This is a genomic window from Roseovarius sp. MBR-154, from assembly GCF_053628595.1.
In genome coordinates this window covers 1-56,778 of record NZ_JBRJGR010000011.1, presented here as the reverse complement: position 1 = coordinate 56,778, position 56,778 = coordinate 1, and the positions used below count along the sequence as shown (strand labels likewise).

Sequence of the window (56,778 nt, the reverse complement as noted above, 5' to 3'; positions counted from 1 at the left end):
GATGATCTCGACCCGCTGCCGCTCGCCCGCCGACAGATCGCCGACGATGCGACCGGGATCGAGCGGCAGGCCATAGGTTTCCGACACCTCCCTTATGCGGGTCGCAAGGTCGCGCAGGCGCGGCGGCTCTTCCATGCCGAGCGCCACGTTCTCGGCCACGCTCATCGCCTCGAAAAGCGAGAAATGCTGAAACACCATCGCCACGCCCGCCTTGCGCGCCGCATGCGGATCGGGCGGGGCATAGGGCGCGCCATGCAGGGACATCGCGCCGCTGTCGGGCTTTACAAGGCCGTAGATCATCTTGACCAGCGTCGATTTGCCCGCGCCGTTTTCACCCAAGAGCGCGTGCACCTCGCCCTCCAGAATGTCGAAGGACACGGCGTCATTGGCGACGACACCGGGATAGGCCTTGGTCAGGCCCGAAATACTGAGCAGCGGCGTCGTCACGCGGTTGTCCCCTGATGGCGGGCGGCGGGTGCTTGTCGCGTCTTCAGTAACGCAGTCGCGGTGCCGACGGCAATGGCCTGCGGGTGTTTGCCAAGGTTCGGGTCGCCGATCGGACAGTCGATGCGCGCGATTTCGGCAGGTCCATGGCCCAACGCCGCCAGACGCTTGCGGAACCGGGCCCATTTGGTGGCCGATCCGATCAGCCCGCAAGAGGCGAAACCGTGCTTCAAGAGCGCGTGACAGAGCGCCAGGTCGAGCGCATGCGAATAGGTGACGATCAGGTGATGCGCATCGCGTGGCGCATGCACAACAAGCGCGGGCAGATTGGGCGCGGGCCATCCCGTGACACCTTCCGGCACCACAGCCGGAAATCGCGCCAGTTCGGTATCTGCCCAGGTGATCCGGAAATCCGGCAACGGGCCGAGCGTGGCGGCAAGTGCGCGCCCGACATGCCCCGCCCCCCAGATCCAGAGCGGGGCGGCGCGCGGGCGCACCGGCTCGACCATCCAGCCCTCGATCAACTGCGGCGCAGGCAACTCGCCCCGGTCCCGCGCCCGCGCCAGCCTGCGCCGCACCGCGAGCGGGGCGGCGCACACCCCCGCCACATCACCTGTAACGGGGCGCGCGATGACATCGAGGCCCTCCAACCCGGCCAGGCGCACGACATCGTAGACCTCGCTCACCACCTCGACCGCGCCGCCACAGCATTGTCCCATATCGGGGCCGAGCGCGTGGCGGCTCAAGCGCGTGGGTGCCGCCTGAGCACGTGCAGCGCCCGCCAATTCATACTCCAGTGCCCCGCCCCCCACCGTGCCCGATTGCCCTCCCTGCCAGACCAGCATCGCCGCCCCGACCTCGCGCGGGGCCGAGCCACGGGTGGCCGCGATCACCACCCGGGTCACGCGGCCATGGCGCGAAACCGCCGTGCGCAGGCCATCGAGATCGAAACTCATGCGCGCGCCCTCTCCACCGCCTGCAAGAGCCGCTCGGGCGTGGCGGGAGCGTCGAGCGCCGGGTAGCGCGTGCCGCAGGACGCCACCGCATCCGACAGCGCCAGAAAGGCCGAGATGCCCAGCATCAAGGGGGGCTCGCCGACGGCCTTGGAGCGATAGATCGTCTCCTCGCGGTTCTGCCCGTCCCAGAGCGTCACTTTGAACACCTCGGGCCGGTCCGAGCAGGCCGGGATCTTGTAGGTCGAGGGTGCATGGGTGCGCAGCCGCCCGGCCTTGTCCCAGACCAGTTCCTCCACCGTCAGCCAGCCCGCGCCCTGCATATAGCCACCCTCGATCTGCCCGATATCGAGCGCGGGGTTTAGCGAGGTGCCGCAATCATGCACGATATCAGCGCGCAGGATTCGGTTCTCGCCGGTCAGCGTATCCAGCACCACCTCGGTCACCGCCGCGCCATAGGCGAAATAATAGAACGGGCGCCCCTGCCCCTTGATCCGGTCCCAGGCCAGCTTGGGCGTCTTGTAGAACCCGGTCGAGGACAGGCTGACGCGGTGCTCGTAACACAGCCGCGCAGCCTGTGCGAAACTGATCTCCTGCGCGCCCACGCGTACCGTGCCGCCCTCGAACGTGACGGCCTCGGGCGCCTCTTGATGATACTGCGCCAGGAATTTTGCCATCCGCTGCCGTATGGTGTCACAAGCCACCCGCACCGCCATGCCGTTGAGATCACTGCCAGAGCTTGCCGCCGTGGCCGAGGTATTGGGCACCTTGCCGGTATCGGTGGCGGTGATCCGCACCGCCTCGAGCGGCAGGCCGAAACGCGCGGCGGCCACCTGCGCCACCTTCTGAAACAGGCCCTGCCCCATCTCGGTGCCGCCGTGATTGAGCTGCACCGAGCCGTCCTGATAGACATGCACCAGCGCCCCCGCCTGATTGAGATGGCTGAGCGTGAAGGAAATCCCGAACTTCACCGGGCTGAGCGCGATGCCGCGCCTGAGCACCGGATTGCGCGCGTTCCACTCCGCCACCGCCGCGCGCCGGGCGTGATAGGCGGAGGTCTCGACCAGCGCGTCGGTCATCTCGTGCAGGATGAAATCCTCCACCGCCTGCCCATAGGGCGTGTGCTGTTTCTTCTGGCCGGAACTATCCTCGGAGCGGCGCGCAGCGCGGGGGGCAGACAGCCCCGCTTCACCGGCTGCCGTGTAGTAATTCCTCTGCCGCACGGTGAGCGGGTCAAGCCCCAGCTCATGCGCCACGTGATCCATCACCCGCTCGATCCCCAGCATCCCCTGCGGCCCGCCAAAGCCGCGAAAGGCGGTGGCCGAGGCGGTGTTGGTGCGCAGCCGGTGGCTCTCGATCCGCACGGCAGGCAGGTGATAGGCGTTGTCGGCATGCAGCATCGCGCGGTCGGCCACCGGCAGCGACAGGTCCTGGCTCCAGCCGCAGCGCGCGTAATGGACGAACTCCACGCCCGTGAGCCTACCCTCGCCGTCGAATCCCGCGCGATAGGTGATGCGGAACTCGTGCCGCTTGCCGGTGATCACCATGTCGTCGTCGCGGTCATAACGCATCTTGCAGGGCCACCCCGTCGCCATCGCTGCCACGGCACAGGCGACGGCGAGCGCATTGGCCTGACTTTCCTTACCACCAAATCCGCCACCCATGCGCCGGGTCTCGACCCGCACGGCATGCATCGGTCGCCCGATAGCATCGGCCACCTTGTGCTGCACCTCCGTCGGATGCTGGGTCGAGGCATGGACCACCATGTCGCCCCCCTCCTGCGGCAGGGCGACGGCAGCCTGCCCTTCGAGATAGAAATGCTCCTGCCCGCCGATCTCGATGGCCCCTTTGACCCGATGCGGCGCGGCGGTGATGGCGGCTGCGGCATCGCCTTTGGCGTAGATGCGCGGGCCGTCCTCGAAACGGCTGTCGGCGGCGAGGGCCTCGTCGATGGTGAGGGTCGGCGTGGCTTCCTCGTATGTGACCATCGCGCGCCGCGCCGCGCGGCGGGCGGCAAGGTGACTATCGGCAATCACCAGGAAGAGCGGCTGGCCGTGGTACTGCACATCGCCGGTGCAAAGCAGCGGTTCGTCATGGGCGGAGGGCGAGCAATCGGCGTCATTCGGCAGATCGGCGGCGGTCAGCACCGCCACGACACCGGCGCAGGCGCGCACGGCTGCAAGGTCCATGCCCGTCACCCGGCCACAGGCGATTCCGCTGAGGCCAAAGGCGAGGTGGAGCGTTCCGCGCGGAGTGGGGATGTCATCGACATAACGCGCCGCGCCCGTCACATGCAGGCGGGCGGCGTCATGCGGCAGCGGCTTGGAGACGGTCATGCCCGCACCTCCAGAACCGATGTAGCAGCCCCCTGATCCTCAAGGAAATACCGCGTCAGCAGATTGCGCGCGACATTCAGGCGATAGTCGGCAGAGGCGCGCATATCCGACAGCGGAGCGAAATCCTCGGCCCAGGCGTCCTGCGTGGCGGCGATGGTCGCCTCCGTCCAGGGCTGCCCCAAGAGCGCCGCCTCGACATGGGCAGCGCGCTTGGGAATGCCCGCCATGCCGCCGAAACCGATGCGCGCGGCGCGCACGTGGCCGTCCTCGATCATGATGTTGAAACAGCCCAGAACGGCGGAAATGTCCTGATCGAAGCGCTTGGAAATCTTGTAGCAGCGCAGCCGGTCGGGCTGGCGCGGGACGCTTACCGCCTCGACAAATTCTCCCGACGCGCGGTCCTGTTTGCCGTAGTCCAGAAAGAACTCCGCCAGCGGCATCGCGCGGCGGGTGTCGCCGTGGCGCAGATGCAGCGTGGCCCTTAGAGCAATGAGCGCGGGCGCGTTGTCGCCGATGGGCGAACCATTGGCGATATTGCCCCCGAGCGTCGCCGCTGCGCGCACCTGGTCCGAGCCATAGCGCCGCAGCATCGCTGCATAGGAGGCATGATAGGGGGAAATCACCTCCATCAACCGGGCGATGGTCAAACCGGCACCAAGGCGGATCTCGGTGTCGGTCACCTCGACCGCCTGCAGATCGGCACAGCCGTTCAGGAAGATCGGCATCTCCAGATCGCGCAACTGCTTGGTGACCCACAGCCCCACATCCGTCGCCCCGGCAATCAACGTGGCCTGCGGATGAGCGGCAAAGAGCCCTGCCAACTCATCCGTGGTTCTTGGCTGCCAAGACTTAGGGGGGCTGTCTGCCCCCCGCCCTTCGGGCCCCCCCGAGAGTATTTCTGCCAAAAAGAAACTGGGATTGTCACGCATCCAGTCCGGCACCGGCGCATCTTCAGCCGCTCGGGCGGCGCGCAGGATGGGGGCATAGCCGGTGCAGCGGCAGAGATTGCCGGCAAGCACGCGGTCGTGATCGGCCTCGCCATTCATGTGCGCGCAGGCCATCGACGCGATGACGCCCGGCGTGCAAAAGCCGCATTGCGAACCGTGATGGTCGATCATCGCCTGTTGCACCGGGTGCAGCGCGCCGTCCGGTCCGCCGATCCCTTCGACGGTGCGCACGGCCTTGCCCTGCAGCTGCGGCAGGAAGAGAATGCAGGCGTTGAGCGGGCGCGCGCCGGTCTCGTCGCTGACGATCACCGTGCAGGCGCCGCAATCGCCCTCGTTGCAGCCCTCCTTGGTGCCGGTCAGGCCGCGCGCCTCGCGCAGCCAATCAAGCAGGGTCGTGGTCGGGGGGATGTCCCCCGCATCCACGCACTCTCCGTTCAGAAGAAACGTGAGGGTCATGTCCGGTGCCTGCCGCCTTACCAAAAATCTGCCCTTGTCTGCCTGACCTTCGATGCGGCGTAGAAGGTGGCGGGCTTGTCCTGTCGGTCTTCGATGAAAACTGTCGACGGGGCGTTTGGCAAGTCTTTTGTTTCGCGAAGGCCCTGAGTAGGATGGCCGTCATGAGCGCCAATCCCCGATTCATTCACCTGCGTGTCCACACCGAATATTCCCTTCTCGAGGGGGCGGTGCGGCTGAAGAAACTGCCCGGTCTCTGCGAGGCGGCGGGCATGCCCGCCGTGGCCGTTACCGATACGAACAACATGTTCGCCGCCCTTGAATTTTCCGTCTCGGCGCAAGCCGCGGGGGTGCAGCCGATCATGGGCTGTCAGGTGGATCTCGAATATGTCGCCAGAAGCCCCGGAGAGCGGATCAAGCCGCCCGCGCCGGTGGTCCTGCTGGCGCAGAACGAGCGCGGTTACGAGAACCTGATGAAGCTCAATTCCTGCCTCTACCTGCGGGGCGACGGGCAATTGGCGCATGTCACGGTCGAGGAACTGGCCGCCCATGCCGAGGGCGTGATCTGCCTGACCGGCGGGCCGGACGGGCCGGTGGGGCGGCTCTTGCAGGGCGGGCAGCGCCCGGCGGCAGAGGCGCTCATGGAGCGGCTGGCAGCAGCCTATGGCAACCGGCTCTATGTCGAGTTGCAGCGCCACCCCGGCGAGAGCGGCGCGCCGGAACCCGAGCGGCTGACCGAGCGCGGCTTGGTCGAGATGGCCTATGCGATGGACCTGCCGCTCGTGGCCACCAACGATGTCTATTTCCCCAAGCCCGACATGTACGAGGCGCATGATGCGCTCCTCTGCGTGGCCGACGGGGCCTATGTCGATCAGAGCGAGCCACGCCGCCGCCTGACGCCACAGCACTATTTCAAGTCGCAGGAAGAAATGGTGACGCTCTTCGCGGACCTGCCCGAGGCGCTGGAAAATACCGTCGAGATCGCCAGACGCTGCGCCTTCGGCTGTTACAAGCGTGACCCGATCCTGCCGCGTTTTGCCGATGACGAGGTCGACGAATTGCGCCGTCAGGCGCGCGCGGGTCTTGAGGCGCGGCTTGCCGTCATTCCGCACGCCGCCCCGGTCGAGGACTATGAAAAACGGCTCGATTTCGAACTTGGCATCATCGAGGGGATGGGGTTTCCGGGATATTTCCTGATCGTGGCGGATTTCATCAAATGGGCCAAGGACCACGATATTCCGGTGGGGCCGGGGCGCGGCTCGGGCGCGGGCAGCCTGGTGGCCTACGCACTGACCATCACCGACCTTGATCCGTTGCGCTATAGCCTTCTCTTCGAGCGGTTCCTGAACCCGGAGCGGGTCAGCATGCCCGACTTTGACATCGACTTCTGCATGGATCGCCGCGAGGAGGTGATCCAATATGTTCAGGAGAAATATGGCCGCGACCGGGTGGGGCAGATCATCACCTTTGGTGCCCTTCTCTCCAAGGCTGCGGTGCGCGATATCGGGCGGGTTCTGCAAATGCCCTATGGGCAGGTGGATCGCCTGTCGAAGATGATCCCGGTCGAGGGCGTCAAACCGGTCAGCATCGAACAGGCGCTCGCGCAGGAAGAGCGGCTGCGCGAGGCCGCGAAATCCGAGGAGGTGGTGGACCGGCTGCTGAATTACGGCATGAAGGTCGAGGGGCTGTTGCGCAACGCCTCCACCCATGCCGCGGGGGTGGTGATTGGCGACCGGCCATTGGATGAGCTGGTGCCGCTCTACCAGGATCCGCGCTCGGACATGCCCGCCACGCAGTTCAACATGAAATGGGTGGAACAGGCGGGGCTGGTGAAGTTCGACTTTCTCGGCCTCAAAACCCTGACCGTGATCCAGAATGCCATCGAGCAGATCCACCATGAGGGGCGGGACCTGCATATCGCCGCCGATGGCAGCACCATCTACGAGCCCTTTCCCGGAGCAGAAAACGATATCGGGCAGATCCCGCTTGATGACGAAAAGACCTATGAGCTTTATGCCCGCGCCCGCACCGTCGCCGTGTTCCAGGTGGAAAGCTCGGGCATGATGGACGCGCTCAAGCGGATGAAACCCACCTGCATCGAGGATATCGTGGCGCTCGTCGCGCTCTACCGGCCCGGCCCGATGGAGAACATTCCGAAATACTGCGAGGTCAAGAACGGGCTGAGCGAACGCGACCATCTGCACCCTTCGGTCGATCATATCCTCGACGAGACGCAGGGCATCATCGTTTATCAGGAACAGGTGATGCAGATCGCGCAGGAGATGGCGGGCTATACGCTTGGCGGCGCCGACCTGTTGCGCCGCGCCATGGGCAAGAAGATACAGGCCGCGATGGATGCCGAACGGCCCAAGTTCATCGCCGGGGCCAAGGAGAACGGCGTCGACGATGCCAAGGCGCTCGCGGTCTGGAACCTTTTGGACAAGTTCGCCAATTACGGCTTCAACAAGTCGCATGCCGCCGCCTATGCGGTGGTCAGCTACCAGACGGCGTGGCTCAAGTCCAATCACCCGGTGGAATTCATGGCCGGTGTGATGAATTGCGATATCCACCTCACCGACAAGCTGGCGGTCTATTTCCAGGAGGTGAAAAAGGGGTTGGGCCTCGACTGGCTGCCGCCCTGCGTGAACCGGTCCGAGGCCACGTTCGTGGTGCGTCAGGGCGTGCTGCACTATGCGCTCGGCGCGCTCAAGAACGTGGGCGTCGAGGCGATGAAGCTGATTGTCGAGGGGCGGACCGAGAAACCCTTCGCCACGCTCTATGACATGGCGCGGCGGGTGGATTTGAAACGCATCGGCAAGCGGCCGCTGGAGATGCTGGCCCGCGCCGGGGCGTTTGACGCGCTCGACCGCAACCGTCGCCGGGTGTTCGAGAGTATCGAGGCGCTGATGAACTACTCCGCCGCAATCCACGAGCAGAAGCATTCGGATCAGGTCTCGCTTTTCGGCGATGCCGGTGAGGATCTGCCCGAACCGCGCCTTGTCCCGGTCGAGGACTGGCTGCCTGCCGAACGGCTGACCGAGGAATTCAAGGCCGTCGGCTTCTACCTCTCGGGTCATCCGCTCGACGATTACATGACCGTGCTCAAGCGGCAGGAGGTCAAGACGCTGGACGAGGTGACCGCCCGCGCCGAGCAGGGACCGTTCCTGGCCAAGATGGCGGGCGTCGTCGCCGGGCGGCAGGAGCGCAAGTCGGCGCGTGGCAACCGCTTTGCCTTTGCGCAACTCAGCGACACCACGGGCGGCTACGAGGTCACGATCTTTTCCGATGTGCTTGAGAAATCGCGCGATTTCCTTGAAACCGGCACGCAGGTTGTGATCAGTGCCGAGGCCACGATGGAGAGCGATCAGCTCAAACTGCTCTGCCGCTCGGTACAGCCGATCGACGGGATGGTCGCCGATGCCGGAGCCGTCGGCCTGCGGATTTTCGTCGATCAGCCGGGGGTGATCGGTTCGGTCGCGAGCGTTCTGGAGGGGGTGGCCAAAGCCGCGCGCGGAGGCGCGCCCGGGCCGATCCATTTCCGCCTTATGGGCGAGGGGTTGCCCGGCGAGGTCGAGATCGACAGCGGCGTGGAATACCCCGTTACCCCGCAGATCAAGGGCGCGATCAAGAGCCTGAGCGGCGTGGTGATGGTCGAGGAGATCTGAACCCTGCCCAACGTCATCCCGGACTTGACCCGGCATCTCTGTGCAGCAAGAGACCCCGGGTCAAGCCCGGGGTGACACGGGCCTTCACAGGCCACGTGTCAGTAATGCGGCGGGCGCTCGTCGCCCAAGTACACACTGCCTTCGCTGTCCTCGCGCCGTGCTGCCTCGCGCTCCAGCAGCATCTGGACACGCCCGCGCAGCCAGTCGATCTCGTGGTCCTGCCGCGCGATGACATCCGACAGGTCATCGACGCTGCGCATGAGATGGGCGATTTTCTCTTCCAGATCGGTCATGGCATCGCCTTACGCCGGCGCAGCCGCGCGGTCAATCATCGAGCAATCAACGGGGCCGCCTTGCCCCCGCGCAGCCCTTCGGCTAGACCGCGCCACGACAGCCGCCGCAAGGACGACACCCATGGCCAAGCCCAAGAAACAGCCCCGCCCCAAGGCTGAAACGCCCAAGGGGTTCCGCGATTATTTCGGCGCGGACGTGACCGAGCGCGCCGCGATGCTAAACGCCATCGCCGGGGTCTATCATCGCTACGGGTTCGACGCGCTGGAATCGGGCGCGGTCGAGACGGTCGAGGCCCTGGGCAAGTTCCTGCCCGACGTCGACCGGCCCAACGAGGGCGTCTTTGCCTGGCAGGACGAAGACGAGAAATGGCTGGCGCTGCGCTATGACCTGACCGCGCCCTTGGCCCGCGTCTACGCCCAGCACCGCAACGAGTTGCCGACGCCCTACAGGCGCTACGCCATGGGGCCGGTCTGGCGCAACGAGAAGCCGGGACCGGGGCGGTTTCGCCAGTTCTATCAATGCGATGCGGATACGGTGGGCACGGCGTCCATGGCGGCCGATGCCGAGATCTGCGCGATGCTGGCCGATGCGCTGGAAGAGGTCGGCATCCCGCGCGGCGATTACGTGGTGCGGGTGAATAATAGGAAGATTCTTGATGGAATTCTTGAGGGAGTTCTCGTTCAGAATAAAAAGACAGAAGTCTTGCCGAGAGATTTCAAAGAAGCGATGCAAACCAAGCTTAACGATTGGGATTTTGTCAGCCGAGACGCCGTTCTGAGGACTATCGACAAATTCGACAAAGTTGGAGCCACTGGAGTCATTGAACTATTGACCACCGGTCGAAAAGACCAGTCAGGAGCATTCATTGATGGTGTTGGGCTGTCCGAAGCTGATGCGCGCCGAATTATAGATTTCATGCAATCTAAAGGGCAAGACAACGCTAAGACAATTGCCAACTTAAGGACACTGATCGACTACTCCGAAATCGGTATGCAGGGCGTGGACGAACTCGAAGAGATCGCCACCCTCCTCGCCGCCCAAGGCTACGGCCCCAACCGCATCGTCATCGACCCCTCCGTCGTGCGCGGTCTTGGCTACTATACCGGCCCGGTTTTCGAGGCTGAGCTGACCTTTGAGATCCTTGATGAAAAAGGCCGCCCGAGGCAGTTCGGCAGCGTCGCCGGCGGTGGCCGCTATGACGATCTTGTGGCGCGCTTCACCGGGCAGCAGGTGCCCGCCGTAGGGGTCTCCATCGGCGTTGACCGGCTGTTGGCCGCGCTGCGCGAAAAGGGCCGAACGGGGGGCGAGGCGCAGGGGCCGGTGGTCGTCACAGTGATGGATCGCGATCGCATGGCCGATTATCAGGCGATGGTGGGCGAGTTGCGCCAAGCAGGCATCCGCGCCGAGGTCTATCTCGGCAACCCGAAGAATTTCGGCAACCAGATGAAATATGCCGACCGGCGCGGCAGCCCGGTGGCGATCATCGAGGGCGGCGACGAAAAGGCGCGCGGCGTGGTGCAGATCAAGGACCTGATCCTTGGCGCACAGATCGCCGAGAATGCCACATTAGAAGAATGGAAGGAACGCCCCAGCCAATACGAGGTGCCGCGCGATCAACTTGTTGAAAAGGTCCGCGAAATTCTGTCGAGGCAAGGCTGATGCCGGAACGTGCCGCGACCCTAGCCGAGGCTGCACGCCTGCGCGGCCTCTTTGAGGCGGCGGGCGCGCTGCCGGTCGAGACCTCGGTGCTGCAACCCGCCGAGGTGCTGCTTGATCTCTATGGCGAGGATATCCGTGCCCGCGCCTACGTGACCTCGGACGCGCTGCGCGGCGAGCAGATGCTGCGCCCCGATTTCACCGTGCCGGTGGTGCAGATGCATATGGAACACGGCGCCGAACCCGCGCGCTACACCTATTCCGGCGAGGTGTTTCGCCGTCAGGAAGAGGATGCCGCCCGCGCCAATGAATACACGCAGGTGGGGTTCGAGATTTTCGAACGCGACGCCCCCGAGGCAGCGGATGCCGAGGTGTTCTCGATGTTTTTCGACATCCTGCGCCCGCTCGGCCTGCGCGCGGCGACGGGGGATATCGGCATCCTGATGGCCGCGGTCGAGGGGCTGCGCACGGCTGAGCGGCGCAAGGCGGCGCTGAGGCGGCATATCTGGCGGCCCCGGCGGTTTCGCACGCTGATCGACCGGTTTTCGGGCAAGTCCCCGGTGCCCGAACAACGCGCGGCGCTTTTGGCCTCGGCAGACCCGATGGCCGGGGCGGAGCCGATAATCGGCATGCGCGGCCCGGATGAAATATCAAGCCGGATCAAGGCGTTGCGTGAGGACGCGCAGACCTCCCCGATCTCTGCCGCCGAGGTCGAACTGCTCGACGCGGTGCTGGCGGTGCGCGAGACCAGCGACAACGCGCTGGAACGGCTGCGCGACATCGCCGTGGACCTGCCCGCGATTCAAGCTGCGGTGGACCGTCTGGCGCGGCGGCTGGAGGCATTGCAGGCGCGCGGGCTGGACGTCACAAAGCTCGATTTCGAAGCCAGCTACGGGCGCACGCAAATGGAATATTATGATGGCTTTGTCTTTGGCTTCTATGCGGAAAGACGCCCCGACCTGCCCCCCGTCGCGACCGGCGGGCGCTATGACGCGCTGACCCGGCAACTGGGGCGCGGCCGAGAAATTCCGGCTGTGGGCGGGGTGATCCGCCCCGGTCTGGCGCTAAGCGTTGGGGGTGCGACATGACCCTGAAACTTGGCGTGCCGTCCAAGGGTCGGCTGATGGAAAAGACCTTTGACTGGTTCGGCAAGCACGGCATCGAACTGGGCCGCGCAGGATCAGAGCGCGAATATGCGGGATTTGTCCAAGGCATTGACAACGTTGAGCTTATCCTGCTGTCGGCCGGGGAAATCCCGCGCGAACTGGCCGCCGGACGCATTCATCTGGGCGTGACCGGCACCGATCTGGTGCGCGAGAAACTCGGCCAATGGGAAAACAAGGTCGGGGAACTGGCCGAACTGGGCTTCGGGCAGGCCGATCTGGTGCTGGCGGTACCGCGCTGTTGGGTCGATGTCAGCCATCTCGACGACCTCGACGCCGCCGCCGCCGCGTTCCGGCTAAAGCACGGATTTCGCTTGCGCATTGCCACGAAATATCACCGCCTCGTGCGCGATTTCCTGCGCGAGAACGGGGTTGCGGATTATCAGCTGGTCGACAGTCAGGGCGCGACCGAGGGCACCGTCAAGAACGAGACCGCCGAGGCGATTGCCGATATCACCTCGACCGGCGATACGCTGCGGGCAAACCATCTGAAGATACTGGAAGACGGCCTGATCCTGAAATCTCAGGCGACGCTCTTCAAGTCACGCGTGGCCCCGATGGAGGATGCCGACCGGCACACGCTGCGGGCGCTCAAGGACCGGCTGCGTCTGGACTGAGAGTCAGAGGCGGCTTGTCGAATTCAGCCGCTGACTGTCAAACGCGCGCAAAGCACAGAAAAGGGCGGCCCCGGCGGGCCGCCCTCTGCATTACATCAACCGCGATCAGAAGCGGAACAGCGCGCGCGCCTGAACGGTCGTCGCGTCGATATCCGTGCCCGAATTGTTGAAGCTGTCGAACTCGTGATACAGCGCCTCTGCACCAACCGAGAACTGCTCGGTTATCATGTGCTCATAGCCACCACCGACAAACCAGCCGTCATCGGTGCCTGCCGTTTCGGTACTGGCGAGGGCGTAGCCACCGGTACCGTAGAGCAGGCCTTGGCCGATCTTGTAACCCGCGCGTGCCTTGGCGCGGAACACTTCCTCGAGCGCGTTGTTGGCGCCGGCGTCGATATCGGCGAAGTCGTAATCAAGCCCGCCGCCAACGACCCATTGACCGAAATCGTAGTCATAGCCGCCGGTGAAACCGCCGATGATATCTTCATCGGAGCCCGAGGTGCTGGTATCGACGGAGCCATAACCGAGTTGCCCACCGCCATAGAAGCCGGTCCAGTTCGGCGAGGTCGGCGCGGCGGGCACGGGGGCCGGTCTGTTGATCACCGGTTCGGGTGCCGGTTCTGAAACATTGCCAGCAAAGGCAGGCGCAGTCACAAGGGCAGTTGCAGTCGCAAGTGCGGAGATTGTCTTGAGCATCTTCTTGTCCTTTCCAGATCTGTCACGTCCCTGATGGAACGATCAAGTTACGGTCATTGCCGCTGGAACGCATATGGCCTCTCCACCCACGGCATCAAGGGGCAACGGCTTGATGCAAGGTCACGATACTTTGAGTGGCAGAAATTCACCGAAATCAAGGGAGAAACCGGCGGATTTCCGCAGACTAGCGGCGGCGAGACACAGCCTCTGGTTGTACCTTGAATGATGGTGCCGAAACGATGGGGCGGGCACGCTGGAGGTCGCGCCCGCCCCGTTTGCCGCGGTCGCATCTCCGTCAGAAACGGTAGATGGCGCGGACCTGAATGGTGGTGGTGTCGATGTCGGTGCCGGAATTGTTGAAGCTGTCGAATTCGTGATAAAGCGCCTCGGCACCGACCGAGAACTGGTCGCTGACCATGTATTCATAACCCCCGCCGATGAACCAGCCATCGTCGGTCCCTGCGGTTTCGGTATTTGCGACGGCATAGCCGCCGGTGCCGTAGAGCAGCCCGCGCCCGATCTTGTAGCCGCCGCGCGCCTTGACGCGAAAGATCTCTTCCAGGGAATTGTTGGGCCCCGCGTCGATATCGGCGAAGTCGTAATCGAGCCCGCCACCGAGCACCCATTGGCCAAAATCGTGATCATAGCCCAAGGTGAAGCCGCCGATGATATCCTCGTCCGTGCCGGAGCGGTTGGTGTCGGTGATTCCAATGCCCGCCTGCACACCCCCGTAGAACCCCGTCCAGTCGACGGTGCCGCCGAATGGCGGCCGGCTCCGGGATGAGAGGGTGGAGATGCGGCTCTCGCCAGGGGTATCGAAGCTCAGTTCCGGGCTATTGGGGAAAAGCGGGGGAAGCGCGGTACCGCTCTCGGCAAAGACCGGGCTGGCGAAAAGAAGTGCCGTGGAGGTGACGGCAAGAAGCGGGGTTCTGGTGCGCATCTGTCTGGTCCTTTTGAGTTTTTCTCTCTGGAACCAAGATCGGGGTAGATGCTGTCCGGTGCAATGAACGAAGCGGTCGCGCGGCGTCAAGATGGGGTGAGGCGCGCGTGTGCAGCAGCCGTTGCTGTCAGCCTTTCATCAGCGCAGGCAACTCGCCGGTGAGCCCCGCCGCCTCGCGAATGAAGCCCCGGCGCAGGGCAGGCATCTGGCCAAGCGCCCCCATGCCGAGATCGCGCGCGGCGCGCACCAGCGGGTTGTCGTTGGAGAAAAGCCGATTGGTCAGATCCGTCGCCATCGCCAGCGTCGCGGTGTCAAACCGCCGCCATTGCTGGTAGCGCGCGAGCACGTCAGCGGCGGCGATATCCTCGCCCCGGCGCGCGGCCTCGGTCATCACCTGCGCCAGTGCGGCCACGTCGCGCAGCCCCGCGTTGAGCCCCTGCCCCGCGATCGGGTGCATCCCGTGGGCGGCGTCGCCGATCAGGGCGATGCGGCCGGCAACAAAGCTGTTCGCCACCGTCAGGCTGAGCGGATAGGTGTAGCGCTTGCCGCGCAGCTTGATGTCGCCGAGGAAATCGCCAAACCTTGGCCGCAGCACCTCCATGAACTCGGCATCTGGCAGCGCGGCAAAGCGCGCGGCGGTGGCGTCTGTCTCGCTCCAGACGATAGAGCTGACGTTGCCGGGCAGGGGCAGAATGGCCAGCGGGCCGGGCGGCATGAAGAATTGATGCGCGATGCCGTGATGCGGCAGGTCATGTTCGATGGCCGCGACAAGCGCAGTCTGGCCATAGCCCCACCCCGTCCGGCTGATACCTGCCCGCGCTGCGGTGCCCGAACCGCGCCCGTCCGCCCCGATAAGCAAGCGCCCGGAGAGCGCCTTTCCCGTGGCGAGCATGACAGAGACGCCGGTCGGGCCCACCTCCTGCGCCGTCACCGTGTCGTTCGACACCTGCTTGATCAGCGGTTCCTCGGCCATCGCCTCGATCAGCGCCCGGCGCAGGAAGCGGTCTTCGAGCATGTGGCCCATCGGCCCTTCCTCGATCTCGGCATGATCGAAATGCAGGAAGAACGGCGACGGGCCTTCGCCCGCGCGCCCGTCCGAGACCTTGATCTCCAGCATCGGCTGTGCGTTCTCCGCCACCCGCTCCCAGAGTCCGAGGTTGCGCAACAGCCGCACCGAGGCCAGCGCCAGCGCATAGGCGCGACCATCGAATGCGGCGTTCTTGCGGGTCGGCTCCGGCAGGGCGTCGATCACTGTAGAGGAAAGCCCCGCCTGTGCCGCGGCGAGCGCCAGCGCGGGGCCGTTCAGCCCCCCGCCGACGATCAGGATATCGCTGTCATGGTCCATGGCCCTCAATATGTCGGTGTGCACGGGATTGTCCATGCGCCGGTCTGCCGCTAGCACTGTTTTCAGCATAACACAGGGAGAGACATCATGCAGGCGTGGCTGAAAATGACGGCGGGCGATCTGGGGCGCGGCATTGGACGTGGTGAAATCGACCCCGAGGCGCTCTGCGATACCTACCTTGCCGCGATCAATGCCCACCCGCTGCGCGACCGCATCTACAGCGCGGTGACCGAGACCCGCGCCCGCGCCGAGGCCGCAGCAGCAGCGGCGCGGGCCAAGGCCGGGCATCGGTTGGGGCTGCTCGATGGCGTACCGATTAGCTGGAAGGATCTCTTCGACAGCGCGGGCATTGCGACCGAGGCGGGATCCGCGCTGCTCAGGGACCGCGTGCCCGGGCGTGATGCCGAAGTGCTGCGAAATGGCACGGCGGCGGGGCTCGTCTGCCTCGGCAAGACCCATATGAGCGAACTGGCCTTTTCCGGTCTCGGCCTCAATCCGATGACCGCGACACCGCCCTGCGTCAACAATGCGGACGCGGTGCCCGGTGGCTCGTCCTCCGGCGCAGCGACGAGCGTGGCCTTTGATCTGGCCGCCTGCGGGATCGGGTCGGATACCGGCGGCTCGGTGCGGATCCCGGCGGCCTGGAACGATCTGGTCGGGCTCAAGACCACCTCGGGCCGCGTGTCGCTGCAAGGCGTGGTGCCGCTCTGCCTGCGATTCGACACAGTGGGACCGCTGGCGCGCTCGGTCGAGGATGCCGCCCTGATGCTGGCCGCGCTCGACGGCGGCAAGGCGGCGGATTTGCTGGGCGTGTCGTTGCGCGGGTTGCGGTTTGCCGCGCTGCAAACGGTGGTGATGGACGATCTGCGCGAGGCCCCGGAGGCGGGCTATGCCGCGGCCTGCGCCCGGCTGCGCGACGCCGGTGCCGTGATCGAGAAGATCGAGGCCCCCGAAGTGGCCGAGGCGATGCCGCTCTCGCCCGCGCTCTTTTCCGGCGAGGCTTACGGGTTGTGGCGCGACGTGATCGAAGCTGACCCCGACAAGATGTTCGCCCCCATCCGCGAGCGGTTCCGGAGCGGCAAGGCGGTCTCGGCGGCCGACTACGTGGCGGGCTGGCACAAGCTCGAAGGGCTGCGCGCGGCGTGGCAGGCGCGGGTGGCGGGCTATGACGCGGTGCTGATGCCCACCGCCCCGAACCTGCCCCCCGATCATGCGCGGCTGATGGAGGATGAGGAGTATTACGTGACCGAGAATCTGCTGACGCTTCGCAACACCCGGGTCGGCAACCTGATGGGTCTCAGCGCCATGACGCTGCCCACGGGCGTTGCGTCCTGCGGGATCATGCTCTGCGGCAAGCCATTTCAGGAGGAGCGTCTGCTTCGGGTGGCGAAAGCGGTTGAAGACGTGCTCGCGTCCACCGATTGAGAGCCGGGCCCAAGAAAATTCGCGAATTTTCTTGGGCTTCGTTTTCTCGCGCAAAAATTCCGGAACCGGCTCGTTCAGCCCGCCTTGAAATCGGCAGCGATGCGCAACTCGCGCATTGGTCGCACCAGCGCTATGCATTCGGCATAGATCGGATGTGCCTTGTAGGCCGCAAGCGCCGCTTCATCGGCGAATTCGCCATAGACCACCAGATCGACCCGCTCTTGCGTAATCGCATCGCTTTGCAGGTTGCGCCCGACTTCGAAATGGCTCGAATGCGGGATATCGGCGAGCATCATAAGCCCCTCGCGGATGCGATCCACATCCTCGGGATTGGTGGCGGAAAAGAAGACGATATGGCGGATCATGGTCTAGTCTTTCGAACGAGAGGCTTTTTCAGAGAGGCCGGAGGTGCCCTGACGGCGGGCCAGTTCAGCCATCACGTCATCTAGCGCGACACCGCGCGATTGCAGCATGACCAGCAGGTGAAAAAGCACATCCGCCGCCTCGGAAGTCAGGCGGGCGCGGTCGCCCTTCACCGCCTCGATGATCGCCTCCACGGCCTCTTCGCCGAATTTCTCGGCGCATTTCTCTGGGCCCTTGGCAAGCAGCTTGGCGGTCCAACTGCTGTCGGGATCGGCGCTCGCGCGGGTGGCGATGGTGCGGGCAAGATCGTCGAGCGTCATGCCGCCACCCGCATCGGAATGCCTGCGGCGGCCATATGCGCCTTGGCCTCGGCGATGGTGTAGGTGCCGAAATGAAAGATCGAGGCGGCGAGGACCGCCGAGGCATGGCCCTCGGTCACGCCTTCCACCAGATGATCAAGCGTGCCGGCGCCTCCGCTCGCGATCACGGGCACGTCCACCGCATCGGCGATGGCGCGGGTCAGGGGGATGTTGAACCCCGCCTTGGTGCCGTCGCGATCCATCGAGGTGAGCAGGATCTCGCCCGCGCCCTTTTCCGCGACCAGCCGTGCGAACTCCACCGCGTCGATGCCGGTGGGCTTGCGGCCGCCATGGGTGAAAATCTCCCACTTGCCGGGGTCGCCCCGGAGGGGCGCGGGCGCACGCACAGTCTTGGCGTCGATCGCCACCACGATGCACTGGCTGCCAAAGCGGTCGGCGGCGCGGGCCACAACATCCGGGTCGGCCACGGCGGCGGAGTTGAAGCTGACCTTGTCCGCCCCCGCCAGAAGCAGCGCACGCACATCCTCCGGGCTGCGCACGCCGCCGCCCACGGTCAGCGGGATGAAACACTGCTCGGCGGTGCGGCGCACCACGTCGAACATTGTGCCCCTGTTCTCATGCGTGGCGTGAATGTCGAGGAAACACAGCTCATCCGCCCCCGCCGCATCATAGGCGCGCGCAGCGTCCACCGGATCGCCCGCGTCGCGCAGATCGACGAAATTTACGCCCTTGACCACGCGGCCATCGGCGACATCGAGACAGGGGATGATACGGGTCTTGAGCATATTGTCGCTGTTACAGGAATTTCACGGCGTTGTTTATGGGCTTTCAGATCAATATGCCAGAGGATGCACGCATTATCTGTTTATCAATCGAGGGAGTTTACCATGACGCGTTTTCTTGTCGCCGCCGCGATCACCCTGACCGCGATGCCCGCACTCGCCAGCAATGACGATATCGTCAAGGTCAAGTCCTCGGGCGATGTCGCCACAACCATGGATCGCCTTGAAGCAGCCGTGACCGGGGCGGGTGCCAATGTCTTTGCCCGCGTCGATCATGCGGCGGGTGCGGCCTCGGTGGACATGGACCTTGCTCCGACGCAGGTGCTGATCTTCGGCAACCCCAAGATCGGCACGCAGGCGATGCAGGACGACCCCGTGGCGGGGCTCTTCCTGCCGATGAAGGTGCTGGTCTATCAGGATGGCGCGGGCCAGACCTGGCTTGCCTATGAAGACCCCAAGGAAATGTTCGACGATCTCTCGATTTCGGACGATGCGGAATACCTCAAGATGATGAGTGGCGCGCTCGGCAAGCTGACGGGTAAAGCGGCGGGCCAGTAGGGCGTCGCGCTCAGGATTTGAGCGCGGCAAGCGCCGCCTTTAGGTCGAGTGCTCCGTCGTAAAGCGCCCGGCCCGAAATCGCACCGTTCAGCGACGCACCGCAGTCGCGTAGCGCGATCAGATCGTCGAGCGAGGACACCCCGCCCGAGGCGATGACCGGGATCGAGACGGCGCGGGCAAGCGCTGCCGTGGCCTCGACATTCGGCCCCTGCATCGCGCCGTCGCGGTTGATGTCGGTGTAGATGATCGCGGCCACGCCTGCATCCTCGAAGGATCTTGCCAGATCCGTGGCATCCACGTCGGTCTCCTCGGCCCAGCCCTTGGTCGCCACGAGGCCATTTCGCGCGTCGATGCCCACGGCGACCTGCCCGGGAAAGGTGCGCGCGGCCTCGCGCACCAGCGCCGGGTTCTCCACCGCCACGGTCCCGAGGATCACCCGCGCCAGCCCCTTTGACAGCCACGCCTCGATCGTGGCCATGTCGCGGATTCCGCCGCCCAGCTGCGCGGGCACGCGGCAGCGCTCCAGAATCGCCTCGACCGGGGCGGCGTTCACTGGCGCACCGGCAAAGGCCCCGTTGAGATCGACCAGATGCAGCCAGTCGCAGCCCGCCGCGACGAATTCCATCGCCTGCGCCGCCGGGTCGTCGTTGAACACGGTGGCCGCGCCCATGTCGCCGCGCAGCAGGCGCACGGCCTTGCCGTCCTTGAGGTCAATGGCGGGATAGAGGATCATGGGCCGAGCTCCGTGCAGGCTGTGACGCGTGCCCTTTGGCATGCACCCGCGCGAAATGCAACGCGACCCGACGTCAGACTTGATTTGACGCACCCGGTTGGCTCAGGCTCTGTTGCATATCTCAGGGAGGACGAGACATGCGTAAACTGGTGATGATGAGTGCGGCGCTGAGCCTGATGGGCGGGATGGCGATGGCCGAGCCGCTTCTGGGCACGTGGCAGACCGCCAAGGACGACAACGGCCATTCCGGGTTGATCGAGGTCACGCGTTGCGGCAACGCCCTTTGCGGCGAACTGGTGAAATCCTTTGACGAGAATGGTCAGGAAATGGCGAGCGACAATATCGGGCGCAACATTATTTCTGAGACTGTGCCGGTGGGCGGTGGCGAGTATGAGGGCAAGGTCTATTCCCCGGATCGCGACAAAACCTACAGTTCCAAGCTGGTGCTCGAGGGTGATCGGCTCAAGGTCAGCGGTTGTGTGATGTTCATTTGCCGCGATGGCGGAACCTGGCGGAAGGTAAAGTAACCCGGCGGAGTCCGACCGGTTTCGTGCGAGGCTGGTCTGCGGTACAGTCAAGGCATGACCGATCAGACCCTGCCCGACGTCGCCCCGCCCGCCGCCATCCTCGAAGCCGCGCTCTATGTCGATAACCTGGATGCGGCGGAGCGGTTCTATGGGGATGTGATTGGGCTGGAGCGGATCGTGCGGGTAGGCGCGCGGCACGTGTTCTACCGTGTGGGCGACGGCGTTCTGCTGATCTTCAACCCCGCAGAGACATGCAAGCCGCCGGGCAACCCGGCCATGCCGGTGCCACCGCATGGCGCACGCGGACCGGGGCATTTCTGCTTCGCGGTAGAGGGTGCGGCGCTTGACGACTGGTGCGCCCGGCTGGACGCGGCGGGGGTGGAAATCGAGGCGGATTTTCACTGGCCGAACGGCGCGCGCTCGATCTATTTCCGCGATCCGGCGGGGAACTCGCTGGAAATTGCAGAGCCGCGTCTCTGGATGCGTGAATAAGCGGCAGCAGAGCCCCGACATGCGCTGAAAGCCGCGCATATGCGCGGCTGTCAAGGGTGAAACGGCGATGACGAGTGCTTATCTGAGCCTAAGGGCGGGGATATCCATCCACCGTCAGGAGTACCGTCATGCGTTTGATTTTTATTGTTGCGATGATCACCGGCCTTGGCAACGTGGCCAGTTCCGACGAGGCGCTTGGCGTTTGGCAGACCGGCCCTGACAAGAAGGGACAGATTGCGCATGTCGAGGTCAGCCGCTGTGCCGAGGCGCTGTGCGGAAAGATCATTCGGACCTATGACGATGCGGGGCGCAAGATTTCGAGCCCCAATCTTGGCAAGCGTGTCTTCTGGGACATGACCAAGACAGGCGGCAACGTGTACAAGGGCCGCGCCTGGGTGCCAGCCCATGACCGGGAATATGCCGCGAAGATGAGGCTTGACGAGAACCGGCTCAAGGTCAGCGGTTGCCTCGGCCCGATATGTGAGAGCCAGAATTGGGCCCGGGTATCGTCGCCCAATTAGGGGGTCCAGGTCAGGAAATTGGCGATCAGGCGCAACCCGGTGGCCTGGCTTTTTTCAGGGTGGAACTGTGTGCCGACGATGGTGTCGCGCCCGACAACGGCGGTGACCGGCGCGCCATACTCGGCATGGGCCAGCAGATGCGCCGGATCCTCCACCCGGAAATGATAGGAATGCACGAAATAGGCATGATCTCCGGTCTCGATCCCGTCGAAAATGGCGTGCGGCTGGTCGATCACCAGATCGTTCCAGCCCATATGCGGCACCTTTAGCGCGGGGTCAGACGGCGCGATATGCTCGACCGTGCCGCCGATCCAGTCAAAACCGGCGGTTTCCTCGTACTCCATCCCGCGCGTCGCCAGCATCTGCATCCCGATGCAGATGCCCATGAACGGACGCCCGCCCCCGATCACCGCCTCCTCGATGGCCTCATAGACGCCGCGATGATCGTACAGTTCCTTGCGGCAGGCCGGAAACGCCCCGTCGCCCGGCAGCACGATGCGGTCCGCGCGCCGGATCACCTCGGGGTCAGAGGTGACGCTCACCTCACCGGCATCGGTCTCGCGCGCCATGCGCTGAAATGCCTTTTCCGCCGAGTGCAGGTTGCCGCTCTCGTAATCGACGATGACGGTGGTCATGGGTTACAAGCTGCCCTTGGTCGACGGGATTGCATCCGATTTGCGCGGATCGCTTTCCAGCGCCTCGCGCAAGCTGCGCGCCACCGCCTTGAACGCGGCCTCGGCCATGTGGTGGCTGTTGATGCCATGCAGCGCATCGACATGCAGCGTGATGCCGCCATGGGTGCTGAACGCCTGAAAGAACTCGCGCACCAGCTCCGTGTCGAACGTGCCGATCTTGGCCGTGGGCAGGTCCATGTTCCACACCAGATAGGGGCGCCCCGACAGATCGAGTGCAGCCCGCACCAGCGCGTCATCCATCGGCAAGAGGCACGCGCCATAGCGACGGATGCCACGCTTGTCGCCAATGGCGTGGCTCAGCGCCTGACCGAGCGCGATGCCCACATCCTCGACCGTGTGGTGATCGTCGATATGCAGATCACCCGTGCAGCGCACTCTCATGTCGACGAGCGAGTGCCGCGCAAGCTGGTCGAGCATATGGTCGAAGAAGCCGACTCCGGTCTGGTTGTCATACTGGCCAGTGCCGTCCACCGCGATCTCGACGGTGATCTCGGTCTCTGCGGTCTTTCGCGTGATCGTGGCGTTGCGCATGGGGCCTCCGCTGATGCTTGGGCGCTCTATACTGTGGGCGTGGCCTCAGGCCAAGAGGCAAGCGCGCATGCATGCGGTGACCGCGGCGCCGGCTCACGGGAATTAATTTTACCAATTGATAAAATTTAAGAACGTGCAATACTACCGTGAAGACCGCAAACAGTGGAGGATGCCATGCGTGACCGCACGCTCGCCCCCGGAGTTCAGCCAGCCCGGCTGGAGCCACAGCACTATCACGAGAATTTTTCCGACCTGCACCCGCCGCTCGACAGCCACGAGGCGCTGGTTGCCGCCGACAGGTGTTACTTCTGCCACGACGCGCCCTGTATCACGGCATGCCCCACGGACATCGACATCCCCCTCTTCATCCGGCAGATCGCCACCGGCACGCCCGAGGCTGCGGCGGAAACCATCCTGTCACAGAACATCCTCGGCGGCATGTGCGCCCGGGTCTGCCCCACTGAGACGCTGTGCGAGCAGGCCTGTGTGCGCGAGGCCGCAGAGGGCGAACCGGTGCGCATCGGGCAATTGCAGCGCTACGCCACCGACATTTTGATGGCGAAAGACGTGCATCCGTTCACCCGCGCAGCCCCGACGGGCAAGCGGATCGCGGTTGTGGGTGCCGGTCCGGCGGGGCTGTCCTGCGCGCACCGGCTGGCGATGAGGGGCCATGACGTGACCGTATTCGATGGACGCGCCAAGCCCGGCGGGCTGAATGAATTCGGCATTGCCGCCTACAAGGCGGTGGACGGCTTTGCCGAGCGCGAGGTCAACTGGTTGCTGCGGATCGGCGGGATCACGATCGAGACCGGCACGCGGCTGGGGCGCGAGCTGTCGCTGGACGCGTTGCGCGCGGATTACGACGCGGTCTTTCTCGGGCTGGGGCTTGGCGGGGTCAACGCGCTCGGGCTCGATGCCGAAGACCGCGAGGGGATGGGCGACGCCGTCGACTTCATCGCCGACCTGCGCCAGGCCGACGACCTGTCGCGCCTGCCGGTGGGGCGCGACGTGGTGGTGATCGGCGGCGGCATGACCGCCATCGACGCGGCTGTGCAGGCCCGGCTTCTGGGCGCGCTCAACGTCACGCTGGTCTATCGGCGGGGCCGCGACCGGATGAATGCCAGTGTCTTCGAGCAGGATCTGGCGACCGCGAAAGGCGTGCGCATCATCACCAACGCGCAGCCCGTCGCGATCCATGGCAATGGAGCGGTTCGCGAGGTCGAGTTCGAATTCACCGGCGACGATCTGACCCCGACCGGCCACTGCTTCCGGCTGCCCGCCGATCAGGTGTTGCGCGCCATCGGCCAGAGGCTGGAGGGCGATGATCTGCCCGAGCTTGAAGGTGGTAAGATCAGTGTCAGCGGCGCGGGCCGCACCAGCCTTGCCGGGGTCTGGGCCGGGGGCGACTGCGCGGCGGGCGGTGACGATCTGACCGTCACGGCGGTGGCCGAAGGGCGCGATGCCGCCGAGGATATTCACGCCAGCCTGATGGGCTGAGCACAGCAGGGAGATCAGCGAAATGGCCAATCTCGAAACAACCTTTGCCGGGATCAAGTCCCCCAATCCATTCTGGCTCGCCTCGGCACCGCCCACGGACAAGGAATATAACGTGCGCCGCGCCTTCGAGGCGGGCTGGGGCGGGGTTGTCTGGAAGACCCTCGGCGAGGCGGGGCCGCCGGTCGTCAACGTGAACGGGCCCCGCTATGGCGCGGTCTGGGGCGCGGACCGGCGGCTTCTCGGGCTCAACAATATCGAGCTGATCACCGACCGTCCGCTGGAGGTCAATCTCGAGGAGATGACCCGCGTCAAGCGCGACTGGCCCGACCGCGCGCTGGTCGCGAGCCTGATGGTTCCGGTCAACGAGGAAAGCTGGAAAGCCATCCTCGACAAGGTGCTGGAAACCGGCTGTGACGGGGTCGAGCTGAATTTCGGCTGCCCGCACGGGATGAGCGAGCGCGGCATGGGCAGCGCCGTGGGCCAGGTGCCCGAATATGTCCAGCAGGTCACCGAATGGTGCAAGACCCATTCCGATCTGCCGGTGATCGTCAAGCTGACCCCCAACATCGCCGACATCCGCAAGCCCGCGCAGGCAGCCAGGGCGGGCGGGGCCGATGCGGTCAGCCTAATCAACACGATCAATTCGATCACCGGGGTCGATCTCGACAGTTTCGCGCCGCAGCCCACGATCGATGGCAAGGGCGCGCATGGCGGCTATTGCGGTCCGGCGGTCAAGCCGATCGCGCTCAACATGGTGGCCGAGATCGCGCGCGACCCGGCCACGGCCGGACTGCCGATCAGCGGAATCGGCGGGATCACCACCTGGCGCGATGCGGCCGAGTTCATGGCGCTTGGCGCGGGGAACGTGCAGGTCTGCACCGCCGCCATGACCTATGGCTTCAAGGTGGTGCAGGAGATGATATCGGGGCTGAGCCAGTACATGGATGACAAGGGCTTTTCATCGGTGAACGAACTGGTGGGCCGCGCCGTGCCCAATATCTGCGACTGGCAGGATCTCAATCTCAACTATGTGACCAAGGCACGGATCGATCAGGCGCTTTGCATCAAATGCGGGCGCTGCTATGCGGCCTGCGAAGATACCTCGCATCAGGCAATCACCATGTCGGCGGATCGGGTTTTTGATGTTGATGACAGCGAATGCGTGGCCTGTAACCTCTGTGTGAATGTCTGCCCGGTCGAGGGCTGCATCACCATGGAAGAACTGGCACCAGGCGCGGTCGATGCACGCACCGGCAAGGTGGTCGAGGAACGCTATGCCAACTGGACGACGCATCCGAACAATCCGGGCACCTGCGCGGCGGAATGAGGCGAGAGATTTTTCACTGAAAAATCTTGCCAGAGAAAATTCGTGAATTTTCTCAAAAGAGAATGCGGATTGGGCCGTTGTGGCAGACCACGATATACTGATCCGCGGTCTCGATCAGGTGAAAGCCGCGCTGTCGAACCTCGCGCTGAAAGCGATCGCGCCCGACTTCGCGATCCACCCAGGGAATCGAGCGCCGCACCACGGCGCCCTTTTGGGCGGCCTTGGCCGCGAACATCTGGTTGAGCCAGTCCTCGGGCAGCGTTTTCCGGGTCATCATATGCATGGGCCGATCCTGCACCGCTGATGGTTAATGCGGGGTTAGCAGCCGCCGATAAAGCATGTCCAGATAGTCCGCCGCGCCATCACGATGCGGCCGATCCTGCATCAGCAGCTGCACCTGCGCCTCGAAATCCGCGTAGTGCTGTGTCGTAGCCCAGATCGAGAAGATCAGGTGCATCGGGTCGACAGCGGCCAGCTTACCGTCATTGATCCATCGCTCGATCTGGGCCGCGGTGCTGTCGACCAGCGGTTTCAGATCGCGCTCCAGATGCGGTCTGATGCGCGGCGCGCCTTGCAGGATTTCATTGGCGAAGAGTCGACTTTCACGGGGATATTTCCGGCTCATTTCCAGTTTGCGATGCACGTATCGCAGCAATTCCTCGCGCGGGTCGCCCGCAGGGTCGATATCGCGCATCGGATCCAGCCATGTCTCCATGAGCTGGTTGAGCAGGGTGACGTGGATCTCTTCCTTGCCGCTGAAATAATAGAGGATGTTGGGCTTGCTCAGGCCCGACCGCGCCGCGATCTGGTCCAGAGTCGTGCCGCGATAGCCATGCTGCGAGAACACATCAAGCGCCGCTTCCAGGATACGCTTGCGATTCTTTTTCTGGATCCGGCTGGGTTTGGGGTCCGGCTGGGCGTCGCTCATCAAAGGCTCCGTTTCAGGGCAGTCCTGCCAGACTGCGGCATTTGCAATGACGGAGAAAGCCCGATCGCGGGGCGGGACGGATCATGCCTCGCTGTCCGTCGCGCCGATCCCCTTCAGGATGATCGCCTTCACCGATGCTTTCGCGGCCTGCCATTGCGCCTCGCTCAACGGGAGACCGCCATTCAGTGTTTCGATCTGATGGCCGAAATCGGCGTAGTGCTGGGTGGTGGCCCAAAGCATATAGAGCAGATGGCGCGGGTCGATCGCATCCATCTGGCCCTCGTCTATCCAGCGCCGGATCACCCGAATCCGATCCTCGGTCCAGTCGATCAGCGTGGTCTCGAGATAGTCCTGAATGACCGGCGCGCGGTGCATGACCTCGGACGCCCAGACTTTCGATCCTGCCGGATGGCGTCGGCTGATCTCCATCTTTGCGTCGATATAGGCCCCGATCCCCTCGACCGGGCCGGACGCCGCATCGAAGATGTCCGCGGCCTTCAGCCAGTCCTGAAAGATGTTCTGGACGACCTGGCGATAAAGCGCTTCCTTGGTGGCAAAATAGTAATGCAGGTTCGCCTTGGGCAGGCCGGCCAGATCGGCGATGAGCTGCATGGTCGCCCCGCCAAACCCGGCCTCGGCAAAGACCTTCTCGGCGGCGTCAAGGATCTGCCGCTCGTTTTCCTGGCGGATGTCCTGCTTGCGCGGTGGGCGGTCGGTCTGCGACATGGTCGAAAAGCCTAGAAATTTCTTGACCGGTTGGTCAGCCTGTGATGCTCTGGTTTTTGACCATATGGTCAGGATGCAGCCGTTGGCAAGAGGGGGCCCGAGGGACCCCGGCGCGGCGACAGACAAGGGAGAGGCAATGTGACCGCACCGGGACCGAACCTGAATGTGAACGGCGATCGCCTGTGGGACAGCATCATGGAGATGGCCAAGATCGGCCCCGGCATCGCGGGCGGCAACAACCGTCAGACCTTGACCGATGAAGACGCCGAAGGGCGCGCCCTCTTTCAATCCTGGTGCGAGGCGGCGGGGCTCAGCATGGGCGTCGATGAGATGGGCAACATGTTCGCGCGACGCGAGGGCACCGACCCGCAGGCGCTGCCGGTCTATGTCGGCAGCCACCTCGACACACAACCCACGGGCGGCAAATACGACGGTGTGCTGGGCGTGCTGGCGGGGCTCGAAATCATCCGCACCCTCAACGATCTGGACATCAAGACGCGCCATCCCATAGTCATCACCAACTGGACGAATGAAGAAGGCACCCGCTTTGCCCCCGCGATGCTCGCCTCGGGTGTCTTCGCGGGCGTGCTGGAGCGCGACTGGGCCTACGACCGGGTCGATGCGCAGGGCAAGCGCTTTGGCGACGAGCTGGAGCGGATCGGCTGGAAAGGCCCCGAAAAGGTCGGCGACCGCAAGATGCACGCCTTTTTCGAGCTGCATATCGAACAGGGCCCGATCCTGGAGGCCGAGGGCCGCGAAGTGGGCGTCGTCACCCATGGGCAGGGCCTGCGCTGGATCGAATGCACGGTCACCGGCAAGGGCCAGCATACCGGCTCCACGCCGATGTATATGCGCCGCAACGCGGGCCGGGCATTGGCGCGGGTGACCGAACTGGTGCACGAGATTGCCCTGCAATATCAACCCAATGCCGTGGGCGCGATCGGTCAGATCGACGTCTACCCCAACAGCCGCAACATCATCCCCGAAAAGGTGGTGTTCACCGTGGATTTCCGTTCTCACGTGCTCGAGACGCTGGAGACGATGGTGACGGAACTGAACGAGACCGCGCCCGGCCTTTGTGCCGATGTCGGGGTGAATTTCAAATCCGAGGTGGTGGGCTTTTTTGATCCGCCCGCGTTTGATGAAACGCTGGTGGGGCGCGTCCGCGAGGCGGCGGACCGGCTGGGCTACAGCCATATGGACATCGTCTCGGGGGCCGGGCACGACGCCTGCTGGATCAACAAGGTCTACCCCACCACAATGGTGATGTGCCCCTGCAAGGACGGGCTGAGCCATAACGAGGCCGAGGAGATCACCCCCGACTGGGCGCGCGCAGGGGCGGATGTGCTGCTGCATGCAGTGCTGGAGACGGCGGAAATCGTGGACTGATTGGGGGCCAACCCCCAAACCCCCGGAGTATTTTCGGAACGATGAAGCCCCGGGAAGGCAGATAGACAGGGAGACATGACATGACCACCAAAGTCATCAAGAACGGCACCGTCGTCACCGCTGACCGCATCTGGAAGGCCGATGTGCTGATCGAGGGCGAGACCATCAAGCAGATCGGCCCTGACCTCAAGGGCGACGAGACGATCGACGCGACCGACGCCTATGTGATCCCCGGCGGTATTGACCCGCATACCCATCTGGAAATGCCCTTCATGGGCACAACCGCCGCCGAGACCTTCGAGACCGGCACTTGGGCCGCAGCCTGCGGCGGCACCACGATGATCGTCGATTTCTGCCTGCCGGGTGCCGATGGCAGCATCAAGAACGCGATCAACGAATGGCACCGCAAATCCGCGCCGCAGATCTGTTCCGACATCGGCTATCACATGGCGATCACCGGCTGGAACGAGACCATCTTCAACGAGATGAAGGATGCCGTCGACATGGGCGTCAATTCCTTCAAGCATTTCATGGCCTACAAGGGCGCGCTGATGATCGAGGATGACGAGATGTTCGCCTCCTTCAAGCGCTGCGCCGAACTGGGCGCGCTGCCGATGGTGCATGCCGAGAACGGCGATCTTGTGGCCGAGATGCAGGAGAAATATTTCAACCAGGGCATCACCGGGCCCGAGGGCCACGCCTATTCCCGCCCGCCCGAATTCGAGGGCGAGGCCGCCAATCGGGCGATCTGCATCGCCGATGCGGCGGGGGTGCCGCTCTATATCGTGCATGTCAGCTGCGAGCAGGCGCATGAGGCGATCCGGCGCGCCCGGCAAAAGGGCATGCGCGTCTATGGCGAGCCGCTGGCGCAGTTCCTCACGCTTGACGAATCCGAGTATTTCAACACCGACTGGGACCATGCCGCGCGCCGCGTGATGTCACCGCCGTTTCGCTCCAAGGAGCATCAGGACGGGCTCTGGGCCGGGTTGCAGGCCGGGTCGTTGCAGGTGGTGGCCACCGATCACGCGGCCTTCTCGACCGAGCAGAAACGCGCCGGGCGCGACGATTTCCGCCTCATCCCCAACGGCTCGAACGGGCTCGAGGAACGGCTGGCCGTGCTCTGGACGCATGGGGTCGAGACGGGCCGGTTGACGATGAACGAATTTGTCGCCGTCACCTCGTCCAATGTCGCCAAGATCCTCAACATCTATCCCAAGAAGGGCGCGCTCGTGGAAGGGGCGGACGCCGATATCGTGGTCTGGGATCCGAAGATCAGCAAGACGATCAGCCCCGCCAACCACCACTCGATCCTCGATTACAACGTCTTTGAGGGGTTCGAAGTGACGGCGCAGCCGCGCTATACCCTCAGCCGGGGCGAGGTGATCTGGGCCTGGGGGCAGAATTCGCAGCCGCAGCCCGGTCGGGGCCGGTTTGTCCCCCGCCCGGCCTTCCCCTCGGCGCACAAGGCGCTGTCGAAGTGGAAGGCGCTGACCGCGCCCAAGATGATCCAGCGCGATCCGCTGAACATTCCGGCGGGGATTTGATGGGCTTGGCCTGCGCAGACCGGGCCGCTCTAATCCGGCACCAGCGCGTCGAGATCCGGGAGCAGCACCACGCTTTCCTGCTCATGCGGGTCGGTGCGGGCGATGATCGCCTGCGCCGGCTCAAGGCCGGGATTGAACGGCAGATGCGGCACATCGGCCGGAATATAGACCATGTCGCCCGGCTCCGTTTCCATGCGATGTTCCAGCCGCTCGCCCCAATACATCACCGTGGTACCCGACAGCATGTAGATCGCGGTCTCATGGGTCGCGTGCTTGTGAGCCTTTGCCCGGCCACCGGGCGGAACCGTCAGAAAATGCATGCAGATCCCCTGCGATCCTGCGGTTTCCGTTGCAATTCCTTCGGAATATTCGAATCCTTGCTTGCCGTCATACGTCGCGGCGGGGCGCAACTTGAGGCAGGTCTTATGCGTCTTGTCGGTCATGGCGGGATCCTTTCGGAACGCGTGGACGGACCACATTACCGGAGAAGTGAACCACAATGAGAGCCCCTGAGGCAAATCAAACCGGAGCGAGCGTCATTTCAGCAGTTGATCTGAGCCTGACCTTTCAGACGGGCGATGGCCCGGTGCATGCGCTCAAGGATGTGAACCTCGACGTGAACAAGGGCGATTTCGTCAGCTTCATCGGTCCGTCGGGCTGTGGCAAGACGACCTTCCTGCGCTGCATGGCCGATCTGGAGCATCCCACCGGCGGCAGCATCACCGTCAACGGGGTGAGTGCCGAAGAGGCGCGGCGCAACCGGGCCTATGGCTATGTGTTTCAGGCGGCGGGCCTTTATCCCTGGCGCACGATTGGCGGCAATATCCGCCTGCCACTGGAGATCATGGGCTATGATCGCACAGAGCAGGCCCGGCGCGTCGGCGAGGTGCTCGAACTGGTCGATCTCGCGGGGTTCGAAAAGAAATTCCCCTGGCAGTTGTCGGGCGGCATGCAGCAGCGCGCCTCGATCGCCCGCGCGCTCGCCTTTGATGCCGACATCCTGCTGATGGACGAGCCCTTCGGTGCGCTTGACGAGATCGTGCGGGATCACCTGAACGAGCAGCTGTTGCAGCTTTGGGACCGCACCGACAAGACCATTTGTTTCGTCACCCACTCGATTCCCGAGGCGGTCTATCTGAGCACGCGCATCGTGGTCATGAGCCCGCGCCCCGGCCGCATCACCGATGTGATCGAAAGCCCGCTGCCGAAAGAGCGCCCGCTCGATATCCGCGAGACGCCCGAGTTTCTGGAGATCGCCCACCGGGTACGGGACGGGCTGCGCGCGGGGCATGGCGATGAGGTCTGAGACCGCAAGCCATGGCAACGCCCCCTCCCCAGAGACGGGGAGAGGGGTCTTCACCGTTCACGGTCATCGGCTCTCCAGCCTGTACCGTGCCGCCAGAAAACCACCAATTCCTTTCATCGTTCTTAAAATACTCAAACTCCGCGCTCGATTTCAGCGCTGCGATTTGAGTATTTTGAGAACAGTGAAGGCAGAGGGGGCATGATGCGCAACCTCCTGCCCATTCTCACCATCGTCGCCGCGATTCTCGTGATCTGGTATGCCGCCGCCGTGGCGCTCAATGCCCAATGGGTGCGCGATCAGGCGACGCGGGCGGGGCAGGAGTTGAGCCTGCCCGCGCTGGTCGAGGCGACCTGGAGCCAGGACAAGCCCAAGCTGCCCGCGCCGCATCAGGTGGCGGTCGAGATCTGGCAGACCACTGGCGCGATGGTGCTGGCCGGGCGCGGTTTTTCCAAGCGCTCGCTGTTCTATCACAGCTGGATCACATTCAGTTCCACCGCGCTCGGCTTTCTTCTCGGAACCGCGCTCGGCATCGCGCTCGCCATCGGCATCGTCTACAACCGGACCATGGACATGTCGGTGATGCCTTGGGTGATCGCGTCCCAGACCATCCCGATCCTCGCCATCGCGCCGATGATCATCGTGGTGCTCAATGCCGTGGGCATTTCGGGGCTGCTGCCCAAGGCGATGATCTCGATGTATCTGAGCTTCTTTCCCGTGGTGGTGGGCATGGTGAAGGGGCTGCGCAGCCCCGGTGCCATGCAGCTCGACCAGATGCGGACCTGGAATGCCAGCCCGGCGCAGACCTTCTGGAAACTGCGGCTGCCCTCGTCGATGCCCTATCTCTTCACCTCGCTCAAGATTGGCATGGCGGCGAGCGTGGTGGGCGCGATCGTGGGTGAATTGCCCACCGGGGCGGTGGCGGGGCTGGGTGCGCGGTTGCTGGCGGGCAGCTATTACGGTCAGACCATCCAGATCTGGAGCGCGCTGATCATGGCGGCGACGCTGGCGGCGGTTCTGGTCGGGCTGATCGGGCTGGTGCAGCGCATGACCCTCAGACGCATGGGGATGGCGTGATGGGCTGGCTTGTCTTCGGTCTGCTGGCCTGGGCGGTCGGATGGTGGATCAATCATCGCCTGTCGCACCGCCCAGCGACGCGCGCCACCCGGCTGGCCGTGCCGACAGTCTTCGGGATCACCATCATCCTGATCTGGGAATCGCTGGTCCGCGGCCTGGGGATTTCGCCGGTGCTCTTGCCGCCGCCCACGCAGATCGCCGTGACCTTCGCCGCGAAATCCCACATTCTGTGGCAGGATTTCGTGCAGACCGTCATCAAGGGCGCGCTCACCGGCTATGTGCTGGGTTGCGGCGCGGCGTTCCTGACGGCGGTGGCGATCGACCGATTTCCGTTTCTCAAGCGGGGCCTGTTGCCGGTCGGCAATTTCGTGGCCGCCCTGCCGATCATCGGCATGGCCCCGATTCTGGTGATGTGGTTCGGTTTTGATTGGCAATCCAAGGCGGCGGTGGTCGTGGTGATGGTGTTCTTTCCGATGCTGGTCAACACCGTGCAGGGCTTGCAGGAGGCGGGTGCGATGCAGCGCGACCTGATGCGCACCTATGCGGCGGGCTATGGTCAGACCCTCGTCAAGCTGCGCCTTCCCGCCGCCATGCCCTTTGTGTTCAACGGGCTCAAGATCGCCTCGACGCTGGCGCTGATCGGGGCCATCGTGGCCGAGTTCTTCGGCTCTCCGATCAAGGGCATGGGCTTTCGCATCTCGACCTCGGTGGGCCAGCTGGCGCTCGATCTCGTGTGGGCCGAGATCGTGATTGCGGCGGTTGCCGGTTCGGCCTTCTATGGCGCGGTTGCGCTCCTGGAGAAACGCGTGACATTCTGGCACCCATCGCAACAGGGCCGTTCATGACGTAAACTAGAACCACAACAAGGGAGACCGACATGAAGACATTGGCAACAACGATTGGCCTCGCCACGGCAGGGCTGTGGTCGGGCATGGCGCAGGCCGCAGATGACCTGACGCTGCAACTCAAATGGGTCACGCAGGCGCAGTTCGCGGGCTATTACGTGGCGCAGGATCAGGGCTTTTACGAGGAAGAAGACCTCGACGTCACGATCAAGCCCGGCGGCCCCGATATCGCACCCACGCAGGTGATCGCGGGCGGCGGCGCGGATGTCACCGTGGAATGGATGCCCGCCGCCCTCTCGGCGCGTGAAAAGGGGCTGCCGCTGGTCAATATCGCGCAGCCGTTCAAATCCTCCGGGATGATGCTGACCTGCCTCAAGAGCACCGGCGTCGAGACACCCGAGGATTTCCCCGGCCGCACCCTGGGCGTGTGGTTCTTCGGCAACGAGTTCCCGTTCCTGAGCTGGATGAGCCAGTTGGGCATCCCCACGGACGGGGGCGAGGATGGCGTGACCGTGCTCAAACAGGGCTTCAACGTCGATCCGCTGTTGCAGAACCAGGCCGATTGCATCTCCACCATGACCTATAACGAGTATTGGCAGGTGATCGACGCCGGCATCTCGCCGGACGAGCTGATCACCTTCAAATACGAGGATCAGGGCTCGGCGACGCTGGAAGACGGGCTCTATGTGCATGAGGACAAGCTGTCCGACCCAGAGGAGGTGGACAAGCTGGTGCGCTTTGTGCGGGCCTCGATGAAAGGCTGGAAATGGGCCGAGGAGAACCCCGAGGAGGCAGCGATGATCGTGCTCGACAACGATGCCACCGGCGCGCAGACCGAAAAGCATCAGACGCGGATGATGCAGGAGATCGCCAAGCTGACCTCCGGGTCGAACGGCGCGCTCGATCCGGAGGATTTCGAACGCACGGTCGAGTCGCTGCTGTCGGGCGGCTCGGATCCGGTGATCACCAAGCATCCGGGCGACGCGGCCTGGACGCATGAGATCACCGACAAGGCGCTGAACTGAGCGGCTGGCGTGGTGCCGCTCCGGTCCCAAGCCGGGGCGGTCTGTCAGGCCTCTTGTCCAAAACCGACCATGATCCAGTCGCCTGCCTCGGCGCAGTCGGCTTGAACGCGACCGGAAACTGCGACATCGTCGCCTGACCGTCTCGAACTGGGACAGGGCGGCAGTCAGAGCAGCGAACCAAGGCAGGGAATGGCATGAGCGGATTACTGGCGCTTTTTGACGACGTGGCGGCGATCGCGAAGCTGGCGGCCACGCAGCTCGACGATGTGGCCGCACAGGCGGGCAAGGCCGGGACCAAGGCCGCCGGTGTGGTCATTGACGACGCCGCCGTGACGCCGAAATACGTCACCGGCCTGCCCGCCGCGCGCGAATTGCCGATCGTGTGGAAGATCGCCCGCGCGTCGTTTTTCAACAAGCTGGTGATCCTCTTGCCGGTGGCCTTGCTGTTGAATGCCTTTCTGCCCTGGATGCTGACGCCGCTCCTGATGCTTGGCGGGGCGTATCTGAGTTTCGAGGGCGCCGAGAAGGTCTGGCATCTGATCGTGCCGCACAAGGATCACGGACCGCAGCAGGCCAAGACGCTCGATGCCGCGCATCTCGAGGAGAAGCGGGTGAAAGGCGCGATCAAGACCGATTTCATCCTGTCGGCGGAGATCATGACCATCTCGCTCGCGCAGATCGAGATCGACAGTTTCTGGATCGAGGCCGTGGCGCTGGCGGTGGTGGCCATCGGTATCACGGCGCTGGTTTATGGGGCCGTGGCGCTCTTGGTCAAGGCCGATGATTTCGGGCTTTTCCTGAGCGCACAAGGACGCCTCGCCCTGTCACGGGCCTTGGGGCGCTGGATCGTCAAGTCGATGCCCGCGGTGATGGTGGGAATCGCCACCATCGGCACCGTCGCGATGCTCTGGGTCGGGGGCAGCATCCTCGTGCACGGGCTCCACGATCTGGGCTGGCATCTGCCTTACGAGGTGATCAAGCACGCGGCGGCCCGGGCCGCCGAGGCCGCAGGCACCGGCGCGGGCTTTGTAACCTGGGCGGTGACTGCCACGATGGACGGCATCATCGGGCTGTCCACCGGGCTTCTGCTGATGCCGGTTGTCACCCGCGCGATCGTTCCGGTCTCCGCTTGGCTGTTTCCGGAAAAGGCGTGATGCAGTGCCCCGGATCCGGAAACCCGGCCGCGCCTCTGGCGATGGCTGTGGTCACGCGGTGCAATCGCCGCTAGTTTGCCCGAATGGCAAAGCTTCTCATTGTGTATCATTCGCGCACCGGCGGCAGCCAACAGATGGCGCAGGCCGCCTTCGAGGGGGCCCGGGAAGAGACCGAGACCTCCCTGAAACCCGCCGAGCAGGCCGGGCCGGATGATCTGCTGGGTGCCAATGGCTATCTCTTCTGTGCGCCCGAAAATCTGGCCGCGCTGTCCGGCGTGATGAAGGACTTTTTCGATCGGTGCTACTACCCCGTGCTGGGCCGGATCGAGGGACGCGCCTATGCCCAGATGATCTGCGCCGGGTCGGATGGCGAAAACGCCGCCCGCCAGGCCGCCCGGATCGCGCGGGGCTGGCGGTTGCGCGCGGTTCAGGAACCGCTGATCCTCTGCACCCATGCCCAGACACCCGAGGCGATCCTTGCCCCGAAGTCGATCCCCGACGCGGACTTGGCGCAATGTCGCGAAGTCGGTCAGGCTCTGGCCGCCGGGCTGGCGATGGGGATGTTCTGACAGGGAATGGCCGATCGTGATGGCGGCCGTCCGAAGTCCCGCGCGATTCGGTTCGAATGGGCCCCCGAGGGGTCCGGGCGCAGAGGCCAGGGCGGTGTTTCCAATCCAATCCGGCACGCTGTAAGCTACGACTGAACCGCAGGGATTTACCGCATGTCTCTCACGCTCTCCTTTCTCGCATCGGTCAAGCTGCTGGCCATCCTCGCGGTGACGTTCCAGTTGCTGGGGCTGATGACACGCAACGAGTTGTGGCTGCGGTTGCTCTTGCTGACCGGCACGTTCTTCTACATCGGCTACTATCTCATGGTCGGTCCAGCCCCGCTCTGGGAGGCGGTCTTTGCCAGCAGCTTGCTCGCGCTCGCCAATATCTACGCGTTGACCTTCGTCCTGCTGGATCGTTCCACCTTGTGGATGAGCGCGGAACGTCGCGCGCTGTTCCGGCATTTCCCGACCCTGAACCCGGGACAATTCCGGCGGATCATGCGACACGCCACTTGCTCAGTCATTCAGCAGGATACGACGATCTGTCGGCAGGGCGAGGTTCCCGACCGGCTTGTCCTCTCTCTCGAAGGCGAGGGTAACCTGCAACGCAACGGCAAGACCTCGCGGCTGGTGCCGGTGCGCTTCATCGGCGAGATGTCCTTTCTGCGCGGCGGCGATTACGGCGCGAATGCCAACGTCAGCCTGCGCGCCGGAAGCCGCGTCGTGATGTGGGACCGCGTGCAGCTTCGGCGGCAGATGGATGACAACATCTCCCTCGCCAATGCGCTGACCGCCCTGTTCAACCGCGATCTACTGGAAAAGCTCGATCGAAGCTGGCCAGAGTGACGCCCGGACGGCCTCCGCCGCCGTTCCGATCCCGGCACGATGCGGTCGGCAGGATCAGAGAACCTTCTGCGCAAGTTCGACCAGTGCAGGCACCTCCTGCGCGCGAAAAACGTCCAGCGCGCGCCGGATGCGGTCGCGGCCCTTGCGCCCGGCCAGAAGCCCGCGCCCAAAATCGACACGCGCGCCATGCAGGCCATGGCCGCCATCGAAATCGCGCTCAAGCTCGTCATAGGCGGCGCTTGCAAGGGCTTTCGCCTTGAGCCGCAGCCTGACCGCCGCGGGGAGTTCGTGCAAGGCCAGCCGCGGTTGCGGCAACGGCGCGGGCAGAAGGCCCGCCACCGTCAGGAAAGATTCCGCACGTTTGATGAGATATTGCTGGCGCAGGCCCCATTCGCAGCCCGAGCGGACAAGCGCGTCGGTCCGCGCCAATGCGCCGAGCGCCTCGCGGATGCGCCCCTGCGAGAACAGGCTGCCGGCCGCATAAAAAACCGCGATGATCGCCATCGTGGTGTCGCCCGCGTCCAGCCGGGTATCCGACAGCCTGCGCAACTCCTCCGCCGTCATCGCAGGCGTTCCCAGCATCAATGTGGCCCCGGCATGGAAGGCCTGGGCGGTGGTATAATCCATCGTGCCGGGGATCGCGTTGCGCATGGCCTCGGCGGCAAAGCCCCGGGTGGCCTCGTATTCCTCGACCATCGCCGTGATCGAGGCCATGATCCAGCCGCCGAAGGCCCGCGCCCGGACATCGTCGTGCTCGCGGCCATAGGCGAGGATCTCGGCGGCCAGGGCGCGCGCTCGGGGAACCTCCCCGTCCTGCCGCCAGAAGGCGGCCATCTCGTAGAGCCGCATTTGCGCCATATGCGGATCGGCCCCCGAATGAGCATAGGCGCGGGTTTCCTCGAACAGCCGTTGCAGGTCCTCGCGGCGGGCCCCGTCGGGTCCGTCGTTCAGGATATCCATGCGCACGGTGCGGGCCATCGCGAGCGCGTTCGCGTCGCCGGTCTGCTCGGCCAGCGTCAACGTGTCCGTGATCGCCTGTTCCGCCTCGATGAGACAGCCTTGCTGATTGAACGCCTTGGCATTCAGCATCAGCACGACCAGATAGGCATGGTCCTGCGCCTGGCCTTGAAGCCGTGGCAAATGCCGGGCCGCCACGTCCGAGAGCTTGCTCCAACGCCCGGCCACGTCCAGAACCCGGCAGAAGATGGTGACGAAATCGGCGAACACCACGTCGGTCATCGCGTCCGCACCCCCGCTGTCAAGCGCGGCATCGGCGCGGTCGAGATGGTCGAGGCACACATCGAGCGCATAGACCCGCCACGCCGCCTGCGCCGCGTGCACATTGTAGAGCGCGGCGCGCCGCCAGTCGCCGGCACGGTCGAAATGATAGGCGAGATCGGGCGTCAGGTCGTCGCTCTCATCGCGGGCATCAGCGGCCAGGAGAATCTCTCCGGCGTGTCGGTGCAACTCGCAGGCCTGGCTATCAGTGATGCTGTCGCGGATCGCATTCTGGAACAGCACATGGGAAAACCGCAGGGCCTGACCCGGCTGCACCCGATCGACAAGATGCATCTCTGCGGCGCGGCTCAGAATCGCCTCGAGCGGGGTGTCCCCCGTTGCAATGCGGTCGAGCCAGGCGGGCCGGACTTCGCGGCCGAGGATCGCCGCTTGCCGCAGAAACGCCTTGTCGGGCGCGGGCAGGGTATCGAAACGGCTAAAGATCAGATTCTGGATCATTCCGATGCCCGAGGCCCGTGGCAGGGCGTCCAGCGTCCCTGCGCCATTGGCCCCGATATGGCGCATCAGTTCTTCGGCGAAGAGCGGGTTGCCCTCACTCTGACGGAAGATGACGCGCGCCACAGCGGATTTGTCGGCGATCTCGGGCTGCGCGACCTCGAGCATCCGCGTCACATCCGCTTCGGTCAGCGGTGCCAGGCGCGCCTCGTCCCAGGGCGGCTGGTGCGGCGCGCTATCCCGGCTTGTCGTCAGCAGGCGCAGCTCCGGCGGCGCCTCGTCCAACATCTCGTGCAGCACCTCACGGCTGACCGGGTCGATCCAGTGCATGTCCTCGATCACCAGCCGCCGGGCCGGATCGCAGGCAAGTCGGCGCACTGCCTGTGCGATATGGCGACGGGTCCGCACGGCCTCGCCGGTGTCCTGATCTGCGTCCCGGTCGTGCGCGGTCTCAAGCGTCTGCCCCCCGGTCAGAAGCCGGATCAGGCCGGCATCGGCAGCACCGGTCAGATCGGTCAGCCAAGGCGCGAAATCCGGTGTCGCCATCACCCCGTCATGCCGGGCCGCCGCGCGCAGCAGCCCCAGCACGGGGCGCAGCGGTGAGGCCTGATCCGCCGCGCGGCATTTGCCGTAATGCACTGCGACACCGTCAGGCAGATGCCCGAGGGCCTGCCGGACGAGCCGCGACTTGCCGATGCCCGCAGGCCCCGACACCCAGAGCGCGCCATCGTCCCCGGCCCTCCCCTGCAACCAGCGGGTCAGGCGGGCCAGCGGCTCGGCGCGGCCCACGAACACGCCGGAATTGCGCGCGATGCGGATGTCGAGGGAATCCTCGGTGCTCCGGATCCGGTGGACGCGAAACAGCCGTTGCGGGGTCTTGAAGCCCTTGAGTGAGTAGGTGCCGCAGTCCTCGATCTCGGCGAGGCCCGACAATTCGTCGGCGACCGCCTCCGAGCACCAGACCTCGTTCGGTGTGGCGACGGATTGCAGACGTGCCGCGAGGTTCACCGCACTGCCCAGGGCATTGACCCTCGACTGCCCGCTGAACCGGGTTTCCGAGACAAGAACCTCGCCCGCTGCAAGACCGATCCGCACACGCGGCTCTACCCCGCAGGTTACGGCGATCTCGGCATTGCGAGTGCCGAGACGATCGAGAATCTGCAGGGCTGCACGCCCGGCCGAGAGCGTCGCATTTTCAACGGCGACCGGCGCACCGAAGAGCACGAACACGCTGTCACCGGCATATTCGATGAAATGCCCGCCATGCGACTCGATGATCTCGACCGCCGTTTCCAGCACATCCTCGAACATCGCAAAAGCGCGTTCCACGCCCAGTGCCTCGGTGATGCCGGTTGAATCCACCAGATCCAGCATCAGACTCGCGACCCAGCGCTTTTCGCCCGCATTGTCCGTCACGTCAGTTTGCCCGTCAATGATCGGCCCCGTTCTCAAAAACGCCATGCCTTTCCATGTGAGCCGATGACCCGCGATGCGGCTGTCCGATGCAGCCACAGGATGACCTGAAATGTTTGTTGTTCCAAAGGTATACCAATGGTACCATTCGATAAAGGTTTTATGCTGACCTGCCGCATCCATACATGTGGCCGATTTTGAAAAGGCCGGGGCGATTTCGATCAAGGCAACGATTATCCTGTCGGATCTGCATGCCGGAGCAGAGGAAAGCCTGCTTAGTGTGATTGGTGATGATGGCACCGTTGACCCACGCTCAAAAAGCAACACCACCACCCGCTTTGCCGACGCGATACGGACGACGCTTACTGCATTGTCGGGCGCGGACGCGCATGACCTCGTGATCCTGGGCGATGCGCTCGACCTGTCTCTCGCCCCGCCGCAGGTGGCGGCGGGGGTCTTCGGGGGTTTCATGGCGGCGCTGCCGCCGCAGATGCTGGGCGGGCAGATGTCCTTTTTGCCGGGCAATCACGATCACGCACTGTGGACCGCGCAGCGCTATGCCACCGGTCCCGGATCGCCGGTCGAGGCCGATCACTGGGCGCATGTCACCCCGGCCTTTGCCGCGCAGGCCACGCGGACGGGCAGTGCCACGCTCAACGCGCTGATGCCACCGGGCAGCGCGACGGTGGTGACGTATTATCCCAATCAGGGGCTGGGGCCGGTGACGGTCGGAAAAGAGCGCCGCGCCGTCATGCTGCATCACGGCCATTTCATCGAATCCGCCTACAAGCTGATGACGCGGCTCTGCGCGACGCTCTCGGGCGAACCCGCCCCGGCGATGACGGCGGAGACGCTGGAGACCGTGAACGGAAGCTGGATCGACTTCGCCTGGTCCAGCTTTGGCGATACCGGGCCGCTCGGGCGTCAGATCGCGCGGGCGGAGGAAATGCTTGTCACCGGCGGCGGCGCGCATGTGATGCAGGACCGGATGGCGGCGGCCCTGGCGCGGATGCTGCAATCGAGCCTGCCGCTGCCGCATGCGGCGCAGGTATCGGAAACGCTGCTGCAGCTTGCGCGCGGCCTCGTCGACAGTTTTGTCGGCAGCTATTCGGAAATGGAGCGGTTCAGCTATACCGCGTTCCTGTCGCGCGCATCAACGCAGGGGCTATGTGCCTATATCGACCAAGTGGTCGCCGACCAGATGCGCCGGGAACTCGACAGCGCGCCCGACGACATGCGCCTGTCCTTCATCTTCGGACACACGCACAAGCCCTTTGCCGATGCGCTTGTGACCGAGAGCTTTGCGCGGCCCGTCACGGTCTACAATACCGGCGGATGGGTGCTCGATACCGAGTTGATGAGCTCCGTCGAAGGTGCGGCGCTGGCCTTTGTCGATGCGCAGATGAACACCGCGCTGCTGACGCTTTATTCCCTTGGCGGCGACGGGCTTTTGCAAAAGCCCGCCGTGTCCTCCGCGGACCCGGTCGCCGATGCCGACAACCCGATGCTGTCAGCTCTGCACGACGCCGTCACCAGCGCCGACACCGAATGGGATGCCTTCCGCGACGCGGTACAGGCCGATCTTGCGGCCAAGCAGGCCATGTATCTGCGCCGCGCCAGGGATGGCGAAACCCGGGGAGGGGCCGCATGAGCATCCACATGACGCGCATATCCACCAAGCTGGCCGAGGCGCGCAAGGGGACGGACCCCGATCTCGGCACCACCTATGACGTCATCGTCATCGGCTCGGGCTATGGCGGGGCGATCTCAGCGCAGATGCTGACCGAGGCGGGGCAATCGGTCCTGCTGCTGGAGCGCGGTCGCGAGATCCTGCCCGGCGCGTATCCCCGCGACCTGCAAGCCGCCACGCGTGAAACCCAGATCATCACGGCCAAGGGCGGGCGGCTGACCGACACCAACGGGATGCTAGATCTGCGCATCGCCAAGGATATGAGCGTGGTGGTCGGCTGCGGTCTTGGCGGCACCTCGCTGATCAACGCGAATGTCGCGCTGCCTGCCGACCGGCGGGTGTTCGACCAGACGGATGCGGCGGGGCGCAAGCTCTGGCCCAAGGCCTACCAGACATGCGGCAAGGCCTGGGACGACGGCGACAAGGCCAACAACATGCCCAACGCCTACAAGGCCGCGCATCACGGGCTCGGCTCGACCCCCCTGCCCGAGCATTACGACCTGCCCAAGCTGCGCGCGTTGGAGCAATCGGCCAAGGCGCTGAACCAGCCGTTCCAGCGGCCCCCGATCAACGTCACCTTCGAGAACGGCTGCAATGCCTTCGGCAATCCGCAGGCCGCCTGCACGCTCTGCGGCGATTGTTGCGGCGGCTGCAATTACGGAGCCAAGAACACCACGCTGATGAACTACCTGCCGCACGCGGCGGCCAATGGCGCGGTGATCGTGACCGAGGCCGAGGTCAGCACCGTGACGCAAGGAGAGGATGGCACATGGCGGGTGCGCGCGGCGGCGTTCGGTCAGCCCGCCAGCACTGGCCTCGATCTCAAGGCGCGGCGCGTGGTGCTGGCGGCGGGCACGCTGGGCTCGACCGAGATCCTGATGCGCTCGGCCAGGGCGGGGCTGCCGGTGGCGCAGACAGCGCTCGGCAAGGGGTTTTCCGGTAATGGCGACGTGCTGGCCTTCGGTTTCGATGCCAATATCACCGGCTCGGGCGCGGCGCAGACGACGCCGACCGATCCGCCGCCGCTGCACAGCATCGGCGCAGGCGCGCATGCCCCCACCGGACGAGATGGCGGCCCCTACCGGCCCGGCCCCTGCATCGCGGGCACCATCCGGGTGGACATGGATGAGCAGAACCCGCTGCGCGACGGCGTGCTGATCGAGGAGGGTGTCGCCCCTGGCGCCCTGTCGATGATCTATCCGGCGATCTTTTTCGGCGATGACGTGACCACGGCCAGCCTGACGCGCTTTTCCGACGCGACGCGGCGCCTGCAGGACATCGCCACGCTGGGCAACGACCTGATGGCGGGCGAGGGGCTGGCGGGGCTGTCCTATTCCGGGGCCACCGCGCGGATGCAATCCTACCTTCTGATGTCGCATGACGATGCGGGCGGGCAGATCGTCCTGGATGACCGCGACCCCGACCATCCCGCTCCGGTCACCGTGTGCTGGCCGGATGCGGGAAAGCAGTTTCCGTTCCCGCGCGACAATGAAATTCTGCGTCAGGCCAGCGACGGGATCGAAGCCAATTATCTGCCCAACCCGATCTGGAGCGAGCCCTATGGCTGGAAGCTGGTCACCACGCATCCCGTGGGTGGCTGCCGCATGGCCGACGACCCCGGGGACGGCGTCGTCGATGCCGACTGCCGGGTCTATACCGGCGAGGGCACGCAGGTGCATGAGGGGCTGATGGTCTGCGACGGGGCGGTGATCGCGTCCTCGCTGGGGGTCAATCCACTCCTGACGATCTCGGCCATCACGATCCGGGCCATGAATGAGCTGATCGCGCGGGAGGGCTGGCAGACAAAACCGATGAAGCCCGCGCAATCGGCCCGCCTCGACAACACCCCGCCAAAGGCACCGCCCTCGCCGATGGCAACTGCCGCACGGGATATCGAAAAGGCAATCAAGGTGCTGGAGGACTGGGTGACCGGCATCGGCACCGAGCCCGAGACGGTGCGCAAGGAGTTGCGCAAACGTATTGAGAGCCTCTTTGCGGGGCTGGGAAAATGGACACGGCGGGGACTGGATGCCGCCACATGGACCGCCTTCGAAACCGCCGACATGAGCGGCGACATCGGTCCTGCGCTAAGCCTGCTGGCCGGGTATCTCCAGCGTGCGCGCGAGGTTTTGCTATCCGGCAAGTCGGAGGCGAAGATCGCCCGCGATCTGGTCGCTCTGATCACCGAAATCGCCGGGGAGTTCCCGCCGGGGCTGGCCTTCAGCGAGGAAATGGAGGGCGCGCTGAGCGAGGTGCGCGAGAGCCGCCCGCACCCGATCTCGGACGCCTACGCCATCGCCGCGCGCGAAGGGACGGTTGCAGGGTATGGCATTGACGGGCAGTTCGTGATCAGCACCACCGATATCGAGCGCATGCTGGCACAGGATTGCGACCATGAGGCGGTGCTGTCGGGCAGCGTCGTCCTGACCGATCCGGCCGGCAAGGCTGAGACACAGCATTTCACCAAGGCGACATTCCAACTGTTGCGGCGGGACGCCGCCGAGGTCGCATCCTGGTTGATGGTCTATGACGGCGATCTGGACTCCGGCGCGCATTTTCACGGGGTCAAGACGCTGCGCCGCCGCGCGGACAGCAACTGGTGGACCGACCTGACGACGCTCGATGTCGATCTCACCCGCCCCGGTCAGCCCGCCTTGCGCGGGCGGATGACGCTGGGGGTGCAGGACCTCGTCAAACAGGCGCAGACGGTGCATGGCACGATGGCCAGCGATGCCACGCTGACCGGGCTTGCCTGGGACGTGCTGCGCCGAATCGGCTGGGGCGACCTGTTTTGGCTGGTAAAGCAGCCCGATTTCCTCAATCGCGCGATCCGCTACGCCATCGCGAATTACGGCATGCAAAGCGGCAGCCCTGGGGCGCAGGCCCTGACCGCCCTGGGCGGGATGCAAGGGGCGGAATTCTTTGGTCGGCTGATCTTCGAGGTCTATGGCGGCTTGCCCGCCTATCTCTACAATTTTCCCGCGCGCAACGCGCCGCCCGATCCGATGCCACCGCTTGCCGGGGTCCCGTCAGAGACCGTGACACATGTCACCGCCGATGGCGCCCCGATCCGCCTGACCCGCTTTCAGGGCGGCACGAAGGGCCCGGTGATCGTGGCCAACGGGTTCGGGTTTCGCGGCATGGGGTTCGCGATGAACACCTATCCGGAGGGGCAGGACCAGTCGCTTGTCGGGATGCTGGCGGCTGCGGGCTATGACGTCTGGATATTTGACCACCGCGCCAGCCCCGCCAACGACATGCCGGGTGCCCCCCCGGCGGTGAATTACACCATCGACGACATCGCGGCCACCGACTGGCCCTGGGCGGTCGAGACCGTTCTGGACCGGACCAAGGCCGGGGATGTGCAGCTTCTGGTGCATTGCCTCGGCGCGCTTACCGCGATGATGTCGCTGATGGGCGGATATACCGCCCGTGTCCGCAACATGATCGTCAGCCAGTTCAGCGTGCATCCCGTCACAAGCTGGTTCAACCAGATGAAGGCCGACACGCATTTTGCGCAGCTTCTGCATGGCGACGCCGAGAGCGGCATGGCGGCGGCGCTGGCGGCGATGACCGGCAACCCGGTGATCGAGAGACTGGCCGAGCCGCGCGACCTGTTTGACCTGAGCACACGCGTGCCCCCGGCAGGTTCGATGCCGCAACAGGCGCAACTCGACGCCGCGATCGACGCGCTGGTCTATTCCGTGCCCTTCCCGACCGGCGAGTCCTGCAACAGCCCGACCTGCCACCGCGTCTTCGGCGTGTTCGGTCCGGTCTATAACCACGACCAGCTCAACGCCGCGACGCATGACGCGCTCAATCAGGTGGTTGGCCCGGTGGCGACCTGGCCGTTCGTGCAACTGTCGCGGATCATGCAGCGGGGCCGCGCGGTAAGCGCCAGCGGCAAGGACATCTATTTCGACGACCCGACGCGGCTCGATTTCCCGATCCATTTCATCTCGGGCGAGATGAACCAGCTGGTCCTGCCATCGACCACGCTGCGCACCCAGAGATGGCTCAAGGCCGCGCTGCCCAAGTCGCAGGCACGGTTCACCCGTCGGGTCTATCGCGGCTACGGGCACATGGATTGCCTTGTCGGGCGCGATGCCGGGCGCGATGTGATCCCCGATCTCATCGCCTGGCTCGACGCTCAGGGCTGAGCGGCGAGAACCACCCCGCACAGCATCGCCAGATAGGTCACCTGATGCGCCGCCTGATCGAGCCCCAGAAAATGCCAATATGCGCTGTCGCGGTCGTCGATGCCGCGCCGCGCCACGATCCGCGCCTTGGCCCAGTCGATATGATAATGCACCACTACCTCAGCGATCGCGAGTGCGGCGACAAGCCCGGGCCGGACCGGGGCCGCCAGCCACAGCACGGGCAGGCTCAGCAGCCCGTGCAGCCCCGCATGGACCAGCCCGCCGGGATGGCCATAGCGCCCCTTGGTCTCGGCCATCCACAGCGTCTGCCACTGGAAATCGGCGAGATAATGCTTGACCTGAAACAGCGCCAGAGTCGCAAGGACCATGACCGCGGTCACGGCTGACCCACCTGCGCCGACAGCTGTGCATTCGCGCGCATCAGCTTGCGCCCGGTATCGCGGCTCATGCCGTTCTCAAGCAGGATCCGGAAATCGGGATCGCGTGCCGTGAGGCGGCGCAGCGACGCCCCCGAGATCACGAACAGCCGCGACGGCGATGCGATCCGCACGGTGGCCGATGCCTCCCCCTCCGCGAGCACGTTCATCTCGCCCACCAGTCCGGACTCGGTGATGCCGATCTTCCGACCGCCAGACCAGACCTGCGCGCCACCCGTCGCGAGATAGTACATGTTGACAACGGGCTGCCCCTCTTCGGTCAGCACCGCGCCCTCCTCGGCATCCATCCACGTGCCCCGGTTCAGGAACCGGCGGGCAATGGGGGGCGGCATGTCGGGAAAGACGTGCCGCAGCATGGCCTGTTCCTCGGCGGTGAACCGCACGCGGCCGTTCATGTAGGCCAGCCGCGCAATGCCCATGAGGCTGATGACGATCCACGACACCTGAATGATCGCCGAGGACATGTTGAACGCCACAGTGAGGCTGATGAGAACCAGGCTCGAGGCGCAGAGGTTCAGCACCGCATAGGCATAGCCGCTGCCCCGCAGGAGGCCGACCTGAAGAAGTGCATAGGAGGTCAGGTAGACCACCACGCCCGCGAGCCCGGCGGCATTGAACGCCGCTTCGGTCGTGAAATGTTTCATGCCCATTGCCCCTTGCGCCTGTGCCATCCCTACACGGCATGGCCGCGAGGTCAAAAGACGAATTCGGCTTCGGGATCAAAGCGGACGGGCATGAAACCTCGACAACAGGCGATGCGATGACCGGCGAGCGCCGCGACGTTAGGGGGCGACCCTCGTTGACGTGATGCCGATTCATGTTTAGTATTTTCGAAATACCATGAGCGGGATTTTTTGGGCCGCTCCGCTCACGCTCGGATCGACCGCATCCGGAGATTATGAGCAGTGCAAAAGCTGAAAATGGTCACTCTGCAACAAAACGCCTAGCCTGTTTAGGGTCATGGGTCTTGCAATTTTACTTAGATATGCTAATTAAATTGTATGACATGAAGCACTTTCCCAGCGCCAAAGGTGCCGTCGGACCCTTGGGTCACCTGCGGCACCTGGTCCACCGACGCACGTCCTTTTGGCCCCGGCGCGCGCTTCTCTTCCAGACATCTTGTGAAAGGCCAACAATGACCGAAAAGAATCCTGACAAGGGCTATGTGGCGATCCTCGGCTGGTCGCTGAACGCGATCGACGCCATCGACCGATTTGACAGGCGCTATGTGATCGTCGCGCCATCCTGGGCCGAAGAGTACGCCAAGGCCAATGACATCCCCTTCATCCCGTGGGATTTCGACCGGCTCAACGAACGCTCTCACGAGATCGCGCAAGTCCTCAAGGACGAGGGCTGCGACGTGGCCATCCCGCTTTACGAAGAGACCGTCGAATGGGCCGGGGCGATCAACTCCGTGCTGCTCGACAATCCGCGCCTTCTGGGCCAGTCGATGCTGTTTCGCGACAAGTCGCTGATGAAGCGCCGTGCGCAGCTCGCGGGCATTCGCGTGGGCATTTTCGAGGAGGCCGACAACCATGCCGATGTGGTGCGCTTTCTCAAGCGGGTGAATCAGACGCTGCTCAAGCTCGAGGGCGATCCCGACGACCCGATCCATTTCAAGGCCTTCGACAAGGCGGGCTGCCTCGGGCACCGCACCATCCGCACTGTCGAGGATGTCGATTCGATCTCGAACGACGAGTTTCCGGCCCTGCTCGAAAGCCATCTCGACGGCTGGGAATTCGCGGTGGAGGCCTGGATCAAGGACGGCAAGATCCAGTTTCTCAACATCTCGGAATACGTGTCGCTCGGTTATTCGGTCTTCGTGCCCGCGACGCCGGAACTTGAATCCTGGCGACCCAGAATCGAGGCCGAGATCAACAAGCTGATCAAGGCGTTCGACATCGACTTCGGCTTCATCCACCCGGAATATTTCGTGACCAGCGACGGCACGATGTATTTCGGCGAGGTCGCCTATCGGCCGCCCGGCTTCAACGCGCTGGAACTGATCGAGCGGGCTTACGGCTTCGACGGCTATCAGGGGATCGTGCTGGCCTTCGATCCCAAGACCACGCAGGAGGAGCTTGACGCCTTCTTCCCGACTCCGGTCGAAGACGCCAAGGGCCATGCCGGCTGTTTCGGGGCCTATCCGCGCCGTCGGGTGGTCGAGCGGATGGAAATCCCCGAGGCGACGGCACAGGATTCCTATTTCGAATTTCACGAACTGGCCCAGCCGATGGAGCAGAAGGTGACAAAGCGCACCGCCTTCGGTACCCATTGGGGGCTGGTGTATTTCTTTGGTGAGGATCCGCACCGGCTGCGCGATCTTCTCAAGGCACAGGAAGAGCTGGATTTCTATGTTTGACCATATCGCAGAGGGTCTCTGATGTACGGCGCCGATCAGGCGGGCGAGGCGGATCGCCTCGCCGCCACACTTGAAGGGCCGCTGACCCATCTCGATCAGGCCCGCCCCTTCGCCAAGCCGCGTTTTCAGGCGCAGGTTCTGGATGTGGCGGGGCGCATGATGGCCGTGCCCGGCGGGCTGGAGCGGCTGCACGCACTGGCCCCGCGCATGGATGCGGCCGGGCTGTTTGCCGGGTCCGACTGGGATGCGCCCGCCAACCTGCTGCCGGGCCTCGTGGGCGGCACGCTCGAGCATGGCGCGCCCGCCTTGGTCGCCGCCGAGGCGGTGAGCCTGCTGCGCCTGCTTGCCGTCACCAAGGGCGAGACCGAGCATCCGCATATCCATGCCGCCGCCGCCCGGCGCTTCCTGACACAGGTGCTCGCCCTCAATATGCGGCGGTTTTTCGGCACCACGGACGAGGCCGCGCGCGAGGCGGGCGCAAGACAGGCCACGATCAATGCGCTGTTCAAATATCTGGCCGAGCATGTCGGCTTTCAGGATGTGCTGGGAGAATTGGTCGACGAGATCTGGCGCATCCTGCGGCAGCGCCCTGTACAGGTGGCGCATGTCAAGGACATGATCGCACAGATGTCGATGACGCTTGCCGAACGCGGCGGCGAGATCGGTGACCGGCGTCTTGGGGCCGACCGTCTGGTCTCGGCGCTGTTCGGCCCGACCTCCGCCTGCATGGGCGATCCGGGCCTCGACATCTATCTCGACCGCCTGACCGTGATGGACGAGACCGACCTGCGCCACGAGGCGCAGGGGCTTGCACGGGCGATGCACGATACCGGCCTCGTGTCGGATTACCACGCCGCCTTTCTGACCTGGGTGCTGGATACCGAGCACGATGGCATGGTCGCGGACACGCTCGGCCTCGGCACCACGGGCCGTGATTGTCTGCAACACCATCGCGGCCTTGTCATCGAACTCATCCGCCGCGCGGTGCGACCTGCAACGGCGCAGGCGCTTTACGGCATGTCACTGATGCTCGACCGGGGCATCCTGCATCATGCCCCGATCGCCCCGGCCCTGCGTCGGCAACTCGCACTGGAGCCCTGCCCCGCCGTCGCCGAGCGCCTGTCGATGGCCGGATTGAACGCGGCACCGCCCGCCGACCTGCTGCTGGCGGGCTGCATCCAGGTTCTCGGCCTGCCTCTGGGCGTGGGGCAAGGCGCGAACCCGACCTGCCAATCGGCCCGCGCCATCGCGATGTGGGCGCAGAACGATCCCGACTACCTGCTGCATCTGGTGGCACAGGCGGCACATGTCGACACGGTGATGATGCATTTCGAGGGCAGCGCGATCAACGCCGCCGATCTGCCTGCGGGGCTCGCCATGGGCGCGCCGCTCGATGCCGATCCCGTCTCGGTCGTACTGGTGCCGCATCTCGACCGGATCTATGCCGAGATGGGCCGTCTGTGTGCCGCGCGCAACGACGATCCGCATATCTGGATCAACCCGGAATTTCATGGCTGGTGGGTGGGCCGCGCCTGCGCCGTGGCGGTCGATGTGCCGACCGGGGCGCTCGCGGGGATAGAGGATTTCATCGCCCGCTTTCACACCGCCTATCATCCCGATTACAATGGCGGCGAACCGGTCATCCACCCGCAGCCCGCAGGTATTGCGGCCACCGATGCCGCCGCGCGTTTCGTCGGCTGGCATGCCATCACAATCCTGCGCGTGGTGCCTGATCGCGCGGGCGAAATGCGGGTCTATTTCTACAATCCCAACAACGATTCAGGGCAGGATTGGGGCGACGGCGCGGTGGTCTCGACGCACGGGGCCGGTGAGCGGTTCGGCGAGGCCTCGCTGCCCTTCGAGACCTTCGCCTCGCGTCTATATCTCTTTCACGAGGACGGGATGCGCCCGGCGGCCACAAACCGCCCGCCACAAGAGGTTCTGGAACGGGTGGCGCTGCAGGCGCGTCGGACATGGGCCGCCGGGCGACAGGAGATCAGCGGCGAAGCCATCTCGCGCCTTGCGGCCACCGAGTCGACCTGAGCAAGCGCAGCCCATCGTCCAGGGCGGCGCAGATCAGGGCGACTCATGCCTCCCAGGTGATCCGGCCGCCGCACAGGGTGAGCGCGGCACGTGCCCGGTCGAGGCGGTCAGGCTCCATCGCCTCGAGATCGTGGGACATCACCGCGATATCGGCCATCATGCCCGCACGCAGCATGCCCTTGCGGTGCTCGTTGAATTCCAGCCAGGCGTTGTCGGCGGTATAGCTTTGCAGCGTGTCGATCAGGCTCTGGCTCTGATCTTGCCACAGCGCGCCGAGATCAACGGGGGCGACCGCCGCCTTGACGCTCGGCATCACCTCGACGCCGATCACCGGCCAGTCGGTGGAAAAGCACAGTCGCGGCGCATGCGCGCGCAGATCGCGCCACGCGAAGCTGAGCGGGATCTGGTCTGCGTGCAAGAGAGCCGACATGCCACCGGGCGGAAAAATGCCGCCAAAGGGCGCGTGACCGGGCTGCATTGAGGCCACCACGCCAAGCGTGCCGAAGCGCGGCAGATCGTCGGGATGCAGCACCTCGATATGTTCGACCCGGTGGCGTGCGTCGCGGACACCGTTGGCGTCCCGCGCCGCCTCGTAGCCGTCGAGCGTGCGGCGGATCGCCAGATCGCCGATGGCATGGGTGGCGATCTGGAGCCCCATCGCGTCGGCGCGGATGCAGGCGGCGTTGAAATGCTCGGGCTCGAACACCGCGTCGCCGATATGGTCGGTGCCGGGATAGGGACGCAGCATCAGCGCCGTGCGGCTTTCGGTGACACCGTCCATGAACATCTTGACCCGGTTGCACCAGACCATGTCACCGGCGTAGCGGCGGCGCATCTCCTCGGCCTCCTCGAAGCGGTCGAGCGGGTCGAAGCTCTTGTAATGGAACGGCACCTCGGTGCGGCACAAAAGCGTGCCCTCGTCTTCCATCTCGGACAGCAGTTCGAGCTGATAGAGATTGCCGTCCATGTTGTGCAGCCCGGTGATGCCGTGGCTGGCGCAATGTTTCATGCCGCGCGCGATCGCAGCCTTGTCGAGCGCGCGCTCGGCCGCCGTCGCGGGCGGCTCTGGGTTGGCACCGGTGATCAGCCCCATCATGTCGCGCCCGGCATGGCGGGTGAGGCGCAGCACCGGCGCATAGGCGGAGGGCTCCTGCAATTCGCCGGTGGCGAGCCCGGCCTCGCCCATGACGATCTGCGCGCCCTTGTCCACCGGCCCGCCCCGCAGCACGCCCGCTGCCTCGAGCGCTTTGGTGTTGGCCCAGATGGTGTGGTGATCGGGGGCGAACATGGCGAAGGGGCGGTCGGGCAGAACCCTGTCGAGATCGTGACGGGTGGTCTGCCGCCCCTCGCCCAGGATGGCGTAATCGGCCTGCACGGCAAAGACCACGCGGTCGTCGGGGCACGCAGCGGCCCAGGCGCGCACCTTGTCGCGCAGCGCGTCCTCGTCGCCGACCCCGTGGAGATCGAGATAACCCAGTTCCACCGAACCGCCGAACAGATGCACATGGCTGTCGATGAAGCCCGGCAGCACCGTGGCCCCGCCCGCATCCAGCACCCGCGTGCCCGGACCGGCCAGCGCCCTGATCTCGGAGGTAGAGCCCACCGCGGCGATGGTGCCGCCGGAAATCGCCAGTGCCTCGGCGCGCAGGCGGTCGGGATCGAAGGTGATGAGACGGCCGTTGAGGATCACGGTTTCGGGCGTCTGCGCCATGATGGGCCTCGCGTGGGGTTGATTGACTGGGAAGAAATTAATTGCGCGGCCCGCACCGAACGGGCCGCGCGAGAGGCGCTTACTTTTTCACCTCGGTCCAGATCGCGCTGTAGATCTTCTGCACATCGGGCGGGCAGGTCCGGGCGATGTAGCCCGCATCGGCAAGCTCGTCCGGGATCATCACTTCGGGGGCCTTGGCCATGACTTCGTCCATGTACTCGCCAGAGCCGTCAATGCCGTTGGCATAGCGTGCGAAGTTTGACAGCATGGCGGCGTTTTCCGGCTCCATGATGAAGTTGAGGAACAGCTTCGCGTTCTCGACATTCTGCGCATCGGCGAGGATTGCGGCATTGTCCATCCAGATCGGGAACCCCTCTTGCGGGTAGCCGAAGGCGATATCCTCGTTCAGCAGGCGCGAGCGCAGCGACGCCCCGTTCCAGTTGACCCCGGCGGCCAGGTCACCCGCAGCGAATTTCTCGACATTGCCATAGGCCATCGACAGCCAGTGCTGCTTGGCCTCGACCACCTTGTCGCGGACCTTTTCCAGCACCTCGCGATCACCTGTGCACTGATCGCCGCCCATGTAATGGATCGCCATGCCCATCACGTCGTTCATCTCGGGGACGACGTTGATCTTGCCGCGCAACTCCTCGGGCGGATCGAAGATCACTGCGGCGGTGTTGATGTCGCCGTCATAGACCGACGTGTCGACGGTGACGCCCACGGTGCCCCATTGCCACGGCACCGAATATTCGCGGCCCGGGTCGAACTCCACATCGACCCAGCGGTCGTTCATATGCTCGAAATTCTCCATCTCGTTGGGGTTGGACTTCATCAAGAGCCCCTCGCCGACGAAAATCGGGATATAGGTCCCCGAGGGCACCACGATGTCAAAGCCATGTCCGCCGGCCTTGATCTTGGCGAGCGCGGTGTCGTTGCTGTCATAGTCGGTGATGGTCACCGCGACATCGTGTTCCTTCTCGAACTTCTCGATCATTTCAGGGCTGGTGTAGTTGCCCCAGTTGTAGATGTTGAGCTCACCTTCGGCCGAGGCGCCGCCGCCGGCAAGGGCCAGTGCGGTCGTGGTGGCAAGGATGCGTCTCATGGGTAGTCCTCCTGTTGGGTAGGGTTTATGTGCGCTTGCGGCTAAGTAGGAAAAAGCCGGTCACCAGAATAACAGAGATGGCCAGAAGCGCGGTGGAAATCGCGTTGATCTCGGGGGTGATCACCCGCCGGAGCTGTCCCAGCATGTAGGTGGGCAGGGTATCCTGTCCGGCGGATTTGACGAATTCGGTGATCACCACATCGTCAAGCGAAATTACGAAAGCCAGCATCGCCCCCGCGAGGATGCCGGGGAAAAGCTGCGGCAGGGTGATGCGGCGAAAGACCTGAAAGGGCGTGCCGTAAAGATCGGCCGCCGCCTGTTCAAGGCTGAGATCCATGCCCTGCAACCGGGCGCGGATCGGCATATAAGCGAACGGCAGGCAAAAGGCGGCATGGGCGAGGATGAGATAGCCCAGCCCGGTATAGCCGGTCCAGACCTTGATCAGCGCGAAGAAGATCAGGAGTGCCACGGCGGTGACGATCTCGGGCACCATCAGCGGCTGGTTGATCAGCGCAAAGGCCAGGGTCTGGCCGCGCCAGGGGGTGGTGCGGGTGGTCGCGAGTGCCGCCAGCACCGCCGCCGTGGTGGCGACACCCGAGGCCGAGATGGCCACCACCAGTGAGCGTATCGTGGCGGCCTGCACCTTATCATTGTCCCAGGCCGAGACATACCAGCGCCAGGAGAAGCCTTCCCAGATCGCGATCGATTCACCCGCGTTGAAGGAATAGATCACCAGCAGGATGATCGGCAGGTAGAGCACCACGAAGCAGAAAAGTGCCACCGTGGTGAAGCCGGGCTGTCGGCGCACGTCGAAGCCGCGTCTAGACATGACGCTCTCCCTCACGCCCGATGGCACGCACATAAAACAGCAGCGCCACCGTCACGATCACCAGCAGGGTGAGCGACAGGGCGGCCCCAAGCGGCCAGTTGCGCAGCTGTCCGAATTGCAGCTCGATCAGGTTGCCCAGCATCAATTGCTTGCCGCCGCCCAGAACCCGCGGCGTCACATACGCGCCCAGGCAGGGCACGAAGACGAGGATCGACCCCGCCACGACGCCGGGCTTGACCAGCGGAAAGATGATCTTGCGCAGCACTGCGATCCGCGTGGCGTAAAGATCATAGGCGGCCTCCACGAGGTTGAAATCCAGCCGCTCCATCGAGGCGTAGATCGGCAGGATCATCAGCGGCAGGTAGACATAGGTCATCCCCAGAAGCAGCGAGAATTCGGTGAACAGCATCTGGATCGGCTGGTCGATCACCCCGAGCCAGATCAGCACCGTGTTGAGCGTGCCCTGGTTGCGGATCAGTTCCATGATCGCAAAGGTGCGGATCAGCAGGTTGGTCCAGAACGGGATCATGATCAGCAGCATCCACACGTCCCGCTGCCCGCGCGGCCGGGTGGCGATGAAATAGGCGGTGGGAAAGCCGAAGAGGAAGGCCAGGATCATGGTCAGGATCGACAGCTTCACCGAACGCCACAGGACGGACAGATGCGCATCTGCCAGTTGCAGCTCGCCGCTGAAGAAGTCGCGCTCCACCACCACGTTCATCCAGGCATCGGTCGAGAATTCCCAGACCACCCCGCCGTAATCGCCGGGGGTGAGGAAGGAATAGACCAGCACGATCAACAAGGGACCGGTGGCCGCAACCAGCAGGATCAGCATGGCCGGGGCCAGCAGAAGCGCGCGGGTCTGGCGGGTGCGCCGGGTGCGGGCGGTGGCGAGATCGGTCATGGCCTCAGTCCCTCAGCACCTGGCCGACGCCCGCCGCAAAGCGCACGCCCACGGTGTCGCCCTCCTGCCAATCCTGCGCCTGGCCGGGGGCATTCTGGCGGCGCACGACAAACCGTTCGCCGTCGTCAAGTTCGACGTGGTAATGGGTATCGGTGCCGACATAGATCACGTTGGCCATGCGCCCGGTGAGCAGCGCATCCTCGGGCGCCTCCAGCGTGGCATGCTCGGGCCTCACCGCCATCGTGACCGGACCGCCCGCCGTCGGGCCGCCCTCGGCCGCGCGCGCTGCGATCTCGGCCCCCGAGGCCAGCCTGACCTGCGCCGCATCGCCCGACATGCCCACGAGTTCCGCCTTCAGGAAATTCGTATCGCCGATGAAATCAGCGACAAAACGTTCGGCGGGATGGTCGTAGATATCGCGCGGGCTGCCGATCTGCCGGATTTGACCGGCATTCATTACAGCCAGACGGTCCGACATGGTCAGCGCCTCGTCCTGATCGTGGGTGACGAAGATGAAGGTGATGCCGGTCTCGTTCTGCAAGCGCTTGAGTTCCAGTTGCATGTCCTTTCGCAGCTTGAAGTCGAGCGCCGAGAGCGGCTCGTCGAGAAGCAGCACCTTGGGGCGCGGGGCAAGCGCCCGGGCGAGCGCCACACGCTGCTGTTGGCCGCCCGAGATCTGATCCGTGCGCCGGTCGGCCATCTCGGTCATCTTGACCAGCGCCAGCATCTCCTCGACCGTGGCCGAGATCTCCGCACGGGGTTTCTTCAGCATCTCGAGACCGAAGGCGATGTTTTCCGCGACGGTCATATGCGGAAACAGTGCGTAGGACTGGAACACCGTGTTGACCGGGCGTTCATAGGGCGGGCGGGTGAGCAGGTCCTCGCCATCCAGCGCCACCTTGCCGCGCGTCGGGTCGATGAATCCCGCGATCACCCGCAACAGCGTGGTCTTGCCGCATCCCGACGGGCCGAGAAGGGTGAAGAACTCGTTCGAACTGATCGTGACCGACACGTCATCGAGCGCGGTAAACGCCTCCGTGCCGGACCCGAATATTTTGGTGACGCCCTCAACCTCGATCATATGTCCCGCTATCTGTGCTTGCCTCATCTGTATGGCCAGCAAAAGAGCGGGGCAGCAGAATGTCAACCCGCAGGTCTGCAATGCAAGACATAGGAGCGCAGTTGGTTCTTGCGGAAAAACGCTGGCGCTTCGCCCGGATGAACGTTGGTGGCGCTTTGGCATGACGGCGATGGCCACCAAAACGGTAAAGGACGCCGGTCGCAGCTTGCGGCTCGCCCTTCGACACGCACTTGGAAATGTCGCACAGTGCGATCTGATGCAGCCCCGCGCCAGAAGACAAATCGGGAAGGCCAGCGACCGGCCGACCCTCGACCTTTTTGACGACGAGATCTGAATGAACGAAGTTGCCCCCGTTTCCCTGAAGGATGCGCCCGCCCTCATCGAGGCGGTTTTCCCCGCGCAGAAGGTGTCTTTCGAAGCACAGTTCGAGCGCAAGGCGGTCGCGGACCGAGCTATGCAACCCTAACCCGGTGTCCACGGAACCGGCAGCAGGCCACCTGTCGGACCTCTACCGGAGCAAGATCCGCAACCTGTCGTCAGCGCTGCGTAAGCGGCGGCCACGCCCCATTGATTTTGCACTTGCGCGGCGTCGCGATGGGATGAAGCGGAGGGCGGCCGGTAGCTCGTCAGGGACTACGAGA

At 64.6% G+C, this 56,778-nt stretch carries 51 protein-coding genes (1 of these 51 only partly in view); 25 read left to right on the top strand and 26 right to left on the bottom strand.

From position 1 onward, the window contains the following. The 4 genes in view from ACSSV4_RS14150 to xdhA are tightly spaced (each overlapping or abutting the next) and all read right to left on the bottom strand, a layout consistent with a single transcriptional unit that may run on beyond the window. Positions 1-447, bottom strand: the 5' portion of a protein-coding gene (locus tag ACSSV4_RS14150; protein WP_454275777.1) for an ABC transporter ATP-binding protein. The gene continues 1,071 nt to the left of window position 1, outside the view; the window shows 447 of its 1,518 coding nt (coding positions 1-447); it begins with the start codon at positions 445-447; the stop codon falls past the left edge of the window. Beyond that, positions 444-1,400 (bottom strand): xanthine dehydrogenase accessory protein XdhC, encoded by a 957-nt coding sequence (gene xdhC / locus ACSSV4_RS14145; protein ID WP_454275776.1) that lies wholly within the window; start codon positions 1,398-1,400, stop codon positions 444-446. Before xdhC ends, ACSSV4_RS14150 begins: the two co-directional genes overlap by 4 nt. Beyond that, complete coding sequence (xdhB, locus tag ACSSV4_RS14140; RefSeq protein ID WP_454275775.1) at positions 1,397-3,733, bottom strand: xanthine dehydrogenase molybdopterin binding subunit; 2,337 nt, start codon at positions 3,731-3,733, stop codon at positions 1,397-1,399. The genes xdhC and xdhB overlap by 4 nt, the downstream gene beginning before the upstream one ends. Further along, positions 3,730-5,136, bottom strand: coding sequence for a xanthine dehydrogenase small subunit (gene xdhA / locus ACSSV4_RS14135; protein WP_454275774.1), 1,407 nt, complete (start codon positions 5,134-5,136; stop codon positions 3,730-3,732). The genes xdhB and xdhA overlap by 4 nt, the downstream gene beginning before the upstream one ends. Positions 5,137-5,297: 161 nt before the next feature. Between xdhA and dnaE the strand changes: the two genes are divergently transcribed. Continuing rightward, positions 5,298-8,798 carry a DNA polymerase III subunit alpha gene (gene dnaE, locus ACSSV4_RS14130; protein ID WP_454275773.1) on the top strand — a complete coding sequence of 1,167 codons (3,501 nt, stop codon included), beginning with the start codon at positions 5,298-5,300 and terminating at the stop codon, positions 8,796-8,798. 98 nt (positions 8,799-8,896) lie between these two features. Here the strand turns inward: dnaE and ACSSV4_RS14125 are convergent, their stop codons facing one another. Further along, positions 8,897-9,091, bottom strand: coding sequence for a SlyX family protein (locus tag ACSSV4_RS14125; RefSeq protein WP_454275772.1), 195 nt, complete (start codon positions 9,089-9,091; stop codon positions 8,897-8,899). Positions 9,092-9,212: 121 nt separating this feature from the next. Between ACSSV4_RS14125 and hisS the strand changes: the two genes are divergently transcribed. The 3 genes from hisS to hisG are packed head-to-tail and all read left to right on the top strand — an operon-like array spanning position 9,213 to position 12,528. After that, positions 9,213-10,751 carry a histidine--tRNA ligase gene (hisS, locus tag ACSSV4_RS14120; protein ID WP_454275771.1) on the top strand — a complete coding sequence of 513 codons (1,539 nt, stop codon included), beginning with the start codon at positions 9,213-9,215 and terminating at the stop codon, positions 10,749-10,751. Then, entirely contained in the window at positions 10,751-11,836 is a 1,086-nt protein-coding gene (locus tag ACSSV4_RS14115; RefSeq protein WP_454275770.1) for an ATP phosphoribosyltransferase regulatory subunit, read from the top strand. The genes hisS and ACSSV4_RS14115 overlap by 1 nt, the downstream gene beginning before the upstream one ends. Next, positions 11,833-12,528, top strand: a complete 696-nt coding sequence (gene hisG, locus ACSSV4_RS14110; protein ID WP_454275769.1) for an ATP phosphoribosyltransferase — start codon at positions 11,833-11,835, stop codon at positions 12,526-12,528. Before ACSSV4_RS14115 ends, hisG begins: the two co-directional genes overlap by 4 nt. A 105-nt stretch (positions 12,529-12,633) precedes the next feature. On the opposite strand, the gene ACSSV4_RS14105 is transcribed toward hisG, so the two are convergent. From ACSSV4_RS14105 to ACSSV4_RS14095, 3 genes are all read right to left on the bottom strand, one after another. Next, positions 12,634-13,224, bottom strand: coding sequence for an outer membrane protein (locus ACSSV4_RS14105; RefSeq protein ID WP_454275768.1), 591 nt, complete (start codon positions 13,222-13,224; stop codon positions 12,634-12,636). Between the two features lie 295 nt (positions 13,225-13,519). Beyond that, positions 13,520-14,164 carry an outer membrane protein gene (locus tag ACSSV4_RS14100; protein WP_454275767.1) on the bottom strand — a complete coding sequence of 215 codons (645 nt, stop codon included), beginning with the start codon at positions 14,162-14,164 and terminating at the stop codon, positions 13,520-13,522. 127 nt (positions 14,165-14,291) lie between these two features. Next, on the bottom strand, positions 14,292-15,545 hold the full coding sequence (locus ACSSV4_RS14095; RefSeq protein WP_454275854.1) for an FAD-dependent monooxygenase: 1,254 nt from the start codon (positions 15,543-15,545) through the stop codon (positions 14,292-14,294). 51 nt (positions 15,546-15,596) lie between these two features. Between ACSSV4_RS14095 and ACSSV4_RS14090 the strand changes: the two genes are divergently transcribed. Next, a complete protein-coding gene (locus tag ACSSV4_RS14090) occupies positions 15,597-16,934 on the top strand; it encodes an amidase (RefSeq protein WP_454275766.1) in 1,338 nt (445 codons plus the stop codon). A gap of 74 nt (positions 16,935-17,008) precedes the next feature. Here ACSSV4_RS14090 and ACSSV4_RS14085 read toward each other — a convergent pair whose 3' ends face one another. From ACSSV4_RS14085 to hisF, 3 genes are read right to left on the bottom strand one after another with little or no spacing between them, the layout of a single operon-like run. After that, on the bottom strand, positions 17,009-17,299 hold the full coding sequence (locus ACSSV4_RS14085) for a Dabb family protein (protein WP_454275765.1): 291 nt from the start codon (positions 17,297-17,299) through the stop codon (positions 17,009-17,011). Positions 17,300-17,302: 3 nt separating this feature from the next. Further along, a complete protein-coding gene (locus tag ACSSV4_RS14080) occupies positions 17,303-17,617 on the bottom strand; it encodes a phosphoribosyl-ATP diphosphatase (protein ID WP_454275764.1) in 315 nt (104 codons plus the stop codon). Next, positions 17,614-18,402 carry an imidazole glycerol phosphate synthase subunit HisF gene (gene hisF / locus ACSSV4_RS14075; protein WP_454275763.1) on the bottom strand — a complete coding sequence of 263 codons (789 nt, stop codon included), beginning with the start codon at positions 18,400-18,402 and terminating at the stop codon, positions 17,614-17,616. The genes ACSSV4_RS14080 and hisF overlap by 4 nt, the downstream gene beginning before the upstream one ends. A 102-nt stretch (positions 18,403-18,504) precedes the next feature. Here hisF and ACSSV4_RS14070 point away from each other — a divergent pair, with 102 nt between their 5' ends. Next, entirely contained in the window at positions 18,505-18,957 is a 453-nt protein-coding gene (locus tag ACSSV4_RS14070; RefSeq protein ID WP_454275762.1) for a DUF302 domain-containing protein, read from the top strand. Positions 18,958-18,967: 10 nt separating this feature from the next. On the opposite strand, the gene hisA is transcribed toward ACSSV4_RS14070, so the two are convergent. Continuing rightward, on the bottom strand, positions 18,968-19,690 hold the full coding sequence (gene hisA / locus ACSSV4_RS14065; protein WP_454275761.1) for a 1-(5-phosphoribosyl)-5-[(5-phosphoribosylamino)methylideneamino]imidazole-4-carboxamide isomerase: 723 nt from the start codon (positions 19,688-19,690) through the stop codon (positions 18,968-18,970). Between the two features lie 137 nt (positions 19,691-19,827). Here hisA and ACSSV4_RS14060 point away from each other — a divergent pair, with 137 nt between their 5' ends. From ACSSV4_RS14060 to ACSSV4_RS14050, 3 genes are all read left to right on the top strand, one after another. Continuing rightward, on the top strand, positions 19,828-20,217 hold the full coding sequence (locus ACSSV4_RS14060) for a DUF2147 domain-containing protein (RefSeq protein ID WP_454275760.1): 390 nt from the start codon (positions 19,828-19,830) through the stop codon (positions 20,215-20,217). A gap of 54 nt (positions 20,218-20,271) precedes the next feature. After that, on the top strand, positions 20,272-20,709 hold the full coding sequence (locus ACSSV4_RS14055; RefSeq protein WP_454275759.1) for a VOC family protein: 438 nt from the start codon (positions 20,272-20,274) through the stop codon (positions 20,707-20,709). Positions 20,710-20,837: 128 nt separating this feature from the next. After that, entirely contained in the window at positions 20,838-21,230 is a 393-nt protein-coding gene (locus ACSSV4_RS14050) for a DUF2147 domain-containing protein (protein ID WP_454275758.1), read from the top strand. Here ACSSV4_RS14050 and hisH read toward each other — a convergent pair. Then, entirely contained in the window at positions 21,227-21,865 is a 639-nt protein-coding gene (gene hisH, locus ACSSV4_RS14045; RefSeq protein WP_454275757.1) for an imidazole glycerol phosphate synthase subunit HisH, read from the bottom strand. The genes ACSSV4_RS14050 and hisH overlap by 4 nt on opposite strands. A gap of 3 nt (positions 21,866-21,868) precedes the next feature. Continuing rightward, complete coding sequence (gene hisB / locus ACSSV4_RS14040; protein WP_454275756.1) at positions 21,869-22,456, bottom strand: imidazoleglycerol-phosphate dehydratase HisB; 588 nt, start codon at positions 22,454-22,456, stop codon at positions 21,869-21,871. Positions 22,457-22,630: 174 nt separating this feature from the next. On the opposite strand from hisB, the gene ACSSV4_RS14035 reads away from it, so the two are divergent. Both ACSSV4_RS14035 and preA read left to right on the top strand, forming a co-directional pair. After that, positions 22,631-23,953 carry an NAD(P)-dependent oxidoreductase gene (locus ACSSV4_RS14035; RefSeq protein ID WP_454275755.1) on the top strand — a complete coding sequence of 441 codons (1,323 nt, stop codon included), beginning with the start codon at positions 22,631-22,633 and terminating at the stop codon, positions 23,951-23,953. 22 nt (positions 23,954-23,975) lie between these two features. After that, positions 23,976-25,280, top strand: a complete 1,305-nt coding sequence (gene preA, locus ACSSV4_RS14030; protein ID WP_454275754.1) for an NAD-dependent dihydropyrimidine dehydrogenase subunit PreA — start codon at positions 23,976-23,978, stop codon at positions 25,278-25,280. 52 nt (positions 25,281-25,332) lie between these two features. Here the strand turns inward: preA and ACSSV4_RS14025 are convergent, their stop codons facing one another. From ACSSV4_RS14025 to ACSSV4_RS14015, 3 genes are all read right to left on the bottom strand, one after another. Continuing rightward, a complete protein-coding gene (locus tag ACSSV4_RS14025) occupies positions 25,333-25,563 on the bottom strand; it encodes an N-(5'-phosphoribosyl)anthranilate isomerase (RefSeq protein ID WP_454275753.1) in 231 nt (76 codons plus the stop codon). A 24-nt stretch (positions 25,564-25,587) separates the two neighbouring features. Next, positions 25,588-26,208, bottom strand: a complete 621-nt coding sequence (locus ACSSV4_RS14020) for a TetR family transcriptional regulator C-terminal domain-containing protein (RefSeq protein ID WP_454275752.1) — start codon at positions 26,206-26,208, stop codon at positions 25,588-25,590. Positions 26,209-26,289: 81 nt separating this feature from the next. Further along, on the bottom strand, positions 26,290-26,934 hold the full coding sequence (locus tag ACSSV4_RS14015; protein ID WP_454275751.1) for a TetR family transcriptional regulator C-terminal domain-containing protein: 645 nt from the start codon (positions 26,932-26,934) through the stop codon (positions 26,290-26,292). A 138-nt stretch (positions 26,935-27,072) separates the two neighbouring features. Between ACSSV4_RS14015 and ACSSV4_RS14010 the strand changes: the two genes are divergently transcribed. Further along, positions 27,073-28,323, top strand: coding sequence for a Zn-dependent hydrolase (locus ACSSV4_RS14010; RefSeq protein ID WP_454275750.1), 1,251 nt, complete (start codon positions 27,073-27,075; stop codon positions 28,321-28,323). Positions 28,324-28,403: 80 nt separating this feature from the next. After that, entirely contained in the window at positions 28,404-29,867 is a 1,464-nt protein-coding gene (hydA, locus tag ACSSV4_RS14005; RefSeq protein ID WP_454275749.1) for a dihydropyrimidinase, read from the top strand. Positions 29,868-29,896: 29 nt separating this feature from the next. Here the strand turns inward: hydA and ACSSV4_RS14000 are convergent, their stop codons facing one another. Then, positions 29,897-30,310 (bottom strand): cupin domain-containing protein, encoded by a 414-nt coding sequence (locus ACSSV4_RS14000; RefSeq protein ID WP_454275748.1) that lies wholly within the window; start codon positions 30,308-30,310, stop codon positions 29,897-29,899. Positions 30,311-30,366: 56 nt separating this feature from the next. Here ACSSV4_RS14000 and ACSSV4_RS13995 point away from each other — a divergent pair, with 56 nt between their 5' ends. The 7 genes from ACSSV4_RS13995 to ACSSV4_RS13965 all read left to right on the top strand — a co-directional run bounded on the left by ACSSV4_RS13995 (position 30,367) and on the right by ACSSV4_RS13965 (position 36,668). Further along, positions 30,367-31,173, top strand: coding sequence for an ABC transporter ATP-binding protein (locus ACSSV4_RS13995; protein ID WP_454275747.1), 807 nt, complete (start codon positions 30,367-30,369; stop codon positions 31,171-31,173). A gap of 198 nt (positions 31,174-31,371) precedes the next feature. Beyond that, positions 31,372-32,247 carry an ABC transporter permease gene (locus tag ACSSV4_RS13990; RefSeq protein WP_454275746.1) on the top strand — a complete coding sequence of 292 codons (876 nt, stop codon included), beginning with the start codon at positions 31,372-31,374 and terminating at the stop codon, positions 32,245-32,247. After that, positions 32,247-33,092, top strand: coding sequence for an ABC transporter permease (locus ACSSV4_RS13985; RefSeq protein WP_454275745.1), 846 nt, complete (start codon positions 32,247-32,249; stop codon positions 33,090-33,092). The genes ACSSV4_RS13990 and ACSSV4_RS13985 overlap by 1 nt, the downstream gene beginning before the upstream one ends. A 32-nt stretch (positions 33,093-33,124) precedes the next feature. Further along, positions 33,125-34,117 (top strand): ABC transporter substrate-binding protein, encoded by a 993-nt coding sequence (locus tag ACSSV4_RS13980; protein WP_454275744.1) that lies wholly within the window; start codon positions 33,125-33,127, stop codon positions 34,115-34,117. A 194-nt stretch (positions 34,118-34,311) separates the two neighbouring features. Then, positions 34,312-35,271, top strand: coding sequence for a DUF808 domain-containing protein (locus tag ACSSV4_RS13975; RefSeq protein WP_454275743.1), 960 nt, complete (start codon positions 34,312-34,314; stop codon positions 35,269-35,271). A gap of 83 nt (positions 35,272-35,354) precedes the next feature. Then, positions 35,355-35,840 carry a flavodoxin family protein gene (locus ACSSV4_RS13970; RefSeq protein ID WP_454275742.1) on the top strand — a complete coding sequence of 162 codons (486 nt, stop codon included), beginning with the start codon at positions 35,355-35,357 and terminating at the stop codon, positions 35,838-35,840. 153 nt (positions 35,841-35,993) lie between these two features. Continuing rightward, positions 35,994-36,668, top strand: coding sequence for a cyclic nucleotide-binding domain-containing protein (locus ACSSV4_RS13965; RefSeq protein WP_454275741.1), 675 nt, complete (start codon positions 35,994-35,996; stop codon positions 36,666-36,668). A gap of 54 nt (positions 36,669-36,722) precedes the next feature. Here the strand turns inward: ACSSV4_RS13965 and ACSSV4_RS13960 are convergent, their stop codons facing one another. Then, positions 36,723-39,863, bottom strand: coding sequence for an ATP-binding protein (locus tag ACSSV4_RS13960; protein WP_454275740.1), 3,141 nt, complete (start codon positions 39,861-39,863; stop codon positions 36,723-36,725). Positions 39,864-40,002: 139 nt separating this feature from the next. On the opposite strand from ACSSV4_RS13960, the gene ACSSV4_RS13955 reads away from it, so the two are divergent. Together ACSSV4_RS13955 and ACSSV4_RS13950 are read left to right on the top strand one after the other, a co-directional pair. Further along, positions 40,003-41,466 carry a hypothetical protein gene (locus ACSSV4_RS13955; RefSeq protein WP_454275739.1) on the top strand — a complete coding sequence of 488 codons (1,464 nt, stop codon included), beginning with the start codon at positions 40,003-40,005 and terminating at the stop codon, positions 41,464-41,466. Between the two features lie 8 nt (positions 41,467-41,474). Then, a complete protein-coding gene (locus ACSSV4_RS13950; RefSeq protein WP_454275738.1) occupies positions 41,475-45,665 on the top strand; it encodes a GMC family oxidoreductase N-terminal domain-containing protein in 4,191 nt (1,396 codons plus the stop codon). Here ACSSV4_RS13950 and ACSSV4_RS13945 read toward each other — a convergent pair. Next, entirely contained in the window at positions 45,656-46,045 is a 390-nt protein-coding gene (locus ACSSV4_RS13945; RefSeq protein WP_454275737.1) for a DUF3307 domain-containing protein, read from the bottom strand. The genes ACSSV4_RS13950 and ACSSV4_RS13945 overlap by 10 nt on opposite strands. After that, on the bottom strand, positions 46,042-46,746 hold the full coding sequence (locus tag ACSSV4_RS13940) for a Crp/Fnr family transcriptional regulator (RefSeq protein ID WP_454275736.1): 705 nt from the start codon (positions 46,744-46,746) through the stop codon (positions 46,042-46,044). The genes ACSSV4_RS13945 and ACSSV4_RS13940 overlap by 4 nt, the downstream gene beginning before the upstream one ends. A 491-nt stretch (positions 46,747-47,237) precedes the next feature. Here ACSSV4_RS13940 and ACSSV4_RS13935 point away from each other — a divergent pair, with 491 nt between their 5' ends. Continuing rightward, positions 47,238-48,464 (top strand): ATP-grasp domain-containing protein, encoded by a 1,227-nt coding sequence (locus ACSSV4_RS13935; RefSeq protein WP_454275735.1) that lies wholly within the window; start codon positions 47,238-47,240, stop codon positions 48,462-48,464. A 21-nt stretch (positions 48,465-48,485) separates the two neighbouring features. Further along, the gene (locus tag ACSSV4_RS13930) at positions 48,486-50,507 is read left to right on the top strand and encodes a hypothetical protein (RefSeq protein WP_454275734.1); all 2,022 of its coding nucleotides are present in this window, start codon (positions 48,486-48,488) and stop codon (positions 50,505-50,507) included. A 43-nt stretch (positions 50,508-50,550) separates the two neighbouring features. On the opposite strand, the gene ACSSV4_RS13925 is transcribed toward ACSSV4_RS13930, so the two are convergent. The 5 genes from ACSSV4_RS13925 to ACSSV4_RS13905 all read right to left on the bottom strand — a co-directional run bounded on the left by ACSSV4_RS13925 (position 50,551) and on the right by ACSSV4_RS13905 (position 56,137). After that, entirely contained in the window at positions 50,551-52,218 is a 1,668-nt protein-coding gene (locus ACSSV4_RS13925) for an amidohydrolase (RefSeq protein ID WP_454275733.1), read from the bottom strand. A gap of 79 nt (positions 52,219-52,297) precedes the next feature. After that, positions 52,298-53,323, bottom strand: a complete 1,026-nt coding sequence (locus ACSSV4_RS13920; protein WP_454275732.1) for an ABC transporter substrate-binding protein — start codon at positions 53,321-53,323, stop codon at positions 52,298-52,300. Positions 53,324-53,348: 25 nt separating this feature from the next. Continuing rightward, entirely contained in the window at positions 53,349-54,152 is an 804-nt protein-coding gene (locus tag ACSSV4_RS13915; protein WP_454275731.1) for an ABC transporter permease, read from the bottom strand. Next, positions 54,145-55,056, bottom strand: a complete 912-nt coding sequence (locus ACSSV4_RS13910; protein WP_454275730.1) for an ABC transporter permease — start codon at positions 55,054-55,056, stop codon at positions 54,145-54,147. The genes ACSSV4_RS13915 and ACSSV4_RS13910 overlap by 8 nt, the downstream gene beginning before the upstream one ends. Before the next feature lie 4 nt (positions 55,057-55,060). Beyond that, complete coding sequence (locus ACSSV4_RS13905) at positions 55,061-56,137, bottom strand: ABC transporter ATP-binding protein (protein WP_454275729.1); 1,077 nt, start codon at positions 56,135-56,137, stop codon at positions 55,061-55,063. 31 nt (positions 56,138-56,168) lie between these two features. Between ACSSV4_RS13905 and ACSSV4_RS13900 the strand changes: the two genes are divergently transcribed. After that, on the top strand, positions 56,169-56,471 hold the full coding sequence (locus ACSSV4_RS13900; protein ID WP_454275728.1) for a DUF3780 domain-containing protein: 303 nt from the start codon (positions 56,169-56,171) through the stop codon (positions 56,469-56,471). Positions 56,472-56,778: the final 307 nt, after the last annotated feature.

Bases quoted from the DNA above. Each gene is read 5' to 3' on its own strand.
- xdhC (WP_454275776.1), bottom strand. From the start codon at position 1,400: ATGAGTTTCGATCTCGATGGCCTGCGCACGGCGGTTTCGCGCCATGGC.
- xdhB (WP_454275775.1), bottom strand. From the start codon at position 3,733: ATGACCGTCTCCAAGCCGCTGCCGCATGACGCCGCCCGCCTGCATGTG.
- xdhA (WP_454275774.1), bottom strand. From the start codon at position 5,136: ATGACCCTCACGTTTCTTCTGAACGGAGAGTGCGTGGATGCGGGGGAC.
- dnaE (WP_454275773.1), top strand. From the start codon at position 5,298: ATGAGCGCCAATCCCCGATTCATTCACCTGCGTGTCCACACCGAATAT.
- ACSSV4_RS14125 (WP_454275772.1), bottom strand. From the start codon at position 9,091: ATGACCGATCTGGAAGAGAAAATCGCCCATCTCATGCGCAGCGTCGAT.
- hisS (WP_454275771.1), top strand. From the start codon at position 9,213: ATGGCCAAGCCCAAGAAACAGCCCCGCCCCAAGGCTGAAACGCCCAAG.
- ACSSV4_RS14115 (WP_454275770.1), top strand. From the start codon at position 10,751: ATGCCGGAACGTGCCGCGACCCTAGCCGAGGCTGCACGCCTGCGCGGC.
- hisG (WP_454275769.1), top strand. From the start codon at position 11,833: ATGACCCTGAAACTTGGCGTGCCGTCCAAGGGTCGGCTGATGGAAAAG.
- ACSSV4_RS14105 (WP_454275768.1), bottom strand. From the start codon at position 13,224: ATGCTCAAGACAATCTCCGCACTTGCGACTGCAACTGCCCTTGTGACT.
- ACSSV4_RS14100 (WP_454275767.1), bottom strand. From the start codon at position 14,164: ATGCGCACCAGAACCCCGCTTCTTGCCGTCACCTCCACGGCACTTCTT.
- ACSSV4_RS14095 (WP_454275854.1), bottom strand. From the start codon at position 15,545: ATGGACAATCCCGTGCACACCGACATATTGAGGGCCATGGACCATGAC.
- ACSSV4_RS14090 (WP_454275766.1), top strand. From the start codon at position 15,597: ATGCAGGCGTGGCTGAAAATGACGGCGGGCGATCTGGGGCGCGGCATT.
- ACSSV4_RS14085 (WP_454275765.1), bottom strand. From the start codon at position 17,299: ATGATCCGCCATATCGTCTTCTTTTCCGCCACCAATCCCGAGGATGTG.
- ACSSV4_RS14080 (WP_454275764.1), bottom strand. From the start codon at position 17,617: ATGACGCTCGACGATCTTGCCCGCACCATCGCCACCCGCGCGAGCGCC.
- hisF (WP_454275763.1), bottom strand. From the start codon at position 18,402: ATGCTCAAGACCCGTATCATCCCCTGTCTCGATGTCGCCGATGGCCGC.
- ACSSV4_RS14070 (WP_454275762.1), top strand. From the start codon at position 18,505: ATGACGCGTTTTCTTGTCGCCGCCGCGATCACCCTGACCGCGATGCCC.
- hisA (WP_454275761.1), bottom strand. From the start codon at position 19,690: ATGATCCTCTATCCCGCCATTGACCTCAAGGACGGCAAGGCCGTGCGC.
- ACSSV4_RS14060 (WP_454275760.1), top strand. From the start codon at position 19,828: ATGCGTAAACTGGTGATGATGAGTGCGGCGCTGAGCCTGATGGGCGGG.
- ACSSV4_RS14055 (WP_454275759.1), top strand. From the start codon at position 20,272: ATGACCGATCAGACCCTGCCCGACGTCGCCCCGCCCGCCGCCATCCTC.
- ACSSV4_RS14050 (WP_454275758.1), top strand. From the start codon at position 20,838: ATGCGTTTGATTTTTATTGTTGCGATGATCACCGGCCTTGGCAACGTG.
- hisH (WP_454275757.1), bottom strand. From the start codon at position 21,865: ATGACCACCGTCATCGTCGATTACGAGAGCGGCAACCTGCACTCGGCG.
- hisB (WP_454275756.1), bottom strand. From the start codon at position 22,456: ATGCGCAACGCCACGATCACGCGAAAGACCGCAGAGACCGAGATCACC.
- ACSSV4_RS14035 (WP_454275755.1), top strand. From the start codon at position 22,631: ATGCGTGACCGCACGCTCGCCCCCGGAGTTCAGCCAGCCCGGCTGGAG.
- preA (WP_454275754.1), top strand. From the start codon at position 23,976: ATGGCCAATCTCGAAACAACCTTTGCCGGGATCAAGTCCCCCAATCCA.
- ACSSV4_RS14025 (WP_454275753.1), bottom strand. From the start codon at position 25,563: ATGCATATGATGACCCGGAAAACGCTGCCCGAGGACTGGCTCAACCAG.
- ACSSV4_RS14020 (WP_454275752.1), bottom strand. From the start codon at position 26,208: ATGAGCGACGCCCAGCCGGACCCCAAACCCAGCCGGATCCAGAAAAAG.
- ACSSV4_RS14015 (WP_454275751.1), bottom strand. From the start codon at position 26,934: ATGTCGCAGACCGACCGCCCACCGCGCAAGCAGGACATCCGCCAGGAA.
- hydA (WP_454275749.1), top strand. From the start codon at position 28,404: ATGACCACCAAAGTCATCAAGAACGGCACCGTCGTCACCGCTGACCGC.
- ACSSV4_RS14000 (WP_454275748.1), bottom strand. From the start codon at position 30,310: ATGACCGACAAGACGCATAAGACCTGCCTCAAGTTGCGCCCCGCCGCG.
- ACSSV4_RS13995 (WP_454275747.1), top strand. From the start codon at position 30,367: ATGAGAGCCCCTGAGGCAAATCAAACCGGAGCGAGCGTCATTTCAGCA.
- ACSSV4_RS13990 (WP_454275746.1), top strand. From the start codon at position 31,372: ATGATGCGCAACCTCCTGCCCATTCTCACCATCGTCGCCGCGATTCTC.
- ACSSV4_RS13985 (WP_454275745.1), top strand. From the start codon at position 32,247: ATGGGCTGGCTTGTCTTCGGTCTGCTGGCCTGGGCGGTCGGATGGTGG.
- ACSSV4_RS13980 (WP_454275744.1), top strand. From the start codon at position 33,125: ATGAAGACATTGGCAACAACGATTGGCCTCGCCACGGCAGGGCTGTGG.
- ACSSV4_RS13975 (WP_454275743.1), top strand. From the start codon at position 34,312: ATGAGCGGATTACTGGCGCTTTTTGACGACGTGGCGGCGATCGCGAAG.
- ACSSV4_RS13970 (WP_454275742.1), top strand. From the start codon at position 35,355: ATGGCAAAGCTTCTCATTGTGTATCATTCGCGCACCGGCGGCAGCCAA.
- ACSSV4_RS13965 (WP_454275741.1), top strand. From the start codon at position 35,994: ATGTCTCTCACGCTCTCCTTTCTCGCATCGGTCAAGCTGCTGGCCATC.
- ACSSV4_RS13960 (WP_454275740.1), bottom strand. From the start codon at position 39,863: ATGGCGTTTTTGAGAACGGGGCCGATCATTGACGGGCAAACTGACGTG.
- ACSSV4_RS13950 (WP_454275738.1), top strand. From the start codon at position 41,475: ATGACGCGCATATCCACCAAGCTGGCCGAGGCGCGCAAGGGGACGGAC.
- ACSSV4_RS13940 (WP_454275736.1), bottom strand. From the start codon at position 46,746: ATGAAACATTTCACGACCGAAGCGGCGTTCAATGCCGCCGGGCTCGCG.
- ACSSV4_RS13935 (WP_454275735.1), top strand. From the start codon at position 47,238: ATGACCGAAAAGAATCCTGACAAGGGCTATGTGGCGATCCTCGGCTGG.
- ACSSV4_RS13930 (WP_454275734.1), top strand. From the start codon at position 48,486: ATGTACGGCGCCGATCAGGCGGGCGAGGCGGATCGCCTCGCCGCCACA.
- ACSSV4_RS13925 (WP_454275733.1), bottom strand. From the start codon at position 52,218: ATGGCGCAGACGCCCGAAACCGTGATCCTCAACGGCCGTCTCATCACC.
- ACSSV4_RS13920 (WP_454275732.1), bottom strand. From the start codon at position 53,323: ATGAGACGCATCCTTGCCACCACGACCGCACTGGCCCTTGCCGGCGGC.
- ACSSV4_RS13915 (WP_454275731.1), bottom strand. From the start codon at position 54,152: ATGTCTAGACGCGGCTTCGACGTGCGCCGACAGCCCGGCTTCACCACG.
- ACSSV4_RS13910 (WP_454275730.1), bottom strand. From the start codon at position 55,056: ATGACCGATCTCGCCACCGCCCGCACCCGGCGCACCCGCCAGACCCGC.
- ACSSV4_RS13905 (WP_454275729.1), bottom strand. From the start codon at position 56,137: ATGATCGAGGTTGAGGGCGTCACCAAAATATTCGGGTCCGGCACGGAG.
- ACSSV4_RS13900 (WP_454275728.1), top strand. From the start codon at position 56,169: ATGGCCAGCAAAAGAGCGGGGCAGCAGAATGTCAACCCGCAGGTCTGC.